The organism is Nocardia brasiliensis IFM 10847, from assembly GCF_000710915.1.
GTDB lineage: Bacteria > Actinomycetota > Actinomycetes > Mycobacteriales > Mycobacteriaceae > Nocardia > Nocardia brasiliensis_A.
Window position 1 is genome coordinate 1 of record NZ_BAUA01000034.1, and the last position, 53,838, is coordinate 53,838.

50 protein-coding genes, 1 tRNA gene and 2 pseudogenes are annotated in these 53,838 nt (G+C 67.8%); 27 read left to right on the forward strand and 26 right to left on the reverse strand.

All coding sequences use genetic code 11. The features are described 5' to 3' along the window. From NBRGI_RS06405 to NBRGI_RS06420, 4 genes and pseudogenes are all read right to left on the reverse strand, one after another. Nucleotides 1–411 (reverse strand): annotated as a pseudogene (locus NBRGI_RS06405) (sensor histidine kinase); the annotation flags it as partial. Beyond that, nucleotides 408–1,121: a response regulator transcription factor gene (locus NBRGI_RS06410; protein WP_014981569.1), complete on the reverse strand. Its 714-nt coding sequence runs from the start codon at nt 1,119–1,121 to the stop codon at nt 408–410. The pseudogene NBRGI_RS06405 and the gene NBRGI_RS06410, both read right to left, overlap by 4 nt. A gap of 27 nt (nt 1,122–1,148) precedes the next feature. Beyond that, nucleotides 1,149–1,541 carry a hemophore-related protein gene (locus tag NBRGI_RS06415; protein WP_014981570.1) on the reverse strand — a complete coding sequence of 131 codons (393 nt, stop codon included), beginning with the start codon at nt 1,539–1,541 and terminating at the stop codon, nt 1,149–1,151. Nucleotides 1,542–1,684: 143 nt separating this feature from the next. Next, complete coding sequence (locus NBRGI_RS06420; RefSeq protein WP_029893473.1) at nt 1,685–3,721, reverse strand: AMP-binding protein; 2,037 nt, start codon at nt 3,719–3,721, stop codon at nt 1,685–1,687. Nucleotides 3,722–4,037: 316 nt separating this feature from the next. Here NBRGI_RS06420 and NBRGI_RS43485 point away from each other — a divergent pair, with 316 nt between their 5' ends. From NBRGI_RS43485 to NBRGI_RS06450, 6 genes are all read left to right on the forward strand, one after another. Continuing rightward, nucleotides 4,038–7,358 carry a sensor histidine kinase gene (locus NBRGI_RS43485; RefSeq protein ID WP_200882132.1) on the forward strand — a complete coding sequence of 1,107 codons (3,321 nt, stop codon included), beginning with the start codon at nt 4,038–4,040 and terminating at the stop codon, nt 7,356–7,358. Nucleotides 7,359–7,698: 340 nt separating this feature from the next. Then, on the forward strand, nt 7,699–8,112 hold the full coding sequence (locus NBRGI_RS06430) for a roadblock/LC7 domain-containing protein (RefSeq protein ID WP_011207200.1): 414 nt from the start codon (nt 7,699–7,701) through the stop codon (nt 8,110–8,112). Nucleotides 8,113–8,119: 7 nt separating this feature from the next. After that, on the forward strand, nt 8,120–8,494 hold the full coding sequence (locus NBRGI_RS06435) for a DUF742 domain-containing protein (protein WP_014981573.1): 375 nt from the start codon (nt 8,120–8,122) through the stop codon (nt 8,492–8,494). Continuing rightward, nucleotides 8,475–9,077, forward strand: a complete 603-nt coding sequence (locus NBRGI_RS06440; protein ID WP_014981574.1) for a GTP-binding protein — start codon at nt 8,475–8,477, stop codon at nt 9,075–9,077. The genes NBRGI_RS06435 and NBRGI_RS06440 overlap by 20 nt, the downstream gene beginning before the upstream one ends. 52 nt (nt 9,078–9,129) lie before the next feature. Then, on the forward strand, nt 9,130–10,770 hold the full coding sequence (locus NBRGI_RS06445) for a carboxyl transferase domain-containing protein (RefSeq protein ID WP_029893478.1): 1,641 nt from the start codon (nt 9,130–9,132) through the stop codon (nt 10,768–10,770). Nucleotides 10,771–10,911: 141 nt separating this feature from the next. Further along, nucleotides 10,912–11,769, forward strand: coding sequence for an aldo/keto reductase (locus NBRGI_RS06450; RefSeq protein ID WP_029893480.1), 858 nt, complete (start codon nt 10,912–10,914; stop codon nt 11,767–11,769). A gap of 105 nt (nt 11,770–11,874) precedes the next feature. Here NBRGI_RS06450 and NBRGI_RS06460 read toward each other — a convergent pair whose 3' ends face one another. Next, on the reverse strand, nt 11,875–12,990 hold the full coding sequence (locus NBRGI_RS06460) for an NAD(P)-binding domain-containing protein (RefSeq protein WP_029893482.1): 1,116 nt from the start codon (nt 12,988–12,990) through the stop codon (nt 11,875–11,877). Nucleotides 12,991–13,080: 90 nt separating this feature from the next. Here NBRGI_RS06460 and NBRGI_RS06465 point away from each other — a divergent pair, with 90 nt between their 5' ends. The 6 genes from NBRGI_RS06465 (at nt 13,081) to NBRGI_RS06495 (ending at nt 19,527) form a co-directional block, all read left to right on the forward strand. After that, nucleotides 13,081–13,809: an enoyl-CoA hydratase gene (locus NBRGI_RS06465; protein WP_029893484.1), complete on the forward strand. Its 729-nt coding sequence runs from the start codon at nt 13,081–13,083 to the stop codon at nt 13,807–13,809. Continuing rightward, on the forward strand, nt 13,809–14,951 hold the full coding sequence (locus tag NBRGI_RS06470) for an MBL fold metallo-hydrolase (RefSeq protein WP_036557683.1): 1,143 nt from the start codon (nt 13,809–13,811) through the stop codon (nt 14,949–14,951). Before NBRGI_RS06465 ends, NBRGI_RS06470 begins: the two co-directional genes overlap by 1 nt. 38 nt (nt 14,952–14,989) lie before the next feature. After that, nucleotides 14,990–15,214: an antitoxin gene (locus tag NBRGI_RS06475; RefSeq protein ID WP_029893490.1), complete on the forward strand. Its 225-nt coding sequence runs from the start codon at nt 14,990–14,992 to the stop codon at nt 15,212–15,214. A 51-nt stretch (nt 15,215–15,265) separates the two neighbouring features. Continuing rightward, nucleotides 15,266–17,581, forward strand: a complete 2,316-nt coding sequence (locus NBRGI_RS06480; RefSeq protein WP_029893492.1) for an ATP-dependent DNA ligase — start codon at nt 15,266–15,268, stop codon at nt 17,579–17,581. A 100-nt stretch (nt 17,582–17,681) separates the two neighbouring features. Beyond that, nucleotides 17,682–17,861 (forward strand): antitoxin, encoded by a 180-nt coding sequence (locus tag NBRGI_RS06485; protein WP_014981584.1) that lies wholly within the window; start codon nt 17,682–17,684, stop codon nt 17,859–17,861. A 376-nt stretch (nt 17,862–18,237) separates the two neighbouring features. Next, nucleotides 18,238–19,527, forward strand: a complete 1,290-nt coding sequence (locus NBRGI_RS06495) for a lipase family protein (protein ID WP_158439791.1) — start codon at nt 18,238–18,240, stop codon at nt 19,525–19,527. A gap of 168 nt (nt 19,528–19,695) precedes the next feature. Here the strand turns inward: NBRGI_RS06495 and NBRGI_RS06500 are convergent, their stop codons facing one another. From NBRGI_RS06500 to NBRGI_RS06520, 5 genes are all read right to left on the reverse strand, one after another. Continuing rightward, nucleotides 19,696–20,349 carry a hypothetical protein gene (locus NBRGI_RS06500; RefSeq protein WP_029893496.1) on the reverse strand — a complete coding sequence of 218 codons (654 nt, stop codon included), beginning with the start codon at nt 20,347–20,349 and terminating at the stop codon, nt 19,696–19,698. Nucleotides 20,350–20,569: 220 nt separating this feature from the next. Further along, on the reverse strand, nt 20,570–21,241 hold the full coding sequence (locus tag NBRGI_RS06505) for a DUF1345 domain-containing protein (protein WP_029893498.1): 672 nt from the start codon (nt 21,239–21,241) through the stop codon (nt 20,570–20,572). Between the two features lie 56 nt (nt 21,242–21,297). Further along, the gene (locus tag NBRGI_RS06510; protein WP_029893500.1) at nt 21,298–22,038 is read right to left on the reverse strand and encodes an energy-coupling factor transporter transmembrane component T family protein; all 741 of its coding nucleotides are present in this window, start codon (nt 22,036–22,038) and stop codon (nt 21,298–21,300) included. Between the two features lie 34 nt (nt 22,039–22,072). Continuing rightward, nucleotides 22,073–24,202, reverse strand: coding sequence for an ABC transporter ATP-binding protein (locus tag NBRGI_RS06515; protein WP_029893502.1), 2,130 nt, complete (start codon nt 24,200–24,202; stop codon nt 22,073–22,075). Nucleotides 24,203–24,234: 32 nt separating this feature from the next. Beyond that, nucleotides 24,235–25,695: a flavin-containing monooxygenase gene (locus NBRGI_RS06520; protein WP_029893504.1), complete on the reverse strand. Its 1,461-nt coding sequence runs from the start codon at nt 25,693–25,695 to the stop codon at nt 24,235–24,237. A gap of 96 nt (nt 25,696–25,791) precedes the next feature. Here NBRGI_RS06520 and NBRGI_RS06525 point away from each other — a divergent pair, with 96 nt between their 5' ends. Continuing rightward, the gene (locus NBRGI_RS06525; RefSeq protein WP_029893506.1) at nt 25,792–26,850 is read left to right on the forward strand and encodes an AraC family transcriptional regulator; all 1,059 of its coding nucleotides are present in this window, start codon (nt 25,792–25,794) and stop codon (nt 26,848–26,850) included. A 12-nt stretch (nt 26,851–26,862) separates the two neighbouring features. Here NBRGI_RS06525 and NBRGI_RS06530 read toward each other — a convergent pair whose 3' ends face one another. From NBRGI_RS06530 to NBRGI_RS06540, 3 genes are all read right to left on the reverse strand, one after another. Then, the gene (locus NBRGI_RS06530) at nt 26,863–27,540 is read right to left on the reverse strand and encodes a hypothetical protein (RefSeq protein WP_029893508.1); all 678 of its coding nucleotides are present in this window, start codon (nt 27,538–27,540) and stop codon (nt 26,863–26,865) included. A 73-nt stretch (nt 27,541–27,613) separates the two neighbouring features. Continuing rightward, nucleotides 27,614–28,393 carry a metallophosphoesterase gene (locus NBRGI_RS06535; protein WP_029893511.1) on the reverse strand — a complete coding sequence of 260 codons (780 nt, stop codon included), beginning with the start codon at nt 28,391–28,393 and terminating at the stop codon, nt 27,614–27,616. Nucleotides 28,394–28,557: 164 nt separating this feature from the next. Beyond that, nucleotides 28,558–28,995 (reverse strand): MarR family winged helix-turn-helix transcriptional regulator, encoded by a 438-nt coding sequence (locus NBRGI_RS06540; protein ID WP_029893513.1) that lies wholly within the window; start codon nt 28,993–28,995, stop codon nt 28,558–28,560. 86 nt (nt 28,996–29,081) lie between these two features. On the opposite strand from NBRGI_RS06540, the gene NBRGI_RS06545 reads away from it, so the two are divergent. Then, the gene (locus NBRGI_RS06545) at nt 29,082–29,729 is read left to right on the forward strand and encodes a TIGR03086 family metal-binding protein (protein WP_029893515.1); all 648 of its coding nucleotides are present in this window, start codon (nt 29,082–29,084) and stop codon (nt 29,727–29,729) included. A 120-nt stretch (nt 29,730–29,849) separates the two neighbouring features. Here the strand turns inward: NBRGI_RS06545 and NBRGI_RS06550 are convergent, their stop codons facing one another. The 4 genes from NBRGI_RS06550 to NBRGI_RS06565 all read right to left on the reverse strand — a co-directional run bounded on the left by NBRGI_RS06550 (nt 29,850) and on the right by NBRGI_RS06565 (nt 36,455). Further along, complete coding sequence (locus tag NBRGI_RS06550; RefSeq protein WP_029893517.1) at nt 29,850–30,593, reverse strand: RluA family pseudouridine synthase; 744 nt, start codon at nt 30,591–30,593, stop codon at nt 29,850–29,852. Nucleotides 30,594–30,648: 55 nt separating this feature from the next. Beyond that, nucleotides 30,649–31,656 (reverse strand): adenylate/guanylate cyclase domain-containing protein, encoded by a 1,008-nt coding sequence (locus NBRGI_RS06555; RefSeq protein ID WP_036557687.1) that lies wholly within the window; start codon nt 31,654–31,656, stop codon nt 30,649–30,651. Between the two features lie 119 nt (nt 31,657–31,775). After that, nucleotides 31,776–32,942: an alpha/beta fold hydrolase gene (locus tag NBRGI_RS06560; protein ID WP_029893521.1), complete on the reverse strand. Its 1,167-nt coding sequence runs from the start codon at nt 32,940–32,942 to the stop codon at nt 31,776–31,778. A gap of 285 nt (nt 32,943–33,227) precedes the next feature. Continuing rightward, nucleotides 33,228–36,455, reverse strand: a complete 3,228-nt coding sequence (locus NBRGI_RS06565) for an AfsR/SARP family transcriptional regulator (protein ID WP_200882134.1) — start codon at nt 36,453–36,455, stop codon at nt 33,228–33,230. 112 nt (nt 36,456–36,567) lie between these two features. Here NBRGI_RS06565 and NBRGI_RS06570 point away from each other — a divergent pair, with 112 nt between their 5' ends. Continuing rightward, nucleotides 36,568–37,446 (forward strand): alpha/beta fold hydrolase, encoded by an 879-nt coding sequence (locus NBRGI_RS06570; RefSeq protein WP_029893525.1) that lies wholly within the window; start codon nt 36,568–36,570, stop codon nt 37,444–37,446. A 43-nt stretch (nt 37,447–37,489) separates the two neighbouring features. On the opposite strand, the gene NBRGI_RS06575 is transcribed toward NBRGI_RS06570, so the two are convergent. The 6 genes from NBRGI_RS06575 to NBRGI_RS06600 all read right to left on the reverse strand — a co-directional run bounded on the left by NBRGI_RS06575 (nt 37,490) and on the right by NBRGI_RS06600 (nt 42,088). Next, nucleotides 37,490–38,851, reverse strand: coding sequence for a hypothetical protein (locus NBRGI_RS06575; protein ID WP_029893527.1), 1,362 nt, complete (start codon nt 38,849–38,851; stop codon nt 37,490–37,492). Nucleotides 38,852–38,853: 2 nt separating this feature from the next. Beyond that, nucleotides 38,854–39,216, reverse strand: a complete 363-nt coding sequence (locus NBRGI_RS06580) for a PadR family transcriptional regulator (RefSeq protein WP_029893529.1) — start codon at nt 39,214–39,216, stop codon at nt 38,854–38,856. 93 nt (nt 39,217–39,309) lie between these two features. Then, entirely contained in the window at nt 39,310–39,801 is a 492-nt protein-coding gene (locus NBRGI_RS06585; RefSeq protein WP_029893531.1) for an SRPBCC family protein, read from the reverse strand. A gap of 101 nt (nt 39,802–39,902) precedes the next feature. Next, nucleotides 39,903–41,120: an RNA polymerase sigma factor gene (locus NBRGI_RS06590; RefSeq protein ID WP_029893533.1), complete on the reverse strand. Its 1,218-nt coding sequence runs from the start codon at nt 41,118–41,120 to the stop codon at nt 39,903–39,905. Continuing rightward, nucleotides 41,117–41,452 (reverse strand): YciI family protein, encoded by a 336-nt coding sequence (locus NBRGI_RS06595; protein ID WP_029893535.1) that lies wholly within the window; start codon nt 41,450–41,452, stop codon nt 41,117–41,119. Before NBRGI_RS06595 ends, NBRGI_RS06590 begins: the two co-directional genes overlap by 4 nt. A gap of 48 nt (nt 41,453–41,500) precedes the next feature. Beyond that, complete coding sequence (locus NBRGI_RS06600) at nt 41,501–42,088, reverse strand: TetR/AcrR family transcriptional regulator (protein WP_029893537.1); 588 nt, start codon at nt 42,086–42,088, stop codon at nt 41,501–41,503. A 209-nt stretch (nt 42,089–42,297) separates the two neighbouring features. Between NBRGI_RS06600 and NBRGI_RS06605 the strand changes: the two genes are divergently transcribed. The 3 genes and pseudogenes from NBRGI_RS06605 to NBRGI_RS06620 all read left to right on the forward strand — a co-directional run bounded on the left by NBRGI_RS06605 (nt 42,298) and on the right by NBRGI_RS06620 (nt 44,593). After that, the gene (locus tag NBRGI_RS06605) at nt 42,298–43,458 is read left to right on the forward strand and encodes an acyl-CoA dehydrogenase family protein (RefSeq protein ID WP_029893539.1); all 1,161 of its coding nucleotides are present in this window, start codon (nt 42,298–42,300) and stop codon (nt 43,456–43,458) included. 4 nt (nt 43,459–43,462) lie between these two features. Beyond that, nucleotides 43,463–44,007: pseudogene (locus NBRGI_RS06610) on the forward strand (3-hydroxyacyl-CoA dehydrogenase); the annotation flags it as partial. A 352-nt stretch (nt 44,008–44,359) separates the two neighbouring features. After that, nucleotides 44,360–44,593, forward strand: coding sequence for a hypothetical protein (locus NBRGI_RS06620; protein WP_148310714.1), 234 nt, complete (start codon nt 44,360–44,362; stop codon nt 44,591–44,593). A gap of 1,305 nt (nt 44,594–45,898) precedes the next feature. Here the strand turns inward: NBRGI_RS06620 and NBRGI_RS06630 are convergent. The 3 genes from NBRGI_RS06630 to NBRGI_RS46200 all read right to left on the reverse strand — a co-directional run bounded on the left by NBRGI_RS06630 (nt 45,899) and on the right by NBRGI_RS46200 (nt 48,204). Continuing rightward, nucleotides 45,899–45,972: transfer RNA gene (locus NBRGI_RS06630), tRNA-Ser, on the reverse strand. A gap of 602 nt (nt 45,973–46,574) precedes the next feature. Next, nucleotides 46,575–47,366, reverse strand: coding sequence for a protein phosphatase 2C domain-containing protein (locus NBRGI_RS46195; protein ID WP_081877945.1), 792 nt, complete (start codon nt 47,364–47,366; stop codon nt 46,575–46,577). Between the two features lie 7 nt (nt 47,367–47,373). Beyond that, nucleotides 47,374–48,204, reverse strand: a complete 831-nt coding sequence (locus NBRGI_RS46200) for a sigma-70 family RNA polymerase sigma factor (protein WP_162836655.1) — start codon at nt 48,202–48,204, stop codon at nt 47,374–47,376. Between the two features lie 139 nt (nt 48,205–48,343). Between NBRGI_RS46200 and NBRGI_RS06650 the strand changes: the two genes are divergently transcribed. The 9 genes from NBRGI_RS06650 to NBRGI_RS06695 form a co-directional block, all read left to right on the forward strand. Beyond that, complete coding sequence (locus NBRGI_RS06650; protein WP_051727539.1) at nt 48,344–48,808, forward strand: hypothetical protein; 465 nt, start codon at nt 48,344–48,346, stop codon at nt 48,806–48,808. A 240-nt stretch (nt 48,809–49,048) separates the two neighbouring features. Next, nucleotides 49,049–49,861, forward strand: coding sequence for a hypothetical protein (locus NBRGI_RS48645; protein WP_200882135.1), 813 nt, complete (start codon nt 49,049–49,051; stop codon nt 49,859–49,861). Continuing rightward, nucleotides 49,858–50,202, forward strand: a complete 345-nt coding sequence (locus NBRGI_RS48015; protein ID WP_029893556.1) for a hypothetical protein — start codon at nt 49,858–49,860, stop codon at nt 50,200–50,202. The genes NBRGI_RS48645 and NBRGI_RS48015 overlap by 4 nt, the downstream gene beginning before the upstream one ends. Continuing rightward, the gene (locus NBRGI_RS48020; RefSeq protein WP_029893560.1) at nt 50,202–50,420 is read left to right on the forward strand and encodes a hypothetical protein; all 219 of its coding nucleotides are present in this window, start codon (nt 50,202–50,204) and stop codon (nt 50,418–50,420) included. The genes NBRGI_RS48015 and NBRGI_RS48020 overlap by 1 nt, the downstream gene beginning before the upstream one ends. Next, on the forward strand, nt 50,420–51,739 hold the full coding sequence (locus NBRGI_RS44990; protein WP_158439793.1) for an FtsK/SpoIIIE domain-containing protein: 1,320 nt from the start codon (nt 50,420–50,422) through the stop codon (nt 51,737–51,739). The genes NBRGI_RS48020 and NBRGI_RS44990 overlap by 1 nt, the downstream gene beginning before the upstream one ends. Next, nucleotides 51,736–52,062 (forward strand): hypothetical protein, encoded by a 327-nt coding sequence (locus NBRGI_RS06680; protein WP_029893564.1) that lies wholly within the window; start codon nt 51,736–51,738, stop codon nt 52,060–52,062. The genes NBRGI_RS44990 and NBRGI_RS06680 overlap by 4 nt, the downstream gene beginning before the upstream one ends. Continuing rightward, nucleotides 52,059–52,433, forward strand: coding sequence for a hypothetical protein (locus tag NBRGI_RS06685; RefSeq protein ID WP_029893566.1), 375 nt, complete (start codon nt 52,059–52,061; stop codon nt 52,431–52,433). The genes NBRGI_RS06680 and NBRGI_RS06685 overlap by 4 nt, the downstream gene beginning before the upstream one ends. Beyond that, on the forward strand, nt 52,430–52,768 hold the full coding sequence (locus NBRGI_RS06690) for a hypothetical protein (RefSeq protein WP_029893568.1): 339 nt from the start codon (nt 52,430–52,432) through the stop codon (nt 52,766–52,768). The genes NBRGI_RS06685 and NBRGI_RS06690 overlap by 4 nt, the downstream gene beginning before the upstream one ends. Then, the coding region (locus NBRGI_RS06695; RefSeq protein ID WP_370627694.1) for a replication initiator at nt 52,762–53,838 on the forward strand (1,077 nt) is incomplete at its 3' end. The genes NBRGI_RS06690 and NBRGI_RS06695, both read left to right, overlap by 7 nt.

Genomic DNA, 53,838 nt, shown 5'->3' on the forward strand with positions numbered 1-53,838 from the left:
GCCGATCGACACCACCCGGTCCGCGGGCTGGTTCTCGCTGGTCGACAAAATGCGGTACGGCGTCCCCGCGACCGGGATGGTGCGTGAACCCGGTGTCAGATCGGGTAATTGGGTCGGCGTGCTCGCGGTGACGCTCCCGCTGTCGCGGACGGTGACCGCGATGTCGTTGGTCAGTCCGGGCAGCAGGCTGATGAAGCGGATCGCGATGACCGGTTCGACCAGCACGATGCGCGCGGCGATCGCGAGCTGCTGATCGGATTGCTGCACGTTGTTGCGCTCGATCGCGCGAATGCTGATCACGCTGATCACCGAGACGATCACGATCGCCCCCGCCGCGGCCGCGCCCGCGACCCGGGTGCGCAGTGAAAACGCCCGCAGCCGTCGGGTTTTCGGCGCCGCAGCGTCGGTCATTTGGGCGCCCGGAGTACGAAGCCGACCCCGCGGATCGTGTGCAGCAGCCGGGGCGCGCCGTCCACTTCGAGCTTGCGGCGCAGGTAGCCGACGAACACGTCGACCACGTTGGTGTCGGCGGCGAAGTCGTAGCCCCACACCAGTTCCAGCAGCCGTTCCCGGCTCAGCACCACGCCGACGTTGCGGGCCAGCGTGGACAGCAGCTCGAATTCCCTTTTGGTGAGCTCGATTTCGTGTCCGTCGAGCAGGGCGCGATACCCGGCGACATCGACCTCGAGCGGTCCGACGGTGATCGCGCCGGGCGTCGCGGGCGGAGGCGTATCGGTGCGCCTGCGCAGCAGCGCCCGGATCCGCGCGACGAGTTCGGCGAGCACGAACGGCTTGACCAGGTAGTCGTCCGCACCGGACTCCAGCCCCGAGATGCGGTCGTCCACCGAGGCTCTGGCGCTGAGTACGCAGATCGGCACCTCGTTGCCCATCGCCCGCAACGCGGTCACCACCCCGGCGCCGTCGAGCACGGGCATGTTCATATCGAGCACGATCGCGTCCGGCGCGTGCTCGTTCACGCTGCGCAGCGCCTGCGCCCCGTCCCGCGCGACGAGCACGTGGAACCCGGACAGCCGCAGCCCGCGCTCGACCGACGCGAGCACGTCCTCGTCGTCATCGACGACGAGGACGGTCGGTGTAGAAGCAGGTGTCACAGCGTCCATTTTGGGCTAACCCGCCGCGTCGGGACTTCAGGCAGGGTAGTTGTGGCAGGTCGCGGCGACCTGGCGGATGGTCTCGGCGAGTCCGGCCGCGCGCGGATCGTTCTCGGCCTGTGCGGCCGCGTCCGGGTTCTCGGCCAGGGCGCGTTGCAGATCCGCGCGGCGCTGTTCGACCGGCTGATCGAATTTGCGCTGCAACTCGGCCTTCTGCGCGGGGTTCGAGTCGAGGATCGAGGCCAGCTGCGGCGCCTTGTCGTGCAGCGCGGCGTCGACCTGCGCGAACGTACAATCCGATTCGAGCAGCGGCCCGGCCAGCGTCATCGGATCGGCGGCCGCGATCGCGGGACTGAGGAACAGGGCCACGGTGGCCAGTCCGCCCGCGGCGAGTGCGGCGACGGCGGGACGACCAACGGAACGCTTCATGTGTTGCCTCCAGAGCATCGAGGGGGTTGCTTCAGCGCCCTCGACGCTAGGCCGTCACACTGGCCCCCGTTTGAACGTTCCTTAAGGAATCTCTGTGTAGCGGTCGATCACCAAGGCACAGTGGATTTTTCGCGAGTGCTGGTTCAGGCGGGCGAGCCGACGTCGGGCGTGGCGACCGGCGCCTGGTCGGGCGTGGGCGCCGAACCGTCCAGCGGCCGGGCCGCCCGGATCTGTGTTTCCAGCGCGTCGAGCACTGCGGGGTCCTCGATGGTGGAGGGCACGTCGTAGGTCTCGCCGGCCGTGATCTGCCGGATCGTCTTGCGCAGGATCTTGCCGGAGCGGGTCTTCGGCAGCGCGGTCACGATGACGGCGTCGTGCAGGGTCGCGATCGCGCCGATCTGGGTGCGAACCCGTTCGATCAGCTCGTCGCGCAGCTGCGCCGGGTCCACTTCGACGCCCGACTTGAGCACCACGTAGGCCAGTGGGCGGTGGCCCTTGAGTTCGTCGGGCAGGCCGATCACCGCGCATTCGGCGACGGCCTGGTGACCGGCGATGGCCGCCTCGATGCTGCCCGCCGAGAGCCGGTGCCCGGCCATGTTGATCACGTCGTCGCTGCGGCCGAGCACGTAGAGATAGCCGTCGTCGTCGAAGTAACCGGAGTCGCCGGTGAGGTAGTGGCCGGGGTAGGCGGAGAGATAGGAGCGCTTGTAGCGCTCGTCGTCGTGCCACAGCCCGGTCAGCGTGCCGGGCGGCAGCGGCAGCCCGATCACGATGTTGCCCTCGGTGTTCGCCGCCACCGGGTTGCCCTCGGAGTCCAGCACGCGCAGCCGGTACCCGGGCACCGGCACCGACGCCGAGCCCGCCTTGATCGGAAGTTGTTGCAGGCCGAGCAGATTCGCGCAGATCGGCCAGCCGGTCTCGGTCTGCCACCAGTGATCGACCACGGGGCAGTCCGTTCGCCCGGCGAGCAGCACCTCCTCGGCCCAGGCGTAGGTGGCGGGATCGAGGCGCTCGCCCGCACAGAACAGTGCGCGCAGCGACGAGAGATCGTTGCGGTGCGCCAGCGCGGCATCCGGGTCGGCCTTGCGGATGGCGCGCAGCGCGGTCGGGGCCGTGAACAGTACGCGAACATTGTGCTCGGCCACCACGCGCCAATACGCGCCCGCGTCGGGGGTGCCGACCGGCTTGCCCTCGTAGAGCAGCGTGGTCGCGCCGACCAGCAGCGGCGCGTAGACGATGTAGGAATGGCCGACGACCCAGCCGACGTCGGAGGCCGTCCACATCACCTGTCCCGGCCCGATGTCGTAGATGTTGCGCATGGACCAGGCGAGGGCAACCGCGTGTCCGCCGTTGTCCCGTACCACGCCTTTGGGTTTCCCGGTGGTGCCCGAGGTGTAGAGGATGTAGAGGGGATCGGTGGCGGCGACCGATACGGGATCGGCCGGTGTCGCGCCGCGGACAGCGTCGTCCCAATCGAGCCATTGCGCGGCGACGGTCTGCGAGGAACTCGGTAGTGATTCCGTGGCGGCCTGCGGGGCGGGGAAGTGGATGGTGCGGAACTGCTCGCGCTGCTTCACGATCACCGTGCGCGGCGCGGTGGTGCCGGCGAGGTCCAAGGCCTGCAACACAATCGGCGGATATTCGAGCTGTTTGCCCGGTTCCAGGCCGCCCGAGGCTGTGATGATCAACACCGGCTCGGCGTCGTCGATGCGGGCCGCGAGCTCCGGCGCGGCGAAGCCGCCGAACACCACCGAGTGCACCGCGCCGATCCGCGCGCAGGCGAGCATCGCGATCACGGCTTCCGGGATCATCGGCAGATAGATGACCACGCGATCGCCTGCGACAACGCCGATTCGGCGCATCGCACCGGCGAACTCAGCTACCTTTTCCAGCAGTTCGGCGTAGGTGAAAACGCCTCTGGTGCCGGTCATAGCGGAGTCGTATATTAAGGCGGGCTGATTCGCGAGGCCCCCCTCTTCCCGCACATGCCGGTCGAGGGCGTTGAAGGAGGTGTTGAGGCGAGCGTCGGGGAACCATCTGGCCACCGGCCGCGCGGTGGTGTCGACGACCTGGGTCGGCGGTACGTCCCAGTCGATCGCTTCAGCCGCACCAGCCCAGAACTCGGCGGGATCGACCAAGCTGGTCTGATAGACCGGTCGGTACTCGTGCCGCACGTTCAAACCCGTGACTCCCTAGCCTCGCCTCGATGCCCGCCTCGATAGATCTGGTTGATTGTGGCAGACTTCACGCGACGCCCGGGATGGTGTTGTGACCATTGGTTTTGCCTGGAACGGGCAGGTCAAGGGGCGCAGCCTGACTCGGAGTCACCCAAGAAGTTATTGATCCGTTAGAATCTGATGTCACTTATTTGGGCCGTCGTAGACGCAATTTCTCGGCCAGCCGCAGTTCTCGGCCAGCTCCGCCTGTCGAGCCAGTATGCGTGTGGAGGTTCGCTGATGGCGCGTGGTTGGGGCCAGTTTGGAAAGTGAGTGGGAGATGCGTGACGCCGCTAGGTCCGGCAGAAGGCGCTGGGCGCTCGGCAACTGGGACCTGCGCTGGAAGGTAACGGCAGTCCTGGCCGTTCCGCTGGCGGTCGCGGTAGGGCTCGGCGTGTCCAGGATTTCATCAGAGTTCGCGGATTCGAGCCGGCTTGCCGGGGTCGCGGAGAACGTCGGGGCGATCCCCGCGGTCACTGCGCTGAGTGCGCAGACGGCGACGACCGTCGGTTCGCAGATGATCGCGGTCGCGCCGAACGTGTCCGTGGTGACCGATCAGAACCTCGCCGATCTCGACAAGGCGATCGCCAACGCGGAGAAATCTGCCGACCGGCTCAACGGTGTCGCCGGCGCCCGCGCGGCGCTGGACAGTATGCTCACCCAGGCCAAAGCTGTTCGGGCGCAGGGTAAGAACGTCAGCACCACGCCGACCTCGGATGCCATCGGACTGATCGACCGGGTCCGCAACGACAGCGTGCGGATCGTCGAGACGACGGTCGGCCAGGTCAGCGATACCGCGGTCGACACCGCGAAACTGCGGCTGGTCGACTCGCTCAACACCCGCGCCACGCTGGTCGGCGAGGTCGCCGCCTTCCCCGAGGTGCTGCGTAACCCGACCACCGGCGTGCAGGGCTTCCTCACCGCCGCCAACACCGAGCGTTCGCTGCTCAGCGTGCTGTCGCACCGATTCCCGGACGGGGACACCTCGATCGCCGACCTGCGGGCCGGCATCGACACCCGAGTGGCGCTGCTGAGCAGCCCGGAGTCGCAGGCGGGGCGGATTCCGGTCGGTGATCTGAAGAAGTCGCTGACCGACAGCCTCGCCGTCTACGAACTCGTGGTGAGCCGGGCCACCAAGGACATCGACAGCGCGATGAACTCGCTGGTGTCCACCGCGCAGCGCGACGCGTGGACCTACACCGCGGTCGTGGTCGCGACCATCCTCGCCGCGTTGCTGCTCGCGGTGTTCGTGGCGCGCTCGATGATCGTGCCGCTGCACCGGTTGCGCCTGGCCGCGCTGCGGGTCGCCGAAAGCGATCTACCGCACGAGGTTTCTCAGCTACGTAACGGCGCGTCACCGGAAGAGGTGCCGCTGGAACCGATGCCGGTGCGCAGCACCGAGGAGATCGGCCAGCTGGCCCGCGCCGTCGACGACATCCACGGTCAGGCGCTGCGCCTCGCGAGTGATCAGGCGCAGATGCGTTCGCAGGTCAACGACATGTTCGAGACGCTGGCCCGGCGCTCCAAATCGCTCGTCGATCATCAGCTCAGCCTGATCGAGGCGATGGAGTACGACGAGAAGGACCCGCGCCTGCTGGAAAACCTGTTCCGGCTGGACCATCTCGCCGCGCGTATGCGGCGAAACGGTGACAACCTGCTCATCCTCGCCGGTACCAGGCAGCGCCGCGCCAAGTCCGCGCCGGTCGAGATCGCCGACGTGCTGCGCGCCGCGATCTCCGAGGTCGAGGACTACGAGCGGGTGAAACTGGGGGCCACACCGCGTGGTTCGCTGGTCGAGCCCGCCGCCTCCGATATGGCGCACCTGTTCGCCGAGCTGCTGGACAACGCGCTGCGCGCCTCCCCGCCGGAGACCGACGTGAAGTTCACCTTCGCGCAGGCGCACGATCAGGGCATGCTCATCGAGGTGGCCGACCGCGGTATCGGTATGCCGCCCGCCGAGATGGCCGATATCAACCGGCGGCTCGAGCAGACCGCCGAGCCCGGTCCCGACACCGCCCGGCACATGGGTCTTTTCGTGGTCGGCAGGCTGGCCGAGCGGCACGGTCTCACCGTGCGGCTGCGGCCCACCTTCGACACCGCGCGCGATCCCGGCGTCACCGTGACCGTGCACGTCCCTGTGGGACTGATCGTCGCGGGCAAGCCGATCACGGCCCAGCCCGTCACCCCGTCGCCGCAGACCCCCGAGCGCACGCGCCCGGCCGGTCCGTCGTCGATGCAGATGCGGGCGATCACCCGCACCCCCGGCGGCAACGTCATGGTCACCGTCGATCCCGGGGTGAGCGGGCCGATCCCGGTCAGCAAGCCGAATACCTCGCCCAGTACGCCGATTCCGGCCGCGGGCGGGCTGCCGCAGCGGCAGCCGGGCAGCAATATGGCCGCGACGCAGGGGAATGCGCAGGGGCCCACCCTGCGACCCGCGCCCGGTCAGCAGCAGTCCAGCGGCCCGCAGCGGGGCAAGCTCGCCGCCGCGAACCTACCCAAGCGCAACCTCAACCCGGGCGGTCCGCCGCGGCCGCCGGGCGCGCCCGCCGAACCGACCGTGACGGGTCTGCCGCCGCGCGACCCGAATTCGGGCGAACTGCCGAAGCGGCAGCCGGGCACCAACGGTGTGCCGCAGCCGAGCATCAGCGGACTCGCCCAGCCCCCCGGCGGTCTGCCGCAGCGCCAGCGCGGCGAGAACGGCCTGCCGCAGCGCGAGAGCGCGTCCGGTGGGCTGCCGCAGCGTGAGCCGAATGCCGGTGGCCTGCCGCCCCGTCAGGGGCCGAACGGCCTGCCGCAGCGGGAAGGACTACCTCCGCGCGATCCGAACGCGGGTGGGCTGCCACAGCGCCCGACGGCGGCCCCCTCGTCGGGTCTGCCGCAGCGCGAGCCGGGCGCCAACGGCCTGCCCCAGCGTGAGCCGAGCTCCGGCTTGCCGCAGCGGGACCGGGCGCGGGCGGCTTGCCACAGCGCGACAGTGCTTCCGGTGGCTTGCCCCAGCGCGATCCGAGCGCGGGTGGCCTGCCGCAGCGTGCGGCCGGAGCGAGTGGCTTGCCGCAGCGCGAGCCGAGCTCGGGCCTGCCGCAACGTGATCCGAGTGCGGGTGGGCTGCCGCAGCGCGAGAGTGCCGCCGGTGGCCTACCCCAACGTGAGCCGAGCTCCGGTCTGCCGCAGCGCGATCCCAGCGCAGGTGGTCTGCCGCAGCGTGATTCGAGCTCCAGCGGTCTGCCGCAGCGTGATCCGAGCGGAGACGTTTTGCCGCAACGTGATTCGAATACGGGTGGACTGCCGTCCCGGCACGCGGCGGCGACGAGCCTGCCGCAGCGCGAGACGCCGACCGGACTGCCGCAACGGCAACCGGGTTCGCAGGTGCCGCCGAATCTGCCCCAGCGCGAGCCGGGCGGGGACGGTCTGCCGCAACGCGAATCCTCGCCCGGCATCGGCCTTTCGCCGCGCAGCCGCGGCGTCGAGGAGCCGTCCGGCGACGCGGACGCGACCGGCGGCGATCCGGGCCGGCACAGCTACCGGGCCAACCCGGGCCGCACGGCATCGTTCTTCCAGACCAGGCTGCAGCCCGCGGTCGACACCGGCGATTCGGTGATGGGCGGGACACCAATTTTCGCGGAAATGATGTCCGCGTGGCTGTCAGACCCCAATATGGATCGATCCCAAGTGGCCGCTTCCTTCGAATCACCGGGTGATGAAGGGTGGCAGGCGGCCCGGCGGGCGAGCGAGGCACAGGCAGAAACGAAGACGGCGGCCGGGTTGCCGCAACGCAATCCGGGCGGAAGGCTGGTCCCGGGCGCCGTCAACGGTGCGGTGGAACGGGCACCGAGCCGCGATCCAGAAACAATCAGGTCCAGCTTGAGTCGTCACCAGCAAGGCGTCCGGGATGGCCGCGCAATGAGAGCAATGAACCTAACCGGAGATAAAGGAGACCGATGAACCCCGATCTAGGTGGTACGAATCGTCAGCTGGATTGGCTGGTTTCGAACTTCGCCAACGAGGTTCCTGGCGTAGCCCATGCCGTCCTGGTCTCGGCTGACGGCCTACTGATGGCCGCGAGCGCTCAGCTGCCCGTCGACCGCGCCGAGCAGCTCTCGGCCGTCACCGCCGGACTGGCCAGCCTCTCGGTCGGCGTTTCGAACCTGTTCGAGGGCGGCACCGTGTTGCAGTCCGTCGTCGAGATGGAGCACGGCTACCTGCTACTCATGGCAGTCGGCGACGGCTCGTACCTTGCGGTGCTGACCAATACGTCATGCGATATCGGTCAGGTCGGGTACGAGATGGCGCTGTTGGTCGAGCGTGTGGGCCAGACGGTTCAGGCCACGCCACGCGTCACGATGGGTTCCTGATGGTGGGATGGACATAGAAGATCACCGCGTGGGGAGCGCCGAGCCGAGTCTCGTCCGCCCATACTCGTTGACCGCCGGCCGAACGAGGCCCGCGGTCGAGTTGGCGTTGGAGGCGCTCGTCGCATCGCATCCGGTCGCCCTGGAGCGGCAGTTCGAACTGACCAACATCGAGACGTCAATCGTGGAGTTGTGCAGAGAATCGCCGTCCGTTGCCGAGGTAGCAGCCCGATTGGGTATCCCCATCGGGGTGGCGCGTGTGCTGGTCGCCGACCTGATCGAGGCCGGGCATGTGCGCGTCTCGGCAACTTTGAAAGACGATTCCAGCGACGATGAACGTCGCGAGCTGATCGAAAGGGTTCTCAGTGGACTCCGGCGTATTTGATTCGACGGCGCAGGTCGACACCCGTACCAGCAAGCCGACGTCGGCGAAGATCGTGGTCGCGGGTGGCTTCGGTGTCGGGAAGACCACGATGGTCGGTGCTGTCTCGGAGATCGTTCCGCTGCGCACCGAGGCATTGGTGACCAATGCCAGTACTGGAATCGACAACCTGACCGGCATTCCGATGAAGTCGACCACCACCGTGGCGATGGACTTCGGCCGGATCAGCCTCGCCGACGATCTGGTGCTGTACCTCTTCGGTACGCCGGGCCAGTACCGATTCTGGTTCATGTGGGACGACCTGATCCGCGGCGCCATCGGCGCCGTGGTGCTGGTCGACACCCGCAGGCTCGAGGACAGCTTCGCGGCCGTCGACTACTTCGAAGCGCGCGGCCTGCCTTTCCTGGTGGCGCTCAACGAATTCGACGACGCGCCGCGTTACCCGATCGAGGACATCCGGCAGGCCCTTGCGGTGCCTGCCGATGTGCCGATCCTGTCCATCGACGCCCGGCGTCGCGAGCCGGCCAAGCAGGCCTTGGTCGCGCTCACCGAATACGCCCTGCGCAAGGTGATGCAGGGCTACTGAGCACTCGCGCGGCGTCGCCTCGGCACCGGTGCCGACTGGTTAGTCTCACCCGGTGAGGATTTCGGCGCGCGAGCTGCTCGGACAATTGCTCGACCCCGCCTCGTTCGTCAGCTGGGATCGGCCACCCGTCACGGTGGCCGCCACCCCGCGGTACCGCGAGGACATGCAACAGGCAGCGGTCGCGGCGGGCACCGATGAATCGGTGCTCACCGGCGCGGGAATGCTGCGCGGCCGTCGAGTGGCCGTAATCGCCTGCGAATTCGGTTTTCTCGCCGGGTCGATCGGCGTCGCCGCGGCGGAACGGATCGTCTCCGCCGTCGAGCACGCCACCGAACTCGGGCTGCCGCTCATCGCCTCACCGACCTCCGGTGGCACCCGCATGCAGGAGGGCACCGTCGCCTTTGTGCAGATGGTGAAGATCGCGGGCGCGGTCGCCGCGCACAAATCGGCGGGCCACCCCTATCTGGTCTACCTGCGTGACCCCACCATGGGCGGCGTCTTCGCCTCGTGGGGTTCGTTGGGGCACATGACTTTCGCCGAGCCCGGCGCGATGATCGGGTTCCTCGGGCCGCGCGTGTATCAGGCCCTGTACGGGCAGCCGTTCCCGGAGGGCGTGCAGACCGCCGAAAACCTTTACCGCCGAGGGGTTATCGACGGGGCGGTGACCGTCACCGTCTTCCGGCGTATCGCGCACCGCGCGTTGAGTGTGTTCAGCGGGGTGGTAGCGCCGGAAAGCGATGTGACGACGGTTATTCCATCACGCCCTCGGGTCGGCGCGGTGAATTCCGCTGAGGCGGAACAGCAACGAGTGACAGGTCCGGATTCGGTCGCGTCCTCGGCCGCCTCCTGGCAAGACTGCGGCACCGGCGTCGATCCTGCTGTGCTGTCGAGTCCAGTTGGGGCGGAAGCGCTCTCGGAGCGGGCCGGTTCGGCGTGGGAGTCGGTGCTGATCTCGCGCCGCCCGGACCGGCCTGGCATTCGTGATCTGCTGCGGCAGGTGACGCAGCGGGTCCCGTTGAGCGGCACCGGGCAGGGCGAGTCGGACCGGACGGTCGTGCACGCGCTGGCCCGGTTCCGTGGTCAGCCCTGCGTGGTGTTCGGGCACGACCGGACCGGTCAGCTCGGCGAATACGCCATGGGGCCGGCCGCCCTGCGCGAAGCGCGCCGGGCCATGGCGCTTGCCGAAGAGTTGCGGTTGCCGCTCGTACTAGTCATCGACACGGTCGGCGCCGCGATGTCGAAAGAGGCGGAGGAGCGCGGTTTGGCGCCCGAGATCGCGCGCTGCCTGGCCGATCTCGTGACGTTGGACACACCGACGGTCTCGGTGCTGCTCGGCCAGGGCACCGGTGGCGGCGCGCTCGCGCTGCTCCCGGCCGACCGCGTCCTGGCCGCCACCCACGGCTGGCTGGCACCGCTGCCGCCCGAGGGCGCCAGCGCCATCGTCTACCGCGATACCGAGCACGCCGCGGAACTCGCTCGCGCCCAACGCATCCGCGCCGCCGACCTGCAAGCCGACGGCGTCGTCGACCGCATCGTCCCCGAATTCCCCGACGCCGCCGACGAACCGGTGGACTTCGCCCGCCGCATGGTCGCCGCCATCGCCACTGAACTGGCCCACCTGCGCACCCGCCCGCCCGCCGACCTCCGCGCCGCCCGCCACCACCGCTACCGCCGCCTCGGCCTCCCGCAATGAACCGGGCCGCACCGGAGCCTCGTCTCCTGTCATGAGGGTCACTGTTCGCTGCAGGGAACCCGCAGGTTGAGCAGCAAACATGGAGACAACACGCCAGGGGGCAGCGTTGACGGCTCGCCGCCGCACTTCTACCGTCGCAGGGTGACCTTCAGAAGCGAGACCTCCGCCGTTCCCTCGATCGTCCTCAACGACGGGAATGTGATTCCGCAGCTCGGCTTCGGCGTCTTCCTGGTCCCCGACGACGAGGTTTCGCAGGCCGTCACCGCCGCGCTCGAGGCAGGCTACCGCAGCATCGACACCGCGGCGGTCTACGGCAACGAAGCGGGCACCGGCCGCGCGATCCGCGAGTTCGGCCTGCCGCGCGACGAGATCTACGTCACGAGCAAGGTGTGGAACGCCGATCAGGGTTTCGACTCGACGCTGCGCGCGTTCGACGCCAGCCTGGAGCGGCTCGGCCTGGAGTACCTCGACCTGTATCTCATCCATTGGCCGGTTCCCGCCGCCGACCGCTACGTGGACACCTTCCGCGCGTTGCAGGCACTGAAGACGCAGGGACGGGTGCGCTCGATCGGCGTCTCGAACTTCACCCAGGCGCACCTGGAGCGGCTCATCGCCGAAACCGGTGAGATCCCCGCCGTGAACCAGATCGAATTACATCCCCGGATGGCGCAGCGCGAGCTGCGTGCGTTCCACGCCGCCAATGCCATCGCCACCGAGGCGTGGGGTCCGCTCGGCCAGGGCACCCTGCTCGACGATCAGACCATCGCCTCGATCGCCGGCGCGGTCGGCCGCACGCCGGCCCAGGTGATCATTCGCTGGCATCTGCAGCTCGGCAACATCGTCATCCCGAAGTCGGTCACTCCGGCCCGCATCGCGGAGAACTTCGACGTCTTCAACTTCGAACTCTCCCGCGACCAGGTGGACGCCATCAACGCGCTCAACACCGACAGCCGGGTGGGCGAGAACCCCGACACCTTCGCCGCCGGTCTCGACGGCTGAGCATTGCGCGCCGAAATCGCGCACAGGCTCAACGTGATTCGGTGCCGCGGACTGCCCGTCCTGGAGGTCACCCAGTGCGCGCACGGATGTGAATCGAACGACTGATCAGTCGGATCCGCGCCCGATGCCCAGGTAGCGAGTGAGTTCGGCGGCCGCGGCGCGTCCGGCGCGGTTGGCGCCGATGGTGCTGGCGGACGGGCCGTAGCCGATCAGATGGATGCGCGGATCCTTCGCGACCTGAGTGGCGAGCCGCCCGGTCATGGTGATGCCGCCGCCGGGGCCGCGCAGCCGCAGCGGCGCCAGATGATCCAGGGCGCTGCGGAATCCGGTCGCCCAGACAATCACCTCCGCCCGCTGGAAGGTCCCGTCGGCCCAGCGCACCCCGTCCGGCTCGATGTGGTCGAACATCGGCAGGCGATGCAGTGCGCCCCGGGCCTGGGCCGCGCGCAGCCGGTCGTCGAGGCGCAGCCCGGTGACCGAGACCACCGAGCCGGGCGGCAACCCGCGGCGCACCCGGTCCTCCACCTGCGCCACCGCCGCGCGACCGTCCTCGGGGCCGAACGAGTCTTCACGGAAGATCGGTTCTGTGCGCGTCACCCAGGTGGTCGAGGTGACCTGGGAGATCTCGTCGAGCAACTGCACCGCCGAGATGCCGCCGCCGACCACGACCACGTGCTTGCCCGCGAATTCCGCGGCGGTGCGGTAGTCGTGGGTGTGCAGCTGGCGTCCGGTGAAGGTTTCCGCTCCGCGATAGCGCGGAATGAACGGATGCTCCCAGGTGCCGGTGCCGTTGATCAGGCCGCGCACCCGAATGGTTCCGGCCGAGCCCGTTTCGGCGTTGAGCACCGGCCCGTGCTCGGCGGGGCTGCCGTCCGCCGCGCGATCGCACACGACAGTTACCGAGACCTGCCGGCGCACGCGCAGATCGAATCGCTTCTCGTAGAGCTCGTAATAGTGCGGCACCGCGGTCGCCGCGGGCGCCGATTCGGAACCGGGCGGCAACGTTTCGGCGAACGACATGCCCGGGAGGTCGTGCACCCGGTTCACGGTGGTCAGGGTCAGCGACGGCCAGCGAAATTGCCAGGCCCCACCGGGTCCGGGCGAATGGTCGACGATGAGAAAGTCCTGCTCGGGGCGCAGCCCCAGGCGCTGGAGGTGATAACCGGCCGACAGTCCCGCCTGACCAGCGCCGATCACCAGGATGTCGAAGTCTGTCGGCACAGCCGATGATCGTATCGGCTTGAGCGAAGTGTGCCGTCCGCTGTGGCAAAGTGAATGTAACCAGACGGATCGCTCAGTTGGGGAGGTCGCATGCTCGGAGTTAGCCGAGACGGTGACGTAGTGACCATCGAACTTCAGCGCGAGGAGCGGCGCAACGCGCTGAACCTCGAACTGATCACGCTGCTGCGCGAAGCCGTCCTCGCCGCCGTCGCCGACGACGCACGGGTGCTCGTGCTGACCGGGCGCGGTCCCATCTTCAGCGCGGGCGCGGACCTGTCCGGGGTCTACTCGCAGGAGTTCCTCGGCGGCCTGATGGACATGCTGCACACCATCGAGTCGGTGCCGATCCCGGTGATCTCGGCGATCAACGGCGGCGCGCTCGGCGCGGGCGTGCAGCTGGCGCTGGCCTCGGATCTGCGGGTGATCGAACCGGACGCCTATATCGCGATCCCCGCGGCCAAGCTCGGCATCTCGGTGGACCGCTGGACCATGACGAGGCTGGTCTCACTGATCGGCGGCGGTCCCGCCCGGACCATTCTGCTCGGCGCGGAATCGGTGACCGCGGCCGACGCCTACACTTTCGGCTTCGCGAACCGGCTCGGCTCGCTCGCCGACGCACAGTCCTGGGCCAAGCAGATCGCCGCGCTGGCGCCGCTGTCGCTGCGGCACATGAAGCTGGTGCTCAACGACGACGGCACCAGGGCCCCGGACACCGCGCAGCAGCGCGCCGCCCTGGAGGCGGCGTGGAGCAGCGCCGACGCCCAGGAGGGGCGCCTGGCCAGGCAAGAGAAACGTGCCGCGAAATTTGTGGGGCGATGATGAGCATTCGCAGCATTGTGGGTTGGGCGGCCGGGGCGCTCGGTCTCACCTGGGTGGTGCGCGCGGCGTGGGGCATCCCCTCCGCGATGGGCGCCTCGATCTCGGCCATCCAGCCGTACGCGACGGGCGCGACCACCTACCGCGACCGCCAGTTCCACAACACCGAGCCGAGTAGTCAGATCGTGGCGGGATCGGCGCCGTCCCTGCTGGTTTCGGCGCTCACCAAGCGTAACGTCGGCCGGCCGACCGGCGTGATCCCGTTGCAGACACCGCAGTTGCCCGCGGCGGCCGCCGAGCTGGCCGTCACCTGGTACGGGCACGCCACCGCGCTGATCGAGGTGGACGGCTACCGGGTGCTCACCGACCCGGTGTGGAGCGATCGGGTTTCGCCGTCCGCGCTGGTCGGGCCCACCCGGATGCATCCGGTGCCGACGCCGCTGTCCGCACTGCCCGTGGTGGACGCGGTGATCATCTCGCACGATCACTACGACCACCTGGACAAGGACACCGTCCGCGAACTCGTGCTGCGCCAGACCGCGCCGTTCCTGGTGCCGATCGGTATCGGCGCGCATCTGCGGCACTGGGGCGTGCCCGAGCACCGGATCATCGAATTGGATTGGGGCGGTTCGGTTTCGATGTCCGCGCTGGGCCGGGCGCACGCGGACGCGGACGTGACCATCACCTGCACCGAAGCGCGGCACTTCTCCGGCCGCGGCCTGGTGCGCAACACCACGCTGTGGGCGTCGTGGTCGATCGTCGGCCCGACCCGGCGGGCGTACTTCGGCGGCGACACCGGCTACACCAAGGCGTTCGCGGATGCCGGCGCCGCACTCGGGCCGTTCGATCTGACCCTGCTGCCGATCGGCGCCTACGACGAGCGGTGGCGTGACGTGCACATGAACCCGGAGGAGGCGGTGCGCGCGCACGCCGATCTGTGCGTCGGCAACGCGGGTTACGGTCTGCTCGTGCCGATCCACTGGGCCACCTTCAATCTCGCCTTCCACGGCTGGTCCGAGCCGGTGCGCCGGATGGTCGCGGCGGCGGAGCGGGCCGGCACCACGATCGCCGTTCCCATGCCCGGTCAGCGGGTCGATCCCGATGCGGCGCCCGCACGGGAGTCGTGGTGGGAAGATGTGGGGTGAACACTCGTGCTAGTGGGCTACGGAAAGGATCGAACGCTATGAGCTTCGCCGATACTCTGAAGGGCCTGGTCGGCAAGGGCAAGGACGCGGCAGCCAAGAACGCCGACAAGATCAACGATGCGATCGACAAGGGCGGTGACTTCATCGACCAGAAGACGCAGGGCAAGTACTCGGACAAGATCGCGAAGGGCAAGGAAGCCGCCAAGAAGGCGGTCCCGCCGGAACAGCCGGGCGCCCCCGAGCAGCCGGGTCCGCAGGGCTGATGAGCGGCGGGGACCAGGTTTCTGTCGGTCCCCGCCTCTAAAATCGTTGTCATGGCAGCCCGCCGGAACTTCGGGGGTATCGAGGTTGAGCTGAGCAACCTCGACAAAGTGCTGTATCCAGCCACCGGCACCACCAAAGGCGAAGTCATCGCCTACTATTCGGCGATCGCGCCCGCCATGCTGCCGCATATCGCCGGTCGAGCGGTCACCAGGAAGCGCTGGCCCAACGGCGTCGACGAGCCTTCCTTCTTCGAGAAGAACCTCCCGTCGCACGCGCCGTCCTGGATCGAGCGACGCACCGTCCGGCACTCCGATCGCACGGTCACCTATCCGCTGATCGAATCCGAGGCGGGGATGGCCTGGCTCGGCCAGCAGGCGGCCCTGGAAGTCCATGTGCCGCAATGGCGTTTCGACGGAGACGAGCGGGGGCCGGCCACCCGGCTGGTGTTCGACCTGGATCCCGGGCCCGGCGCCGGGCTGGCCGAATGCGCGAGGGTCGCGCTGGCGGTGCGCGAGATGGTCGAGGGCATCGGCCTGCGCGCGTTCCCGGTGACCAGCGGCAGCAAGGGAATTCACCTCTACGTCCCGCTGGATCGGGAGTTGCGCGGCAGCGGCGCGTCGACGGTGGCCAAGCAGGTCGCGACCAATCTGGAGAAGCTGCATCCCGATCTGGTGACCGCCACCATGTCGAAATCCGTCCGTGGCGGCAAGGTATTCCTCGACTGGAGCCAGAACAACCCGTCCAAGACCACCATCGCGCCCTATTCGCTGCGCGGGCGCGAGCAGCCGAACGCGGCGGCGCCGCGCAGCTGGCGGGAATTGGAGAGCCGGAAGAAGCTGCGGCACCTGCGTTTCGACGAAGTCCTCGCGCGCTGGCAGTCCGACGGCGACCTGCTCGCCGAGCTGGATCCGGCACTGCCGCCACGCAATACCGCCTCGGCGGAGTCGGGCCCCGACGCTTTGGCGAAGTACCGGTCGATGCGCGATCCGGCGCGCACGCCCGAACCCGTGCCTGCCGACCGGCCGGTGCCGGGGGCGGACAGCCGCTACGTCGTGCAGGAACACCATGCCCGCCGGCTGCATTGGGACGTGCGGCTGGAGCGGGGCGGCGTGCTGGTGTGCTGGGCCGTGCCGAAGGGACCGCCCACCTCCTCCAAACAGAACCGCCTCGCCGTGCACACCGAGGATCACCCGCTGGAGTACCTGGACTTCCACGGCACGATCCCGAAGGGGCAGTACGGCGGCGGCGATATGACGATCTGGGACTCGGGCACCTACGTCACCGAGAAATGGCGGGACGACGAGGTGATCGTCCGATTCCACGGCGAACGCCTCAACGGGCGCTATGCGCTGATCCAGACCAACGGCAACCAGTGGCTGATGCACCTGATGCGGGAGCAGCATGGCGACGCGGCCGAGCCCGAGCGGGACGGTGCGGACACGGCCTCGACGGGGCGGATCATCCGGGTGTCCAGCGGTCCGTCGCCGTTCCCGCGGGGACTCGCGCCGATGCTCGCGACCCCCGGCGACGTCGCGGACCTGCACACCGACGAGTGGTGCTTCGAGACGAAGTGGGACGGCTTCCGGCTGATCGCGGAGATCAGCTCCGGCACACTGACTCTGCGGAGCCGCAAAGGCAACGTGGTGACCGCGCGGTACCCGGGGATCGGGCCGCTGGCCGACGAGCTGGCCGGGCACGAGGTGGTGCTCGACGGTGAGGCGGTGGTGTTCGACGACCACGGCGTCGCCAATCTCGGCCTGTTGCAGGCGGATGCGGCGCGGGCCGTGTTCGTGGCGTTCGACGTGCTGTATCTGGACGGCACTTCGCTTGTCCGGAAAAGGTATTCCGACCGGCGCCGGGTGCTGGAGGCGCTCGCCGGCACCGCGCCGTCGCTGCGGGTGCCGCCGCGACTGGACGGCGAGGGCGCGGACGCGGTGCGCTACAGCCAGGACCACGGCATGGAAGGCGTGATCGCCAAACGGAAGGATTCGGTCTATCTGCCCGGCAAGCGCGGGCACTCCTGGGTGAAGCAGCGCAACTGGCGCACCCAGGACGTGGTGGTCGGCGGCTGGCGGCGCAGCGAAGCACGCGAGTTCAAGTCGCTGCTCGTCGGCATTCCGTACGAGGGCAGGCTGATCTACGTCGGCCGGGTCGGCACCGGTTTCAACGATGCCGACATGCAGGAGCTGTCGGGGCGGCTGGCGAAACTGGAACGCAAGACGAACCCCTTCGACAACGACCTGACCGCCGAGGAACGCAAGGAAGCGGTGTGGGTGACGCCGAAACTGCGCGGCTCGGTGCGGTTCATGAACTGGACCGAGACGGGTCGGCTGTGGCACCCGGCCTGGCTCGGTGCGCAGGACTGACGGTGTGACCGTTTTCGCGCTCGTCGTGCCGTTGCCGTGGGTGTTCGCCTCGGTAGGGTGAGTCCGCGGTTGAACTCAGCGCGAGAACGAGGAGTGCACAGTGGACTTCAAGAACCTGGCAGGCAAGGCGCTCGACCTGGCCCAGCAGAACGCCGACAAGGTGGAGACCGTCATCGAGAAGGCGGGCGATATCGTCGACCAGAAGACCGGCGGCAAGTTCGCGGGGCAGGTGGACTCCGCGCAGGAGGCGGCGAAGAAGGCCCTGCGTAAGGAGGGCTGAAAACCGGCTTCGGGGCGTCCAGTTCGTTCCGTTTGATTCGGCGTCGATCCCGTTGGGGCGAAGCGTCTTTCGATGGCGGACACGCGCGGCTGCGGCTTTGACCGAGGATGCCCGTTGCCCGGTGGCGTGCTCGGCCAGTACCGTGGACAACCCGGGGCTCGAGTAAATCGGCGCAGGTCACGGCCGGTGCACGGGTGCTCCCGGGCGAACTCGGGGAGGCCCTGTGCGCGACCACCATGCTGCCGCCGAGCGCGGCGTGTCCGGCCTATCGCGGCTCGCCGGTCGAATGTGTCGGCCCGGCAACGAATTAGGGGTTTCGGCGAAACATCCGGCGAGTACCGGCCGGGGTGAGCGCGGGCAAGGTAGGTTGCCTGCCATGGCGACTCCGAGCGGAATCGGTAGTGGGGCAACGTTCGTCGGCGCGGCAGCATCCACCGGATCCCGGAGATCGGCCCTGCTCAGATTCGGATTATCGGTAGCCGCCGCGCTGCTGACCGTGACGCCGCTCAGCCCGTCGGGGGCGGCGCACGCCCAGATTCCACCCCCGGACGCCGACCCCTTCTACGCGGCGCCGGCCGATCTCGCCGCCTACGCCGAGGGCGCGATCGTGGACTCGCGCCAGATCGCGCTGTTCGGTCTGCCGCTACCGGTTTCGACCTGGCAGGTGAAGTACCGCAGCACCGACGCGGGCGGCGCCGCGATCGCGAACGTCGCCACCGTGATGGTGCCGATGCTGCCCTGGTTCGGGCCGGGACCGCGGCCGCTGCTGTCGTATCAGATCGCCGAGGACAGCCTGGGCACCCGGTGTGCGCCGTCCTACGCGCTGCGCGGCGGCGGTGATCTCGGTGGCGCCCAAGCCCTGATCGACACCCCGTTCATGGCCGACGCGTTACGCCGCGGCTGGGCGGTGGTGACCAGCGATCACGAGGGCCCGCAGGCACGGTTCCTGGACGGGGTCAACGCGGGTCACGGTGTGCTGGACGGGATCCGTGCCGCGCGCGCCTTGCCCGCGGCCGGTCTCGGGCCGCAGACGCCGATCACCGCATGGGGCTATTCGGGTGGGGCGTTCGCGACGCTGTGGGCCGCACAGATGCAGCCGCAGTACGCGCCGGACATCCGATTCGCGGGCATCGCCGCGGGTGGTCTGCCGTCGAACTGGCCCGCCATCGCCAAACATGTGGACGGCACCGGCCAGGCGGGCCTGGCCATGCTCATCCTGCTCGCGGCGATCAAGGACCAGCCGAACGCCGGTGTCGCCGATCTGCTCAACGAGCGTGGTCGCGCGATGCTGGCCGCCGACGGCAACGCCTGTGGTCCCGACTTGGTGCTGAAGTACATGGGCGCCCGCGTCGACGACTACGCCGCGGTCCCGGACCTGCTGTCCCACCCCGGTTTTCGAGCCGCCACCGCGGGCCAGGAGCTGGGCGAACCGGCCCCGACGGTACCGATGTACCTGTACCACAGCACCACCGACGACGTGATCCCCCCGGCGGGCTTCACCGACCTGGTCGGCCGCTACTGCGCACAGGGCGCCGACATCACGTATCTGAATTCGCCGCTCCCCGGCCACAATCCGGCCGCCGCGGGCGAAGCGCTCGGCGCCATGGCCTACCTCGCCGACCGGGTGGCCGTCAGTCCCGTGCCGCAGGGTTGCCACCCGCGCTAGCCTGCTGCCGCGTACCTTTTCGCGGGCCGCGCAACGGCTCGCCGGGCGACGCGCCGCTGCTGGCATGAAAGGTGCGCGTCGTCACGCGCGTCCCGAATCCGACTGCCGCACAGAACAACACGGCGCACACCGGCCGAGCGGGCCGGTGTGCGCCGTGTCGGGTGCGCGTCAGTTCTTGGGGCTACCGTCGTTCATCCACTTGGTGGTGCCCGGCGGGGCGGTCAGCGTGCCGATCAGGTCGATACCCGCGACGATCAGGGTGGGCCCACCGGCGACGATGGTGCCGATGATGCCACCGACCGCGGCGCCCGCCAGGACGCTGGCGATCACCGTCGGCCCCCCGAGGATGCCGGTCAGGCCGACCAGCGCGCCGATCGCGGTGCCGATGAAACCGCCGACCGCGGTGGCGATGCCGAATTGCGCGAGAAATGCGTCCTGGGCCCGCTGATTCTCATACGGCGAGGCGATTTCCGTCGCGGGCACCGGACGCGCTTTCGCCGCGTCCTTGACCACGGTTAGCTCCAGGGTCCGGCCCGTGTCGCGCACCGCGTGCGGTAGCGGGTATTCCAGGCCGTCCTGCCGGAAGGCCAGCGGCATGGTGACTACGGTGTTGCCTGCCTCGTCCTTCACCGCGACCGCATCGCCCGCGACCTCGAACGAGCCGCCGGTGAGCGTAGTGATGATCTTGTCGCCCACCAGGTTCGACGCATAGCCGATGTCGTTGGCCGCCGGAGCGGCCGGCGCTGCGTACGAGGTGCCCGCGCCGACGGCGACCGCCGCGACGAGAGGAATGGCAGCCGCAGTGATCTTGCGGAGAATCATTCGGGTGTTCCCATCTTCATCAGGTTTCAAGCATTGGAGAACGCTGCGCACGCCGAATTTCCTTCCCCCACTGCGGTGCGCAGACACCATGTGATTCAAACAACAGCTACTCCGCAGATAACTGTACCGCCCCGAAGGCGTTTGGCCCCAAAAATAGGGGGTATTCTTCCGGTTTAAAATTCGTGGGTTATGTTATAGCCGTTGGCTATTCAGCTCCGGCTCAGTGCAATACGTTGACCGCACGGGCGATGACCAGGGCCGCGAGCACGAGCGAGATCCCTGACTGCGCCATCATCATCGCCTTCGCCCACCGCGTCATCGGCATCACGTCCGTCGGGCTGAAGGCCGTGGCGTTCGTGAAGGACAGATACAGGTAGTCCATGAACTGGGGCTCCCATTCCGGGTCTGCCAGTTCGGGGTTCTGCATCTGGACAAACAAGAAGTCCGGCAACGGTTTTCGAGCGTTTGCCCGAGCGCCCGGCCCGCCCCGGTCGAACTCCCAGTAGCCCAGCCCGAACACCACCACATTGGTCAGCCAGATCGCCGCGCCGGACCCGAGCAACCGTGCCGGATCGTCGCTGAGCGTCCCATCGATCAATCCCATGACCAGGTGATCGGCCGAATATGCGGTCGCCATCGCGAGCAGGCCGACCAATATCAGCCCGCCCCAGCGCAACCAGTTCTCTTCCCGGTCGCGGCGCAGCGGATCGGCTACCGCCAGCACGACCACGAGCAAACCCTCCAGCGTGGGCAGCAACCACCCAGGCGTCGGCAGAAACCGGTCCGGCAACGCGAGTTGCAACCCGATCATGGCGAGCACGGCCACCGACATCCCGGCCCGGGACTCCCGGGTGGTCCGTCGCTGCCAAGCCGGTATGGCGTCGTCACTCATCCGGGCCAGTATCACCCGTCGGCGGACCACCTTCCGGGAGGCGAGGCGGGTCCGGGCTAGAGCAGCGTGAGGCCGAGGGCGAACGCGCCGCCGCACACGGCGAACACGATGGCCAGTGCGATCGCGTCGCGTCGTCCCGGCGAGCTGGGATGGGCGGCGAGCTCGCCGGTGCCGCCCCGCGCGGAGATCGCTTCGCCGAGTTCGCCCGCGCGCCGGGTGGATACGGCCATGGCGGCGGTGAGGATATCGATCAGCACGTTTTCGGTGGCCAGATAGAGCGCGCCGTCTTTGGGCCGGAGTTTGCGTGCGGCGCGCAGCACCCGGATCTCGTCCATCAGCAGCGGCAGACCGCGCAGGGTGAGCGCGACGACCACCGCCCATTCGTCGACGGGTACCCGCAGTTTGCGCAGCGGCGCACCGAGTTTGGCCAGCGCCGGCGCGATATCGCTCATCGGCGTCGTCCAGGCGACGAGGAAGGACGCGGCCACCATGATCAGGCCGAAGATCGTCACCTGGGCGTAGCGCAGCAGGGCCTGACCGCCGACCGGCAGGTTGACCAGCGCCCCCGCGACCAGCAGCGCCCAAAACCACCAGGGCAGCCGCGGCAGGGTGCCGAGCGGCAGCCGGGCGACCACGCCGATGAAGATCAGGAAGGCGATCAGGATGCCGAGCACCGGCCAGGTCGGCAGGACCATCAGCAGCAGGCTGATCAGGAAGGTCGCGATCATCTTGGTGCCGGCCCAGAGCCGGTGCACCGGGCTCTCCACGGGCACCTGACGAAACAATACGAGGCTCATCCGCCCACCTCGGCACGCGTCGTGGCGTAGTCCATCATCGACCTCCGTGCTCGAGGCCCCACGCCGCGTCGCCCGGTCGCGAAGCCGGTCCGGCCGGGTGTGGATCAGGGTGGGGCGCGAGGTTTTTCGGTATAGGTGCGACGTCCGTCGCCGATTCGGTGGCGAGCAGCCGCCCGGACCGCAGGTGCACCGTGCGGTCGCACACCGCGGACATGTCCTCGACATCGTGCGAGATGACGATCAGGGTCAAGCCCGAATCACGCAGCCGCGCAAGCAGTTCCACGATATCGGCGCGGCCTTCGGGGTCGAGCCCGGCGAGCGGCTCGTCCAGCACCACCACCTGCGGGTGGCTGGCCACGATGGCCGCGAGCACCACCCGCTTGGCCTGTCCGCCGCTGAGCTCCTCGATCGAGCGGGCGGCCAGCGAGCGATCGAGACCGACGGCGTCCAGCGCCCGCCCGACCGCACCCGAGCCGGTGGCCCGTCCGCCCCAGTCCGCGATCTCCGCGCCGACCGTCTGCTTCTGCAATTGCAGCCGGGAATGCTGGAAAGCCAGTTCCACCCGGCCGATCTGCTTGGTGATCGACTTGCCGCCGAGTTCGCAACGGCCGGAACTGGGTTCGATCAATCCGGCCATGATCCAGGCCAGGGTGGACTTGCCCGACCCGTTGCCCCCGACCACCAGCAGGGCCTCACCCCGGCGCACGGTGAGGTCGACGGAGTCGAGCGCCGCCGCCTCCCACGGGGTGCCGCGGTTGTAAGTGTGTCGTACGCCGCGTAGTTCGAGCAGGGTCTCGCCCATCGGCCTGCGCCGGTCGGCGCGGGCCGGCCGGGGCCAGGCGGGCAGGCTGTCCACCGCGCGCCCGTCCGCGAGATGCACCACCCGGTCGGCCGCGTCGGCGTCGGCCTCGTGGTGGGTCACCAATACCACGGCCATGCCGTGTCGTTTCGGCAGTGCGGCAAGCAGTTCGACGAGTTCGCGGCGTCCGTCGGGATCGATCATCGAGGTGGCCTCGTCGGCGATGAGCAGCGCGGGTCGGCGGGCCAGTGCCGCGGCGACCGCGAGCCGCTGCTGCTGCCCGCCGGACAGCGTCGCCGTCTCCTTGGCGCCCATGCCCGCCAAACCGACCTCACCGAGCAGCGCCTCGACGTCGACCTCGGCCGCGAGTTCCGGTGGCAGGCCCCACACCACGTCGTCGGCGACGAGCACGCCGAGGGTCTGGCTCTCCGGCCGCTGCATGACCAGCGCGGTGCCGCCGGGGTGCCCGAGGCCCGCCGAGCCCGGCCGTCGCACGGTGCCCGCCGTCGGCGGCAGGCCCGCGAGCAGCCGGGTCAGCGTCGATTTGCCGGAGCCGTTGTGCCCGACCACCGCGACGAACTCGCCGACGTCCACGGTCAGGTCGATATCGCGCAGTGCCGCGCGCTGCGCATCCGGGTAGTGGAAGCCGGCGCCTTGCAAGGTGACCGGCAGCGGTCCGATCGGCCGGTCGTCCGGCGGCGCGTCGAGCCGGTCGTGGCCGGGCAGCCAGGCCAGCCGGTCCAGCACCGAGCCGAGCACGAACCAGGAGAACAGCGTCGTGGTCACGATGCCGAGCGCGGCGCCGCCGCCGAGCCAGAGCCACCACCAGCGCAGCACCGAATCGGTGATATCCGCGGCGGCGCGGCCGAGCGGTTCCAGTTGCGGTTGGCGCGCCGCGAGATCCTGGACGCCGCGCGAGGCGTTGCGGATGTTGTCGAACACCAGGTTGCGCGTCGTGGTGACCAGCTGCAGGAAGCCGACCGAGAACGCGCCCCAGATCAGCCCGGCCAGCACCGAGAGGCCGAACACGGTCACGAATCCGCCGCCGCGGCGCTTCTGCACGCCGATGATGCCCGCGATCGTCGAGGTCATCAGCAGTCCGATGGTGGCGAGCAGCCCGGTCGCGACGAAGGTGACCAGGGTTGCCGCGATCGCGGCGGTGAGCAGGGCGCGTAACCGGAATCGGTGCGCGATCATCCCCATCGGCACCGCCGCGACCAGGTTCAGCGCGGCGGCCATCGGGATCACCGACCCGACGGTGACCAACCCGACGGTGGCGCCGCCTAGCACCGCGCCGGTGGCCAGCTCGATCGGACGCAACGGCCCGTGTTCGGCCGGTTTGTCAGCTGTCGGCAGTCCACTCACGGCACAAGTCTGCCACCCCGGGCCGACCGGCCTCAGCGTGCGGAGGTGAGGGTGTAGTCCGCCGGGTCGAGCTTGCGGACGTGACGGCGGTAGCTGGTCTGCGAGCCGGGCCAGTTGTTGGTGATCCGGCCCGCGGCGTTGCGGTACCAGCTCGAGCAGAAGTTCCAGGGGGTCCGCGCCAGCCGCTGCTGGAGTGCGTCGTTGAACCGCTGCTCCTGGTCCGCGCGCACCTCGAGCCGCCGGCCGTCGCCGAGCAACGCGACCGCCTGACGGATGTAGCGGGCCTGGGATTCGATCATGTAGATGATCGAGCCCACCCCGAGGTTGGTGTTCGGGCCGTAGACCAGGAACAGGTTGGGGAAGTCCGGCACGGCGATGCCGTAGAAGGCGTGCGCCCCCGCGGCCCAGACATCGGACAACTTGCGGCCCGCGCGGCCGTAGATGTCCATCGGCCACAGGAATTCGGTGCCCTTGAAGCCGGTGCCGTAGATGATCACGTCGGCCGGGTGCACGGTGCCGTCGGCGGTGCGTACGCCCTCGGGCACCACCTCGGTGATGGCCGTGGTCTCCACCTGCACGTTCGGCTGGGTCAGGGCCGGGTAGTAGTCGTTGGAGAACAATCCGCGCTTGCAGCCGATCGGATAGTCCGGGGTGAGCTTGGCCCGCAGCTGCGGATCGGTCACCTGCTTGTGCAGATGCCGTTCGGCGATGCGCGCCACCAGCCGGGCGATGGCCGGGAATTCCACCAGGCCGAGCGAGACGAATTCCGCGATCGCCCACCAGCCGAACCGTTCGACCAGCAGCGCGCCGGGCAGACGAGCGAACAGCCGGTGCTGCACCGGCGAGTAATCGGTGTCGAACTTCGGGATGACCCAGGCCGGTGTGCGCTGGAACAGCCTCAGTTCGGCTACCCGCGGCTGGATCTCGGGGATGAACTGGATGGCGCTGGCGCCGGTGCCGATACAGGCCACCCGCTTGCCGGTCAGTTCGACCGCGTGGTCCCACTCCGCGGAATGGAAGGCCGGGCCCGCGAACGAGTCGAGGCCCGCGATATCCGGCAGGGCGGGCCGGGACAGCTGTCCGACCGCGGGGATCAGCACGTCCGCGGTGTGCGCGCTGCCGTCCGCGGTATGCACCGTCCAGCGGCCGGTGGCGTCGTCGAACTCGGCGTGCGTCACGTCGGCGCCGAACCGGATGCTGTCGAGCACCCCGTTGCGTGCCGCGACACTGCGCAGATAGTCGTGGATGGCGAGGCGTCCGGAATAGCGCTGCGGCCAGTCCGGCTTCGGCTCGAAGGAGAACGAGTACAGCGGGGACGGCACATCACAGGCGGCGCCGGGATAGGTGTTCTCGCGCCACACACCGCCGAGGTCGGCGGCCCGCTCCAGAATGGTGATGTCGTGCAAACCGTTGCGGCGCAACTCGATCGCCATCCCGATACCGCCGAACCCCGCGCCGATGATCACTACCGACGGCTGCCGCCCTGCTGCCATGTGACACTCCTCACGGGAATGCAGTTAGTTCCACTCTAAGTCCCCGCCACCCACCCGATCGACAAATTCGGCCACCCTGTCCCATACTGTGGCGCTGTGGAACGGGTGCAGGATCCGGGGATCCGCGACTGGAACTTTCCGCGCGGGATAGCCAGCGTGGCGCTGATGGTCGCGTACGCGGGGGAGCACGGCGTGCCCGCGGGGCGCATGCTCGCCGGGACCGGGCTCACCGAATCGTTGCTGCGCGATCCGGACGCGCAGATCGCCGCGCACGTGGAGCTCGCGGTGATTCGCAATCTGGTGCGCGAACTCGCGGCGCGGCCCGCAGTGGGGGTGGAGGTGGGCCGCCGCTACCGGATCACCACTTTCGGCATCTTCGGCTTCGCGTGCGTCAGCAGCCCGACCCTCGGCGAGGCGATCTCGTTCGCGCTGCGGTATCTCGAATTGAGCTTCACCTTCTGCCTGCCGGTCGCCGAGTGGCGTGAGGGCGAGTTCGTGGCGTGGGTGCACGACGAGCTGATCCCCGCCGACGTGCGCCAATTCCTGGTGGAGCGCGACGTCACCGCCATGCACCAGGTGATGAGCGATCTGCTCGGCAGGCAGTTGCCCCTGGCCAGGGCCGAATTCCGGTTCGAGGAACCGGCATACGCGGACCGGATCGAAGCGGTCACGGTAGTGCGTCCGCGTTTCGGACGGCCGCGCAATCTGTTCGCCATCGACCCTGCGGTGCTGGATCAGCCCCTGCCCCAGGCGAACGAGCAGACCTGGGCCATGTGCCTGGCACAATGCCGAGATCTGGTGCACCGCAGGCGTGCCCGCACCGGCATCGCCGCCGAGGTGCGCGCGCTGCTCGTGCCCGGCGGGCTGGAGGGCTTCACCGCGCCACCCGGAATCGATTCCGTCGCCCGCGATCTCAATATCAGCACACGCACCCTGCGCCGGCACCTGGACGCGGCGGGCACCAGCTATCGCGCGCTGCTCGACGAGGTACGTCGCGCGCTGGCCGAGGAAATGCTCACCACCACACCACTTTCGGTGAGCGATGTGGCGATCCGGCTCGGCTACGCCGAATCGTCCACGTTCATCTACGCATTCAAACGCTGGACCGGTGCGACCCCGGCCGCCTACCGCAGGGAACGCGCGCTGCGTCGCTGAGCCGGGCTCGGGTCAAGACTCTTCGCCGCGGCCATCCCTGCTGCCCGCGTATGCGAATTCGCGCACCTTGCCCACGGCTTTGGGCACCAGGTCCACACCGTCCGGAGTGTTGAGCATGGGATCGTAGAAGTCCGTCCGGTGCTCCTGTGGTTCGGCCAGGCGCAGAGTCAGCTCCGCCATGCGGAAAGCCGGTGTGCCCAGTCCGCTCGCCGTCAAGTCGAACGAGAGGGCGTTGTCGCGCAGGTATTCCCGCAGTTCTGCCAGCGAGGCCGCGGTGGGCTGATCGGGGTCGGGTTCGGCGAAAAACCAAGTGGGCGATGAGCTTCCGACCCGGTACGGCATCAGGCTGCCGTACCGCGCGTGCACCCAGCCGCGTGCGGGGGTGATGACGAACCGGCCGAGCGCGCCGCGCCCGGTGGTCGCCAACGCGAAATCCCAAGGCCGGTCGTGGCTGTCGAGCACCCGGAAGGCGAAGCCGAGCACGTCGGGCAGCCCGCCCGGCGTGCCGACGCCCTTGGACAGACGGGCGATGACGGCGCGGTCACCCTCGCCGAACAGGGCGGTGAATTCATCTTCCGCACGCAGCCGTCCGGACAGCGGCAGGCCGTTCGGATGAAAGACCCTGGCCCGCCGCAACCGGGCTCCGGCGGCGAAGGCGGTACGTACGGCTGACGCGGCAAGATCCGGCATCGGAGTTCCTTCTCCTCGGGAGACACTGCTATCCCTCGACTGCCCGGACCCGCCACGGCTAAACGGCGTCCGCTCAGCTGGGCGGCACGCCGACCCGGCCGCCCATCGGCACGCTGCGGAAATGGGTTGTGAGCCCGTGCTTTTCGTCGATGATGTGCAGCGCTATCGCCGGGTCCGGCGCGTAGTCCATCACGTGGTCCGGCGGGTCCAGTTCCCACTCACCACCGAGCACGGACGCGGTGCTCGGCGCGACGAGCAGCGGGCGGCCCGCGAAGGTCGTCGTGGCCGCGGAATGCGCGTGACCGGTGAGCACCGCGATGATGCGATCGTCGCCCGCGACCAGTTCGGCGAGCTTCTCCGGCTCCGCCAGGGCGATCTCGTCGACGATCGGGCTGAACAGGTGGGCGGGCGGATGATGCAGGGCGACCAGCACCGGCTTGCCCGCCGGCGCGGCCGCGAGCACGTCGCGCAGCCAGGTGTAGGTGTCCTCGGTGAGCAGGCCGCTCGGTTCACCGGGAATGCTCGAATCCAGCAGGGCGACGGTGAGATCCCCGATCCGCTGGGTCTGGTTGATCGGCGCGGTCGAGGCAGTGGTGCCGAGCAGGACGCTGCGGAACGTCGCGCGATCGTCGTGGTTGCCCGGGATGGCGTACACCGGGATGTCGAGTTCGAAGGCGCGCCTGGCCTGCTCGTACTGTTCGGGTTTGCCGGAATCGGTGACATCGCCGGTCACCAGGATCGCGTCCGGCCGGTGGCGCAGGCCGGTGAGAAAGGCCATCACCCGCTCGACCCGTGCGGCGTTGCGGGCGCCGAGATCGAAATGGGTGTCGCTGACCTGAGCCACCAAGATCATCGGTGTTCGCTTTCTCTGGGGGATCGCTCCGTTGCGTCAGAGTGTGCCCGCCTCCCGTGCGCGACACGGTACAAGGCTAGTTGACCTGCGGCTTAACCGTCGCCATGAGGCTCACCACCAGCGGAAACGTGCGCGGTGGTCTGTGTCGGCGGTCATAGTGGCGTTCAGTTCGGCTCTTCGGTGACCAGTGCCGCCAACCGCTGCAACGAGCGGAGGAAGATCCGGCGCTCGGCCGCGGGCAGCTGACTCAACCAGTGTTCTTCCTGCTCCTGGATATCGCGTTGGGCGCGGTCGCGCAGCTCGCGTCCGGCGGCGGTGAGCGACACCAGATTCACCCGCCGGTCCGCCGGATCCGGTTCGCGCCGAATGAGTTCGCGCTGCTGCAAGTCGTCGAGCACGCCGATGATCCGGGTCTTGTCCGCGCCGATCGCCTTGGCCAGCGCGGCCTGGGTGTAGACGGGTTCCCGGCCCAGGCCGAGCAGGACGGCGTACGCCCACATCGACAGCTCATGGCGTTGCAGGACAGGCAGTTCCGCCGCCATCAGTGCGCGGCCGAGCGGCGCGATCATCGCGGCGAGGTCAGGTCGGCGTGCTTCGGACATGGGTTAGAAAGTACTGCTTGCGAGATAATAAGCGTGCGCATACGATACGCGTTAGCTTATTAAATGGAACCGCGAGGAGCACCGAGATGTCTATTGATCCGGATACCCGTACGGAATTGCGCACCCTCGACGCGCTGGTGCAGGAGGTCGACCTCGTCGCCTTGGACGCGCAGGCGGTACGGGCCAGTGTCGCCTTGGTCGAACAGGTGACCGGCGCCGATCTCCGGAAGCCGACACCGTGCGCCGACTGGACCCTGCACGGCCTGCTGACGCACATGATCGCCCAGCACCACGGCTTCGCCGCGGCGATGCGCGGTGACAGCTACCCGGCCGTGTGGAAGACCCGCCCGCTCGGCGCCGACCCGGTGGCGAGCTATCAGGCCGCCGCGACGGACGTCCTCGCCGCGTTCGCCGAACCGGACGTGCTGGACCGCAAGATCCTGCTCGCCGAATTCAGCGCCGATTTCCGGTTCTCCGGCGCGCAGGCGGTGAGCTTCCACTTCATCGACTACGTTGTCCATTCCTGGGACATGGCAAAGGCTTTGGGGCTGTCCGTGCAGTTCGACGCGAACCTGCTCGACGCCGCCTACTCCGTCGCCGCGGCCGTCCCCGGTGGTGAGATCCGCTTGGCTCCCGGCGCCGCCTTCGGCCCCGAGATCCCGTGGTCCGCCACGGACCGCCTCGACCGGATCGTCGCCGTGCTCGGGCGCTCCCCGCAGTGGCCGCGCGACTGATCCGAGGGAGCGCCCGCCGCGCACATCTCGTCACCCCGCGCGCGTGTCAGCCGAACGACACGCGCGCAGAGTGCGAAACATTGCGCGGCAGCCACCGAACGAAGCGCTCAGGTGCCGGGACTAAAGTGCGGCGAGCATGCGGTCGGCCTCGTCGGAGGTCGCCTCGACCGGAAGCCAGAACTCGGCATCCGGTGTCGCCTCGAGCGCGAGTTCCGGTGGCGTACGCCAGGATGCGGTCAGGCCGAGCCGCCAGGAATGCAGGTAGGTGCGCTCGTGGGTACCCGATTTGTCGAAGAGGGGATCGCCGACGATGGGGTGGCCGACCCATGCCAGTTGCACCCTGATCTGGTGCCGGCGTCCGGTGATCGGGCGCAGTGCGAGCACCGTGCGCTCGGCCCGCCGCAGCACCGTGGTGAACTGCGTGGTGGACGGGTACGACTTGGTGTCGAGCAGGTCGGCGTCGTCGACGAACCAGCGGTCGCCGACGCGCTGGATGCACTCGCGCGGGGCCGCGATCCGCACCCGGTTCTTGCGCCCGACACTGAGCGGTAGCTCCAGGATCCCGGTCTCGGGCAGCCCGGCCGATTCGACGATCGCCAGATACGCCTTTTCCGCGGTCTGCTTGTTGAACTGCCTGGTCAGCTGGCCGTGCGCGCCTAGTTCCTTGGCGAACAAGATCAAGCCGGAGGTCACCTTGTCGATCCGGTGCACCGGGTAGAGGGTTTCGCCCGCCGCGGCGGCCAGCTCGACGAGATCGGTGTCGTGCCGCTCGCCGGTGACCGAGATGCCGGCGGGCTTGTGCAACGCCAGCATCGCGTCGTCCTCCGCGACAAGGCAGCGGGTGCGCAGCTCGGACCAGTCCATTTCCACCGGGATGAGGATACGGACGGGTGGTCGCCGGAGGCGTTGCGCGCCCGGCTCAGCTCTTCTTCTCGTTGCGCCGCAGCACATGTGGGCGTAGCCGGTTGAAACCGCGCACCCGCACGCTGCGCAGGTTCTTGACGATGAACTCCGGTTCGCCGTCGAGCGCGCTGGCGGCCTCGTCGTCGATCAGCACCGTGCCCGGCCGCGCGACGCCGGTGAGCCGGGACGCGATGTTCACCACCGAGCCGTAGAGGTCGCCGAACCGTTGCAGCACCGGCCCGTACGCCACCGCAACCCGCAGCTCGGGGGTGCCCCCCACCATCATGGTCGACTCCTGGATGGCCAGCGCGATGCGGGCCGCGTCGGCGGCGTTGGTGGCCGCGAACATCACCTCGTCGCCGACGTTCTTCACCACCCAGCCACCGTTCTCGGTGATCGCGGCGGTGGTGGTGGACTCGAACGACTCCAGCAGCAGCGACAGCTCGTCGGGGTGTAAATGCCTGGTCAGCCGGGTGTACCCGACCATGTCCGCGAAGCCCACGGCCAGATCGCGCACGGTCTCTCCGGCCGAGGTACCGGGGTCGAGCGAACGCGACAGCGCCGCGGCGAGATGGCGGCGCCAGGCGTAGCTGTTGAGCTGTTCGAGCGTGGCGATGGTGCCTTCGGTCGCGGCACGGACGGTGTCGGTGGGGTCCGCGTTCGGATCGGCGGCGGCGATGCGCGCGCCGATCTCGGCGAGCACCAGATCGACCTGCCATTCCGCCAAGCGAGCCATGCCCTGGCCGAGGGTGCGCGCGGTCGCCGCCTGCTGCCGCGCGTCGGCGGAGGACAGGACGTCGAGGGCACGGAAGTTCCGCACCGCCGCGATATCGGCGTCGGTGTAATCGACGGCGTCGTCGTCCAGTCCGGCCGGGAAGCCGAGCGCGGTCCAGAGCCGCTTGGTCAGCGTCGTGGTGCTGCCCGACTGCTCGGCGACCTGGGTGCGGGTGTACTGCCGCGGGCCGTCGAGCAGATACGCCTCGACAACCGCCTGCACCAGCTCGGACTTCTCGGTGGGCACCATCTCCGTACCTTACGACGGGCCCGGCCGCGGCCGGTGCGAACACCGTCGCAATTGGGTGACCTCACAGCGGCGAGGCCGTGGCCTCGGACGGCGCCGCGGACCGGAGCGCGCGGCTTCTGTTACCGCTGAGCAGGGGTGGCCTTGATGTGGGCGAGGAAAGTATCGAGGGCAGACCACATCTGGGGGTTCAGTTGGGTGTGCGTGCCGGTGCCCGTGACCGTGCGGAAGTCGGCTCCGTTGGCGGCGAGCTGAGCGGCGAGCGTCCCGTGCAAGGGGGACGGGACGGTCGTGTCGGTGATGTTGACCAGCAGCAGGATCGGGGCGTCGTAACCGGAGGTCGGCACGGTCAGGTAGGAGTCGTAGGCCGCGCGAAGGGTGCTGTCGGACAACGACTTCGAGAGCAGCTGGCCGATGCCCAAGCCGTCCACCCTGGCTTCGATCTCCGGCTTGCACATGGTGCCGATCTCGTCGATCACGGTGCGCCCCAGCGGGCTGAGGAACTGATTCACCTCGACATCGGGCCGAGCGGCGCGCAGTCCGGCCAGGATGCTGGCGAAGAAGCCGAGTGTTTCGCCCGTGCCGGGTAGCGTCGGAATGTCCGGCCCCGCAATGGGAAGCAGCTTCTCGACGTCGGATTCCGGGTCCACCGCGACGGTCCCGCGGAAGTCGAGTTCGGGCGCGTAGGTCGATTGCAGGTGGCCGGTGCCGAGGGCGGCCTGCCCGCCCTGCGAGAGGCCGAGCACGGACCAGGTCTGCGACAGTTCGGGCCGGGCCGAGCGGGCGGCGCGCAGCAGGTCGAGGGTGGCGGTGGCCTCGGTGCGCAGCTCGAGGTACGGGTGCGGACCGGTGTCGAACAGACCGAGACCGAGATAGTCGGGCGCCACGACGGCGAATCCCTGGGCGACGAGATGCTGCATGATCCCGTCTTCTTCCGCGTGCCAGTGCGAGGCGGGCGCGGTGCTGGGATCCGATTCGCCGCCGCACCCCTGCCCGAGTCCGGTGGTGCCGTGGTCGAACGCGACGATCGGCCAGCCGCCGGCGGGTGGGGTGCCCTGCGGGACGAACAGCGCACCGCTGGCTTGCTTCGGGGTGCCGTCGGAGCCGGTCATCCAGTAGCTGATCGCCGACCCATCGGCCATTCCGTGCCAGCCGTCGGCCTGCGGCGTCACCTGGATCAGCATTCCCGGAGTTTCCGCAACCGCCGGAGTGGCCTGCAGGGCCAGTGCGGTGCAGGCCGCCACGGTGGCAACGGCGACGGAACTTTTCCAACCACGAATAACGCGCATCGAAAACCCTCTCCACCTTGTTGGACGCTTGTCCAGTTGAAGATCAGATTAGGCTGAATGTGTATCTACCACATCGTGTGATGGCGAACTGTAAGCAAACCCACGTTACTCGGGACGGTGACGGGCGGGTCGGAACGCGCCGGAGCGCGGTATCGCTTCATCGCGCTGATGACGTGGGGATGTCCGTACGGCGGTGGGCGCTATTGCGGGGGCGACGTGCTTGGCCGATCGTGGTGTCTTGCGGCGGGATCCTGCGGGCGCGGCGTTGGCCCCCTGGAGGTCGCGTCAGGTCTGCTGCCGGACACGCCCGGCCAGCACCCTGGCTTGCCGCTGATGCTCCGTCGCCGGACGGCCGAGTGCGCTCGCGAGATTCGCCAGGTAGTGCGCGACGGGTTCCAGGGTGACCATTCCGCTACCCGCGCCCGCGAGTTCGGTTGCGGCGGGGAGCAATTGGTCGTAGCACCGGAGCATGATCGCCTCCTCGCCCAGGGCGAGGGCGGCGCGCGCGGTGAGGCAGGTGCGAAGTTCATACAGCAGATCGTGCGGCGAGTCCGGTGTCGCCAGCAGCGCGATAGCCGCTTCCTCACGAAGTCCGCTGTCCAACAGGGCTATCGGTCGAATCCACGGTTCGTGTGGTCCGTACCGCTCGGTGGCGGCCGGATCGGTCGGCAGTCCGCGGCGCAGCCGCAGGCAGCAGAGCGCGAGGGGGAGCAGGCCCTGTTCGACGCCGGGCATGCCGCTACCGCCGAGGCTTTCCGCCGCCGCGCGGTAAGCGGCCTCGGCTTGGGCCGGGCTACCGGTGAGGGCGGTACGCAGGGCCGCGAACCACTCCGTGAACACGCCGACCACTGGTAGGTCGTATTCGGCCGCCAACCGATCCGCGGCGGCCGCGTGGTCTCGGGCAGCTCGGAGATCAGCTGTGGCACAGCTCGATTGGAGGGCGACGAGGTGACCGAGTACCGCGAAGGAGATCAGCCGGTGTTCGCCGCCGAGCGCGACGAGTTCGTCGCCGATCCGGCCGCGTTCCGGGCTGAGGCCGGCGCGCTGGAAGGTGTGCATGAAGCGGCCGTTCAGGGCGAAGGCCAGCAGGGCGGGATCGTCCAGCTCCCGGGCGATCCGTTCCGCTTCCGCGGCCGCGCGTACTCCTCGGTCATCGGTGGTGCCACGGAGTTCCAGCGCCAGCGTGGTGCACAACCGGGCTCGCAGTTCGCGACGTTCGGCGGGCAGCCCCGTCAGCGCGCGCTCGGCGGCCTCGACGATATGCCCGGACAGTTCGGGATCGTCGTTGGTAGTCCACCCGGCGGGAATGTCGAACGCGCTCAGGACTTCTGCGGTCAGTGCAGGGTCGCCCCACTGTTCGGCCCGGGTGATGGCGAGGCGGCGGAACGTTCGCGCCTCATCCAGTGCGCCGGTGACCGCCAGTGCCCGCGCGAGTCCCGTCGTCGCGGCGAGTTGAGCGGACAGATCGGGGGCGGGCGATCGGTCGAAGGCTCCCAGAGCCGCCCGCCACAGGCGTACTGCCTCCGTCAGCGCGAAGCCTTGTTCGGCAGCACGGGCAGCAGCGCTCGCGTACGTGGCGGCGCTCGCGGCGGTCGCCCGGCTCTGTGCCCGGATGAAATGATGTGCCAGAACGGAAACGTCTGTGGTGTCGTCCTTTTCGAGCAACGCGCCGATCTCGCCGTGCCACCGGGCCCGGCGTGGGCCGCTGATCTCGTGGTAGACGGTGTCGCGGACCAGTTCGTGGGTGAAGCGCAGCGCGCCGTCCGGCAGCTCGGTGAGGAGCCCGGCGGATATGGCCTGGTCCAGGGCATCGAGCCCGGACTCCGCGTCCCCGAACAGCTCGAGCAGGACCTCGCGATCGATGTCCGCGCCGAGCACGGCGGCCTGCTGCACCACGGTCTGCGTGGCCGGCGGCAGTGCGGCCATCCGATGGCGGATGACCGCACGGACACCCGCGGGTACGGCGTCGAACGCGGTAGCTCCTTCGTCGCGCAGCAGTCGCGCCAGCTCGCGGACGAAGAACGGATTGCCATTGCTGCGCCGGTGAATTCGGGAGCCGTAGCCGTCTGCGAGCTCCGGTCCGGCGATCTCGCGCACCAACGCGACGGTGTCGGTCTCGGACAGGCCGCCCAGGTAGATCCGCACAGGTTCAATGGGGGCCACCTTCCCGAGCAGGGCGGTGAGTTCGGTGCCGATCTCCGTGCTGCGGTAGGTCGCCAGGACGAGTACCGGGCCCGCGGTGCGGCTGGTGGTCAGAGCGGCGAGCAGGTCGAGGGTCTCGGCACCGGCATTGTGCAGGTCGTCGAAGACCACGAGCACGGGCGCGCGGCGCGCCGCGACGGCCAGCTCTGCCGCGGCGGCACGGTGGAACAGAAACCGAGCCTCGGCCGGATCGACCCCCGCTGCGGCGACGAGCGAGCGATCGCTCACCGGTTCCTTTGCCGCGCTTGCGGTTTCACCTGCGCTGTCCGCCAGCGCCACACGAATCCTCGTCCACGCCCAGCCTGGTGGGACGCCCGCGTCCGCGGGGTTCTCGCCGAGCGCGACACGCCAGCCGCCGTCGGCGAGCATGGATGAAAACGCTGCGGCCAGAGCGCTTTTACCGGCGCCTGCTTCGCCGGAGAGCAGCACGAGGCGCAAGCTTCCCTGGTGCTGCACCGTTTCCGCGACCTGACGTAGCGCGTCCAGCTCGGTAGCTCGCCCGAGGAAATCTGTTGCGGGCGAGGAGATCCGAACCGGCGCCTGGACGGGGCGCAGCTGCGGGGCGTGCGCGAGCATGTCCGCCTCCAGCTGTTGCAGGCCGGGGCTCGGATCCGTACCGAGTTCGGTACGCAAGAGCCGGCGGACGCGGCGCAGCGCGGCCAGCGCATCGCTCTGCCTGCCCGACCGGTACAGCGCGAGGGCGAGCAACTGCCAGGCGTGTTCCCGCAGCGGATGCGCGGCGAGCAGTGCATGCAAGCCGGGGACCGCCTCGGCAGGCCGAGCGAGGTCGATCAGCGCGGCCGCACGGCGCTCGGCGGCGAGTTGCCGGAGACCGTCCAAGCGATCGATTTCCGCACGCGCCCAACCCTGTTCGGCGAATTCGGCGTAGGCGGGGCCGTGCCACAGGGCGAGCGCGCCGTCGAGGGTCGTCAGTGCGCCGGCGCTGTCGCCGGTTGCCAGCAGTTCGGCGGCCCGGCCGACCGCGGTGCCGAAATCGTCCGCGTCCACCGTGTCGGCGCGTAGTGCGTAACCGGGTGCGACGGTGACCAGCACCGTCGCCGGGCTGCGCGGTGCGCGGTCCGGTTCGAGGAGCCGCCGCAGTTCGGCGACGAACGTCTGCAGCGCACCCACCGCGCCCTGCGGCGGGTGCTCCCACAGGTCATCGATCAGCTGATCCGTGGTGACCATGCGCCCGTGCGCGACGAGCAGCCGGGCGAGCACGGCCCGATGCCGCGAGCCCTTCAGCGGCAGGGATTCGCCCGCCCGCTCGGCGGCGATGGGGCCGAGCACGCGGAAGCTCAGCCGCGCCACAGGACCGGTCCGGCCGGCGCGGCGACGACCGCGCTCAGTCGCTGCTGATTCGGTGCTGAGCGCGGGCGAAAAGACTGTCCGGCGTCACCAGCGACCATCGGAAGGACACCTCATGACATCGGAGATTACCGGATTCGACTACCGTCGCATCGCCGTCGGCGACGGGGTCGAACTCAATGTCGCGGTGGGCGGTGCGGGTCGCCCGATCGTGCTGCTGCACGGTTTCCCGCAGACCCACCTGATGTGGCGGCACGTCGCGGCCGACCTGGCGGCCGATCACACCGTCATCTGCCCTGACCTGCGCGGTTACGGCGACAGCGACAAGCCGGCCGAGACCGGCGGCAGCGTGTACTCGAAGCGCACCATGGCCGCGGACGTCGTCGCCGTGGCCCGGGCGCTCGGCCACGAACGCTTCGCGGTGGCGGGGCACGATCGTGGCGCGTTCGTCGCCATCCGGGCCGGCCTGGACCACCCTGAGGCCGTCACCCACCTCGCCTCACTCGACGTGCTGCCGTTGCTCGACACGTGGGACGTACTGCACGGCGTGTCGGCCGCGGTCGGGTTCCACCTCTTTCTGATGGCGCAGCCGCCGGGCCTGCCCGAGGCGATGATCGCCGCCACGGCCGACGACTTCTTCGGGTACTTCCTCGACGCGTGGACGCGGGATCCGGCCGCCATCGCGCCGGCGATCCGCGAGGTCTACCTGCGGTCGTGCGCGGCGGCGGTGCCCAGCATCGTCGCCGACTATCGGGCTTCGGCCGGGATCGACCTCGAACACGATCGCGCCGATCGTGCGGCGGGCAACCTGCTCCGCATGCCGGTCGCTGTCCTGCAACAGGATTGGGGCGCCGCGCTCGGCTTCGACGCCGAAGCACTCTGGCGTGCTTGGGCTCCCGACCTGCGGCATACCACCGTGAGCTGTGGTCACTTCATGGCCGAAGAGTCGCCGGCCACCGTCACCGCGGCCCTGCGCGCGTTGCTGACCCGCTGAACCCCGTGGCGAGGTCCGCGCCGGACGCGGGCCTCGCCGGGCACTAGAGGAAATCGAACAGCGGCGGGAAGACCAGCACCACGACCCAGGCCCAGACGAGGTACACCGCAAGGTATCTCGTCTGCCAGCGTTCCAGCCGCGCGAATGTCTGCTTGCGCCGCAGGAACCCGAACAGCAGCCAGGCCGACCAGGCGAGGTTGGTGAGCAGGATGACGTTCTCACCGAGCGCCGCGATCTTGTTGGGGGTGGAACCGTATTCGGTGATGCGGCCGGTGATGGCGGCGAGCACCAGCACATCGATGATCAACGCACTGACCACCAACGCCAGTTGCAGCTTGTCGAACAGTCCCGGCGCGGCTTCGGGATCCCGGGCCGAGATGGCGTAGAGCAGCAACCCGAGCACTACGACCAGCAGCAGGTCGAACAGGATCAGCACGTCGCGATCCACGTCGATCCCGGTGCTGCTCAAACCGATTCCGATCAGCAGCGCCAGCAGCGCGACCGTGAACAGCGGCGTGAACACCCTGGTGAGCACCGGCGCCATGTTCTCGACCACACTCTGCTTCGCCTCCACCAGCCAGGCCGCGACGACGACAGCGGCGACGGCGCCGCACGGCATCAGCCACATCGAGACGAAGTCCTCGGCGTCGACGCCGATGGCGTTGAAGGTGCCGACGGTGAAGGCGGTCAGCACGCCACCGCCCAACGCGATGAGCACGAAGTAGACGAACCATTCGCCGGTGAACCGGATGAAATCCATTCGCCTGCGGTCGGATCGCCAGTCGCCGCCCGTATACGCGACACCGGTCACCAGCCACAGCGCCAGCGGCAGGTGAATGGCGGTGAGTACCAACGACTGTGACGAACTGTCCAGCGGGTAGGCGTTCGCGCCGACCGCGCCGACGACGAACACCAGCGCCAGTACCGCGACGAGACGCGGATCGAGCCTGCGCCGGATCGCGAAATACGCTGCGAGCGGCGCGAGTCCGAACAGCGCGATATTCCTGGCGTAGAGTTCCGGGTTCTCGTCGAAACCCGCGCCGAACAGTGCCGGCACCTTGATCGCGACCGCGGCGGCCGCAGCGCACCCCACCATGGTGAGCAGCGTCGTCCGGTCACCTGTTGTGCTCGGGGAGTCCGAATCAGGCGTCAGCACAAGCTGTTTCCACAATCGCCCCGAGTGCTCGCGGGCGAATTCCCGGGACAGCTCGTCCTGGCTGCCTATCCGTTTCACCGCGACGAGAAACCCTTCGTCCGGCTTCAGTCCGAGACCGGTCAGCTCCGTGATGGTGCTGCGCAGATGGTCTTCCAGCTCGTCGGTGTCGGTCGTGGCCACCGCGCGCCTGCGCCGCATGTAGCCACGCCACTGCGCGATCTGCGCTTCGAGTTCGCTGTCCTCGCTCATGGTTACCCCTCCGCCGGACGTGCGGTCATCGGTCCCTGGGCCAACTGCCAGATCCCGTCGAGGGCCTCGACCACCGCGGCCCACTGCCGTCGATGCTGGACCAGTTCTCGGCGTCCCTGCTCGGTGATGCGGTAGTACTTGCGCCGTCGGCCGCCTTCTGGCGTGTCCCAGAACGATTCGATGTGCTCGATTCGTTCCAGCCGGTGCAGCAGCGGGTACAGCAACCCGTCGCTCCACTCCAGCTCTCCGCCGGACAGCTCGCTGATCTGCTTCAGGATCGCGTACCCGTAGCTCTCCTGCCGCGCCAAGATGCCCAGTACCAGCGGCGTCGCCGAAGCCGCCACCAAATCCTTGGGTATGTGCACGCCACCCGCCTCCTAACCCTAGATCTGCTAGGGATAGTAGCTCTAGGTATAGGGCCGCGCCAGGAATTGTCCCGGCGCGGCGTCGAAGGTGGGTCAGGAGCGGTAGCGGAGGATGGGTTGGCCGGTGCCGGTGGTGATCAGTTGCGGCAGGCTGGTGGTGATATAGAAGGTCCAGCCGCGGGAGCAGGATTCGAAGCATTCGGATTCGGCGGTCAGACCCTCGTGGGTGAAGTTCAGCGTGGTGCCGTCGGGGGTGGGGACGAGGTCGAAGACGACGTGGGTGTCGGTCCACTCGTGCTGGTCGTCGACGAAGGTGAGGCACGAATCCACGACGTGCCAGACCATCCGCCGGCCGGGCACGACCTCGGTGATCCGGAATCGGCTGAAGCGGATGCCCTTCTTCTCCTTGACGGTTTCGCCCGCGTACGCGAAGTCGTCGTTGAAGATGAACTCGTCGTGCAGTGCGGCGGTGTCGCCGATGATGTTCGCGTTCCACCAGCCGCGCACGTCGGTGACGGCGGCGAAGACCTCGTCCGGCGTCCGGTCGACGGACATGGTGGCGGTCATGTGCTCGGTGTTCGACATTGTCTTACCTCTCTTGTCGGGTGGTTTCGCCCCACCGACGAAGGAGGTCGCGCCGGATCGACATCGGCGCGGAAAAAGCTCCGACAATTTTTGCGGCAGTCTCAGAGCGTGCGCAGTCGGTCGGTCAGGTAGCGGCGTTCCGCGCTGGTCGGAGCAAGTTCCAGGGCCGCCTGGTAAGCGGTGGCGGCCTCCGCGGCGCGACCGTCCCGGCGCAGCAGATCGGCTCTGGCCGCGGGCAGCAGGTAGTAGCCGTCCAGCCGGCCGGACGCGTCGATCTCGTCGATGAGGGCGAGCCCGGCCGAGATGCCGTCCGCCATCGCCACCGCCACCGCGCGATTGAGTTCGACCACCGGTGACGGCGCCAGCCGGGCCAGCTCGCCGTAGAGCGCCGCGATCTGCGGCCAATCGGTGGCCGCCGCGTCGGGTGCGGTCGCGTGGCAGGCGGCGATCGCGGCCTGCACCTGATACGGGCCCGGTCGCCTGGCGGCCAAGGCTTCGTCGAGCGTCCGCACGCCCTCGGCGATCAGCGCGTGATCCCACCCGGACCGGTCCTGGTGTTCGAGCGTGACCAGTGTGCCGCCGTCGGTGCGCTGCGCGCGTCGCGCCTCGAGCAGCAGCATCAGGGCGAGCAGGCCGCGCGCCTCCGGTTCGGTGGGCAGCAACCGGACCAGGACCCGGGTGAGATAGATGCCCTCCGCGGTCAGTCCGCGGTGCCCGTCCGCGTCGTCGTAGCCCTCGTTGAAGATCAGATAGAGCACCGCGAGTACGGCGGTGAGTCGTTGCGGGAGCAGTTCCGCGGGCGGAACCCGGTACGGGATACCGGCTTCGACGATCTTGCGTTTGGCCCGTACCAGGCGCTGCGCCATCGTGGACTCGGCGGTGAGAAAGGCTTTCGCGATCTGCGCGGTGGTCAGGCCGGTCAGCGTGCGCAGGGTGAGGGCGACCCTGGCCGGAAACGGCAGTGCCGGATGACAGCAGGTGAAGATCAAGCGCAACCGCTCGTCGGGCACCGCTTCCGGGTGCGGCTCGAGCGGATCCCTGGCCAGCACCGCGAGTTCGCGCACCTTGGTGGCCGTCGCGGTGTTGCGCCGGAGCCGGTCCGTCGCCCGATTGCGCGCCGTCGTGGTGAGCCAGGCCCCCGGGCGGGTCGGGATCCCGTCCCGCGACCAGGTGGTCAGCGCCGCGGCGAACGCGTCCTGCGCGCAGTCCTCCGCGAGATCCCAATCCCCGGTCCAGCCGATGAGCGTGGCCACCACCTGGCCCCACTCGTCGCGGTACGCCGCGGCGACCGCAGCCCGAACTTCTTGTGGCGCAGTCATTCCCACACGGGACGGACCTCGATGCAACCCCGGCTCGCGTACGGGTGCAGCGCCGCGAGTTCGATCGCCTCGTCCAGATCCGCGCATTCGATGATGTCGATGCCGCCGATGAAATCCTTCGTTTCGGCGAACGGGCCGTCGGACACCAGCGTTTCGCCTTCGCGCACCCGCACGGTCGTCGCAGTCGCCGCCGGTCGCAGCCGTGCGCCGCCCAGGCTACGACCGCGCCGCGCGACCTCGGCCGAGAAGGCTTGATGCGCCGGATCTGCCGCGATCTCCGCCATGCTCGGCGCGGAGCTCTCGTCGTCGCAGATCAGCAACACATATTTCATGCCCTCAATATGCCCGACCCACCCGGTTCCAGCGCCGGAAGACGCGGATCAGTCCTCGAGGGTGATCGACAGGTGCGGCTTGGCGGTGTCGCCCGGGGCGGCGACCCGATCCCAGACCGCGTCGATCAGCGGAGCCAGCAACAGCTCGCCGAGCTGGCGCACGAGGATCGCGATCACCTGCGTGGATTCGCGCCGCCGGGTGGAGGCGAGCCCGGCCTCGCGCAGCGAAACCACTTCGGAGCGAACGAGTTCCACCAGCCGCTCCAGGAATTGCGACTGCGCCGGCTCGGGTTCGAGGAGGGCACGGCGCAGGTAGTTCACCACGGCGGGGTTCTCCCGCAGCATCTCTCGCACCGCCTCGTCGCGCGCGGCGGCGACCTCGGCGGGCGTGCCGCTGCCCGGAATCGAATGCACGGCCTGATAGAAGTACTCGCCGACCAGCTGGTCCACCGCGTCGCGCAGCCCCGCCTTGGTCTTGAAATGGTGCTGGACCAGGCCGAGGGTGACCCCGGCCGCCGCGGCGATGGCACGCAGCGAGACCCGGGATTCGCCGTACTGGGCGAACAGATCCATGGCCGCGTTGCGGATGCGCGCCTTGGCGGTCAGGTCATCGTTGGTTGCCCGTGGGTTCAGCATCAGCTCTCGGTTCGTCGACTGTCCGCAGATCTTACGTCGGGTAATGGTCCCCGCCGTCTGCTCCGCTACGCGGCGGCGAGTGTCGTGTGAAGTCGGTCACTGACATAGATATGCGTACAACCGACACGGTTACGATACATGTGTATCGTGCCGAGAAACGGCTGTCGCGATGACGCAACTCCCTCGATCGGAAAGTAGAGAGAACAACGATGTCCGTACTCTTCCCCGACTATCGCCCCACCTGGGAAACCGATCAGCATCGTGAACTGCGCAAGCACGCCGCCGAGTTCTTCCGCAAAGAGATCGTGCCGAACCGCGAGCGCTGGACCGAGCAGCACATGGTCGACCGCGAGTTCTGGAACCAGGCCGGTGCGGCCGGCCTGCTCGGCCTGGACCTACCGGAGGAATTCGGCGGGGCGGGCGGCGATTTCGGCTTGCAGGCCGTGGTGCAGGAAGAGTTGGTCTACGCGCACGACAACGGCTTCGGCTTCTCGGTGCACTCGCCGATCGTGTCGCACTACATCTACACCTACGGCAATGAGGATCAGCGCCGGCGGTGGCTGCCCGGCATCATCAGCGGCGAATTGGTGCTGGCGATCGCCATGACCGAGCCCGGTACCGGATCGGACCTGCAATCGGTGCGCACCACCGCGATTCGCGAGGGCGATCACTACATCGTCAACGGTTCGAAGACGTTCATCTCCAACGGCACCCACTGCGACCTGCTGGTGATCATCGCCAAGACCGATCCGTCGCAGGGCGCGGCCGGAGTCTCGCTCATCGTCGCCGAAACCAAGGATCTGCCCGGCTTCGAGCGCGGCCGCGTGCTGGCGAAGATGGGGCAGCACGCCCAGGACACGCGTGAGCTGTTCTTCTCCGACATGCGGGTGCCGGTCGCGAATCTCCTTGGCGCGCAGGAGGGCCTGGGCTTCTACCAGTTGATGGAGCAGCTCGCCCGGGAGCGGCTGATCATCGCCAGTCTGTGCTCCGCGCTGGCCGAGGCCGCGGTGCTCGAGGCGTTGCGCTACTCGAAGGAGCGCGAGGCGTTCGGGCGGCCCATCGGCAAGTTCCAGCACAACGCGTTCACCCTCGCCGAGTGCAAGACCGAGGCACTGGCCATCAAAACCCTTGTCGACCACGCGATTCAGCAGTACATCGATGGGAAGAACGATCCGGCCACCGCGTCCATGGCCAAGCTGTTCGCGGCCGAAACCTGCGACAAGGTGGTGGACCGCTGCCTGCAGCTGTTCGGCGGTTACGGCTACATGATGGAGTACCCGATCGCCGCCATGTACACGGGTTCTCGGGTGAACCGCATCTACGGCGGCACCAGCGAAATCATGAAGGAAATCATCTCGCGGTCGCTGTGACGCGCAAGCCGGCTACCCGGCCGCCCCCTGCAGGTCGCCGACGAGCTGTCCTTCGGCACCATCCGCAAAATCATGGACGAATCCATCGCCGCCGCCGAAGCCGAAGGTCGCACCTTGGCCGAGTCCATCCCGGCCGACCGCGAGGTCATCGTGACCCTGATGGACCGCTTCGACCGCAACGGAAAGCTGTCCGGCGCAGGCTTCTACGACTACACCGAGGGCAAACGCGCCGGCCTCTGGCCCGACCTGCGCGCCGAATTCAAAACCACCCGCGATCTTTCCGTCCCTTTCATCGACCTGCAAGACCGCCTGATGTTCATCCAAGCCCTGGAAACCCAGAAATGCTTCGACGAGGGCGTCATCTCCGCCGACCTTGACGCCAACATCGGCTCCATCCTCGGCATCGGCTTCCCCGCCTGGACTGGCGGTGTACGCCAGTTCATCCAGGGGTACCCAGGCGGGCGGTCTCAATTCCTCTCTCGCACAGAGGCCTTGGCTGAACGCTACGGCCCGCGGTTTCGTGCGCCCGAAAGCCTGCGGGTCGAATAGAGGTCACGCGCCCAGCGCACTCACCCACGACGGAAAACGGTGCTGCGGTGCCACGCAAAGTACGGTTCCGAACCGGCCTTATGCGCACCGCACACCAAACCCGCCAGCGCTGCAAGGCGGTCACGAACAGCGGGTGTCGTTGCCGCGTCAGTGATGAGCAGTTGGCCGCTGTCCTCGACAGAGACCCATCCGTCGACTGCTGCCATACCGCGGACTGTAGCCCGCCGCACCGACACCGCCAGGATCGTCGGCGACGCCACCGACTGGATGTACCTGGTCACGTCCCGACGGGACATCATCTCCAAATCTTGGGGTCGTGGATTCGGTGCGCGCCTCTGGCATGGTGGTCGGCATGCGAAATGTATGGAGATCATTTGCAGCCTCTGCCGCGGCGTTGGTTGTGGTCGGGGCGGTGGCGGGCAACGCGAGTGCCGAGGGCATGTTCATCGGCGAGTACGCGACTCAAGCGGAGTGCGTGCGGGAGGGGGACAAGTGGCAAGCGTGGTACGGCAGCTCCGACACCCGGCCCGACTGCGTTTACGGTCAGCAGGGCAGCGGCTGGCAACTGTGGATCCGCTCGATCTGACCGGTGGGACTCGTCCGCGAATGACCGCGCGGGCTACATGATTTGGTCGGTCTACCGGCGACGGTAACCGCGGGGGTTTGGGGGAACCATCATGCGAAAGGAGTGCATGGCGTGTCGGCGATGCTGGCACGCCATGTCCGCTATTCGGTGAGGCAAGCTTTTCGCTGTGCCCTCGACAGGGCCTGGCGAACATGAGAACGGGGACGACCTGCGGTCTCCGGGTGGACGGCTGGTGATCGAAGCGAGCTACCAGCTGTGACTGTTTGTGCTTCTTGTTCTGCTGGTCCGGCGGTACGACCTGACCGCTGACGCACCCGGCATCGCGCACGCCCGCCCCCAGGCCCAGACTTACGACGGCTCGCGCACAAGTTCACCGCGGCGTGGTGCACGCCGCTGGTCACCGACCCCTCACTTGGGGTATCTGCGCCCACACCCCTGTTAGCAATGCATTCTGGGTCATGCGGTGTCACTGAGGTGCTTCGTAGGCTCCGAATCGTTCCTATTCGGCTTCAGGAGAAGAGAACTCAATGCGCAAGTCTCGTTTGTCAGTATGTGGCTCAATACTCGGTGCGTTGTTCAGTGCTACCGTTCTGATGGGCGGTGGCGCTGCGGGCGCGGACCCGATTCCGCTCGAAACGCCCGCGGCGGCGCCGGAAGCCGACGTCATCGTCGGTGGCCCCTGCCTTCCGACCGGTGAATCGGTACTGCCCTGCCTGATCAACAGCCTGTCGTCGGGAGTTGTACGACCCTGAACCCCGCGGACCGAAACGCCCACCGTCGCGCGACGGGCCACCCGGGGTGGAGTCGATGTAGCGCAGATGCGTGAGCTTGTGCCACACGACGCCTGGCCGGCAACTGCTGACCAGGCGTCATGTGGCCCGCGAATCCCTTGGGGCTGAGCAGATTTCCCGGCCGAGAGGACCCTATTCGCGGGTGACATCGATGGAGAGGAATTCGAGACCTTCCAGCAGGCTCACTACCGGCAGTTGCGGATATCCAAACTGAGTTCGCTATACGCCGACGAGCTGGCTCGGCTGGAGTCGATCGGTCCACCGCCGCCGATGGCGGCCGGCGGTGCCATCGGCCACATCCTCTATTACGACTACCACCGGCCGACCCGCGACGAAGTCGAGGTGAACCCGCGAAGCGGGCTTCGACGCGAACGTTCCGACCTCTGCCAGGATCTGCGACGCGCTGCGGCGTGGCAGGGCAACTACCCCGTCGACCGCGAGATCACAGAAGCGATGCTGGCCGTTGCCCTCGATAGATCCCCACCTGGGCGAGGCCGCGTTCCCCTGTTCGCTGTGCCCTCGGCAGGATTCGAACCTGCGACACCCGCTTTAGGAGAGCGGACCGTGCCGGTTTTGCCTGATACGGGCGGAGTTGGCATTGTTGGTCCCGATGGCGTGAACTGGGAAATTGCCGTTTGAGGCGTTGGTGCGTGACGGCGTCTATGGGTGCTGCTGCGTACGATCTGCGTACCGAAGCTGCGGGGTTGATGCTCCGCAGTTTTCGCATGTCCGGACCACTGTTGCCTCTTGTCATTTCGCGGATAGGTTGTCTATCCGCCACCTAGAAACCCCGCTTCCTCATACTGGCCATCCTGTGCTGAGGGAGGGATAGTCAAGAGTGCCGTAGGCATCGCGCAGCGACGCGAAGCGCTCTTTACTCTCCCGGTGCGAAGTCAGATCATGGGGCCATGAGGAGGCGGGCACCCAGCCCAGCCACGGCGATCGGTAGACGAGACGTATCCGCATGAGCTGGACCGATGGTGTTACCGCGGCTTGGCCGATTGAGGCTCATCAGGGTCAATGAATTTCGGTCCTGCGGGTCGTCGCCGACGCGCCGACTGCGCCGGGGCGGCGGAGGGACGGAGCGTAGGCCCGTTGCGCGTCGTGAGCGCGGCGGCGGCGGCCCGTAGGGCCGCCGCTCTTGATCCTATATAGCTAAATTCGGCAACGTGTCGCGGGCAGTACTGCGGTCAGGTGCGCAGAACAGCGAGCGTTTTGTCGTCGTGTCGCTTGGGGCGCGGTAGTTGCTGCCCGTTCGGATCGTCGGTGGCTTCCCATGTGTGGCAGCGGCCAAGAAGTTCCGACAGCTCATCGGAGGAAAGTTGCGCGATGCCTGACCAGTGGATGCCTAGAAGTGTAAGCGGGTCGCTCGCGCCATCCGTGGCAAGTACTGCCCAAGCTACGGACTCCGCAGGAAAACGTTGGTAGATGGCATGTCCTGCTGCGGATGGATCGGCTTCGGCTATCCAGTAGCCGTTCGAGGAGTTGCGGCGGATGCGTTGACGTTGCTGAAGGGCGCTTAGTAGTTCGCGGTGTATGTCGTCGTAACCGCTGCCGGAAGCGAGTCGGTGACGGTACTGCTCGGCCTGGGGAAGCTCAAGTTGATCGAGACGATGGTCGGTGATCAGTTGTTGCGATCCGTCGTAATGTCCGACGACTACGGTTGAATCGCCAAGTACGAGCACCTCGACCGTGTTGGCTCTGAGCCGAACAAGTGCGACGGTGCTCGATGGACCGAGGCCAGGACGTAGCTGAAGATCACGCGATGTCGCTGTGATCGCGTCGGCGAGGATCACTCGAAGATCATCCGATCTTGCGAACCTTCGCTGTAGCTCGTGGCCGAGACTGTCAACGTAGTCGTTCGCGGAGGGCGAGCTGGGGTCGAATGACGTTGCGCCGTCAAGAACGATGACGCCGTAGGACGTCTTGATCACGCGATCTTGATCGGACGTGCCCGGGAGTTGCGCGGCGTTGATGATCATGGGTTGCTCAACGGAGGTACGGGCCGACCAGCAATCTGCTGCTTGTGATCGCAAAGTCAGCAGAGAAGTCAGCTTCTACGACACCGCAAACAAAAGGCTTTGCAGGGTCGAATATTTCGGGCAGATGATGATCGAGCCAATGGGCTACACCGAGTGATCCGACGCTGGTGATTCCCGCGATATGCACGACTACGCGCTGATCAGCTACTCGGCGCGAGAAGTAGCCAAGGTCGGTTTTGTTCGCGCTGTCCTGCCGGTACGGAGACTGATGTCGAAGTCCGGTGTTGGAATCCGTGATCCACCAACCATCGTCGTCACGTTCGAAACCCAAAACGGGGTCCTCGGCCAGAAGGTGGCGAGCTACTGGTGCGGACTTGGGTCCACATATGACGACCGTGTCGCCAGGCGGAGGCTCATCGGTATCCGGATCGATGGCGAAACGGGCCGAGGCGAGCAGTAGCCGTTCCAGAGTGGTTTCGACCAACTCCTGGGTGGCCTGATCAGATGCATCGAAGAACGGACGCTCTCGGCCTTCCTCAAGACCGAATCGTCTTGGAATGCCCACACTTACGGGTCCGACTCCGAAGAAGGCTCGTTCCGGCCGTGGCCCGCTAGAACGTATCTGGCTGACCCTGCCCTGAGTCAGGCCGAACCGCTCAGCGATCTCCTTGTAGCTCAGACCTAGATCAAGATGCGCCTCTTTGATGGCCGCTTTCCGGAGGCGAGCAAGCTCGGTAGCGCGCTGCTGGTAGAGGGTGATCAGCTCAGTCGCACGCTGACCACGACGAAGCGGGTCCGGGTCGTTCCGAACCTGTTCGAAGTCATCAGCTGTAGCCACGTGTACGAGTGTAGATGGCCGACTTTAGGGGTATTGATTCTGCCCCCATCAGGGAGTACTCTCGACTTTATACCCCTAAAGACACTCAGATGATCGCACGAACATCGACTTTAGGGGCCTAAAGATCAGGAGGTGAGCAATGCCGTCGAGCAATGTGTGGCTTCGAGCGGATGCCAGTGAGTTCTTCGAGAAGGGCACGTACTTGCTGGGTACCGCCCGGCCAGTGACGGAGTTCCAGCGAGACCGGAATACCCCGGCGATTCAGAAGGTGGACCTCGACTACGAAGGCAAAGGGACGGGCAAGCGGTTGTGGAAGGCCACGATCATCGACCCGTCGAGCGAGGACAACGCCAAGCACGCCAGCTATGAGGTGATCTTCGCTGCGGACGTGTGCCCGGTTCCTCCTGCTGCGGCCATTGTGCCGGGCATGACTCCAGTGGAGCTGGAAGGACTGATGGTCAAGCCGAAGCTGATCGGTTCGGGTGAGTTCAAGTCGATCGGCTGGTCGATTCGGGCGACCGGGTTCAAGGGCGACAACTCGGGAACTGTTGTGCCTGGCGATCATTCGGCGTCGGCACAGCGTGACCGGAAGGCGGCTGCGTGATGACCTCGTTCGTGATGGTCCCGCCGAGCGTGGGTGGTGAGCTGCACGGCCTGAAGTACGAGCCCATTCGTGCTGGTCGACTCGGTGGCGGGCTTCCTCCGCAGGTGGTGTTCTTCCTCGGCTCGGTCGGGTCGTGCTCGATATCACTGACGCGCATGACCTGGCCGAGGCGCTGCCGACCGTGCTGGCTCAGCATGACTACGCCGAGTTCCTCACTGACGAGTCGAGGGCGGTGGCGTGATGTTCAGCCGACTCAAGCCGGACCGTGATGGCAAGCCGGACAGGCGGATTCGTTCGTGGCCGGTGTTGTTGCTGGCGCTTCCGGCGTTCGTGGCGATCTGGTCCGGCTGGGTCGGCCTGGGCACGATGACCGGTTTCGGTGAGGTGCAACCCCTTCCGGGTATCGCCGACGGCTTCACGATCAATACCGCGATCACGTTGCCGATCGGGATGGAGACCTACGCCTCCTACGCGCTGCACGTGTGGCTCAACGGTCGCATCCGCACCCCCGGAACACGCGCCTACGCCAAGTGGAGTGCCCTGGGTGCTTTGATCCTCGGTGGCGTCGGCCAAGTCGCCTATCACCTGATGCAGGCCGCGCACTGGGCTACCGCTCCGTGGCCGGTGGTCGTGCTGGTGGCGTGCGTTCCGCCTGCGGTCCTCGGGATGGGCGCGACCTTGGCCCACATGATCAGCCGAGACAACGACATCGCTGAAACTGTTGCACCCGAACCGGTCTCGATTCCGGACGCGGTTGCGGTTCCGGCGACGGTTCCAGCTCCGGTGCCTCGTGCACGGCGGACGACTCGTCGCGATCCGGCGAAAGTGGCTCGCGCGGTTGCCATGCGGGCCGAAGGTGCCACCTACACCGAAATCGGTGCAGCGCTGGGTATCTCACCCGCTACGGCCGCGAAGTACGCGCCGAAACCTGTTGTGGAGCAGACCGGGCGACCGCGTCCGTCGGCGTCCACACCTTCCCGACCTGTTCCATCTGAGCGACCGGTGCAGCCGATGTTGCCGCTCGCGATTCCCGCCCTGGGGGGCACCCGATGATCACCTTCGACCTTTCGTCCAATCCACCGTTCCTGGCCACTGTCCTCGGGGTGACTGCGGTCTCGGTCATGGCCACTGCGGTGCTCTTGACCGCCGACCGCACACCAACCCCGGTGTCGTATCAGGCCAGCACTCGTCCCGATGGGTGCGTGATGTTCTGCGAGGACGTGCCGAAGCCCTCGTTCAACGATGCCAACTGCGGTGAGCCGCCGCCGGGGATCAACTTCCGGTTGTGGAAGTGCGATCCGATCCGCACTCCGCAGCCCAAGGCCAAGGCCAAGCCCACGTCGGCGGGTGCCTGCATCATGTTCTGCGACGAGCCTCGGCGGGGTGATCGGTGATGACTGCTCCGATCGCTGGTGGCCTGCGGAACGTGAAATACGTTGCGGCATCACCATTCCAGTCGGTAGAGACCGACGCGCGTGTGTCGTTCCTGGTGGGCGGTGTAGAGATTCAGCTGAGCCTGGTCGACGTGCGCATCCTCACCCACGTGTTGCCGAACGTGCTCGCCGAGCATTCGGTAGCGCTGTCGTTCGCGCCGCTGCGGGGGGTGCTGTGATGTCGATCCTTCCCACGATCATCTCGACGGGTACCACGATCGCAATCGCTACCTTCGTCGGTTCCTGCGTCCGGATCCGCAAACCCGCCGTGCCGACGCTGGCGCGGATCATCGATGACGCACCTGCGCAGTTGCGTCCGGCGGTGGCGGTGCTGGCTGATCCGCTGCAAACCAACCTGATGCTGCACGCGCTCAAGCTCGGGTCCCCGGAGACCGGGTTTCCGCCGATGGAGCGCTACGACTACACCATGTACGGCATCGACGTGGACTTCCTGATGCTGGCTGGCCAATCCCGCAAACGCTGGTCCAACGAGGAAACCCGCGATGCGTTCGCTCAAGTGCTCGCGGTGCCGAAGGTGACAGTGGCGTCACCTGCCCCGGGGGTGGTCCGTCTTCAGCTGCGCGTGTTCGACACACTCGCGGCCCCGGCAGCGTTGCCGGGTTGGGTCTCCAACGATGTAGACCTGAAGGCGGTCCCCGTGGGTGTCACCGAGTACGGCGAGACAGCGCAGATTCCGGTGCTCTACACGCACGGAATGGCCGCTGGTGCAACAGATTCGGGTAAGGGCTCGATCATCTGGTCCATGATCGCTGGCCTGGCTCCCGCGATCCGCGCCGGGTTGGTCGACGTGTGGGGTATCGATCCCAAGGGCGGTGTCGAGTTCAGCCCCGGCAAGGAGTTGTTCGTCCGCTTCGCCTACCAGAGCGCCGAAGACATCCTGGCGTTGCTGGAGGAAGCCGTCGCGGTCATGCGAGAACGCCAGGCCAAGCTGATGGCGGCCAAGCTGCGCAAACTCACCCCGACCACCGATGAGCCGCTGATCGTGATCCTGATCGATGAGTTCGCGGCGCTGTCGGCCTACGCCGATGCCAAGACCCTGGCCCGCTTGGACGAGCTGCTGGGGCTGCTGCTGACCCAAGCCCGGGCCGCTGCGATCTCGGTCTTCGGGTTCATCCAAGACCCGTCGAAGGAGAACATGCCCCAACGGCAACTGTTCCCGCTGCGTATCGGGTTGCGGCTGACCGAACCGACTCAGGTCGCCATGGTCTTCGGCAACGGTGCCCGTGACCGTGGCGCGGAATGCGATCAGATCCCTACCAGCACACCAGGTGTCGGCTACATCGAACAAGACGGCTCCACCGAGCTGACCCGCGCTCGGTTCTACTGGGTCACCGATGCCGACATCACACGCCTGGTCGAAGAATTCGCGCTACGGCACGAAACCACTGGTGCCCCAGCCGATTCCGATGATGGGTTCGATCCGTCGACGTTCGATCCCGATGACCTCGGCGACGGTGAAGGGTCGGTGGCGGCATGAAGCGTGGATTCGTGACCGAGAACCACACGGTCATCTACTGCGATCTGTGCGGGGACGTCTACGACGAAGACGGTTCGGAGTCAATCTGTTTCGACACCGTGCAGCAGGCCGTGTCGTACCTGGAGTCGCGCCCTACCGGTGTCAGTTGGGTCTACGACGGAGACCGGATCTGGTGCGACGGCTGCATAGCCGCCGACCACTGCGACCGCAACGGCCACCAGTTCCCCGCCATCGCCAAGGCCAAGAAACGGCTGCGTGGCACCTCGACCCGTGCACGGCTCTGCCGGGTGTGCGGCATCGCGGACGGCGAGGTACAGCCATGACGGCCCTGCCTGATCCGGAACCGATGTTCTTCCACGTCGTCACCGCGCGACGAGTGCTGCCAGGTGATGTCCTCTACGAGATCAACGACCGGCCGTTGCGTGGTGGCCCGATGACGATCGCCCGCGTCCGGCACACGCCGGCCGAATCCGGGACCCGCACCCGCGAAGGCTGGGAACTGGTGCCGACGTGTTCACGGTTCTCCCGCTTCGTCCACGCCGATACCCGGCTCAAGGTCGGCCGGTACGGCTCGGCTCGGCGGATCAATCCGATTGTCGCTGCCGCAGCGAAGCCACGGCGAACACCCAAGCGGCCCAAGCGTGTTGACGCTGATCAGTTGTCCTTGTTCGAGACACCCTGGGGGAAGTCATGACCACACTCACCACACGTCCACAAGGGTGGTTGCTGGGCTGGTGGCGTTACGGACGCTGCTGGGCACGCGGACTCACCGCCTGCCACCTGACCATCCACACTGCCGACACGGTCACTGTTCCCGAGCGCTTGCGCATCGACATCGGCTCCGACATCGATAGCGTGCTGGCGCGGATGCTGCCTGGTCAGTGCCCCGCCGACTGGCACGGTCGCACTATCGATCTCGCCGCCGCGTTCGGTGCTGATCACTGCCGCGCTGAACTCGTCGGCCCGGCCACGGTGGAACTGCTGTTCTTCCACGCTGATTCGCTCCTGGACGGACCAATCCTATGGTGACCGATACTGCTTCCGCCCCGGCCGCTGGCGTTGCCCCGAATCGCCAGACGGCCGCTGAACGTCGGGCGATGCCGGACGTGCGTGATATCGCTGAGGCTGCCGCCGAACAGCACGACGTGTGCGCCCGAGTGGTGCCGATGCGCGCCTACGACACCCGCACTGGGCGGGTCTCCTACGTCGGTGCCCCGTGCAAGGCCACCGTGGCTTCGACGTGCCCGGCGTGTGCCAAGGCCAACAAGTACGTGCGGATGACCCAGTTGCGAGAGGGCTGGTGTGCCGAGCACGAACCTGTGCGTCCGGAGCCGGTGGTCACCGAAGCTCAGGCGCAAGTGCTAGCCGCGCGTGCTGATCAGTTCGGCCGGTATCAGGATGCTCGCCGCGACGGTGATCACGAGTTGGCTGAGGCGATCAAGGCGTTGGTGGCTGATCTGGATACCGAGCTTCGTGAACTCGGTGTGCGTGGCCGCCTGCCCGCCCTGGAGGACAAGCCACGTCGCAAGGCCAAGTCCACCCGGCGCCGCGACGACGTACCGGATTTGCCCCGTAAGAAGGTTGCCCGCACCACGATCGGGACTGCCTACGTGGAGGGCAAGTATCGGCCTTCGACCTTTCACACCTTGACCATGCCTGGCTACGGCCGGATCAACCGTGTGCGTGATGCCGAGACCGGCGAGATGGTCTCCGACGGTTCTCCGGTCGATCCGAATTCCTATGACTACGTGGGTGCGGCCCGCGACATCATGCACTTCAAGGCGTTGTTCGACCGCTGGATTCAGAACCTTCGCCGTGCTGTCGGTTGGAACGTGCAGTACTTCGCCACGGTCGAACCTCAGAAGCGCGGTGCCCCGCACCTGCATCTGGCTATCCGTGGCTCGATCCCGACCAAACTGCTCTACCAGGTCACCGCGGCGACCTACCGCAACATCTGGTGGCCGCACTTCGACCGCGAGGTCTATACCGGCGACGACATGCCGGTCTGGGACCCCATGGCTGCCACGTTCGTGGACCCGAAGACCAGGCGGGCACTGACCTACTGGGATGACGCGTTGGCGGTCATGGATCAGGTGGAC

Coding starts and splice junctions, on each gene's coding strand:
- NBRGI_RS06410 (WP_014981569.1), bottom strand. CDS start 1,121: ATGGACGCTGTGACACCTGCTTCTACACCGACCGTCCTCGTCGTCGAT.
- NBRGI_RS06415 (WP_014981570.1), bottom strand. CDS start 1,541: ATGAAGCGTTCCGTTGGTCGTCCCGCCGTCGCCGCACTCGCCGCGGGC.
- NBRGI_RS43485 (WP_200882132.1), top strand. CDS start 4,038: ATGCGTGACGCCGCTAGGTCCGGCAGAAGGCGCTGGGCGCTCGGCAAC.
- NBRGI_RS06430 (WP_011207200.1), top strand. CDS start 7,699: ATGAACCCCGATCTAGGTGGTACGAATCGTCAGCTGGATTGGCTGGTT.
- NBRGI_RS06435 (WP_014981573.1), top strand. CDS start 8,120: ATGGACATAGAAGATCACCGCGTGGGGAGCGCCGAGCCGAGTCTCGTC.
- NBRGI_RS06465 (WP_029893484.1), top strand. CDS start 13,081: ATGCTCGGAGTTAGCCGAGACGGTGACGTAGTGACCATCGAACTTCAG.
- NBRGI_RS06470 (WP_036557683.1), top strand. CDS start 13,809: ATGAGCATTCGCAGCATTGTGGGTTGGGCGGCCGGGGCGCTCGGTCTC.
- NBRGI_RS06475 (WP_029893490.1), top strand. CDS start 14,990: ATGAGCTTCGCCGATACTCTGAAGGGCCTGGTCGGCAAGGGCAAGGAC.
- NBRGI_RS06480 (WP_029893492.1), top strand. CDS start 15,266: ATGGCAGCCCGCCGGAACTTCGGGGGTATCGAGGTTGAGCTGAGCAAC.
- NBRGI_RS06495 (WP_158439791.1), top strand. CDS start 18,238: ATGGCGACTCCGAGCGGAATCGGTAGTGGGGCAACGTTCGTCGGCGCG.
- NBRGI_RS06500 (WP_029893496.1), bottom strand. CDS start 20,349: ATGATTCTCCGCAAGATCACTGCGGCTGCCATTCCTCTCGTCGCGGCG.
- NBRGI_RS06505 (WP_029893498.1), bottom strand. CDS start 21,241: ATGAGTGACGACGCCATACCGGCTTGGCAGCGACGGACCACCCGGGAG.
- NBRGI_RS06510 (WP_029893500.1), bottom strand. CDS start 22,038: ATGAGCCTCGTATTGTTTCGTCAGGTGCCCGTGGAGAGCCCGGTGCAC.
- NBRGI_RS06520 (WP_029893504.1), bottom strand. CDS start 25,695: ATGGCAGCAGGGCGGCAGCCGTCGGTAGTGATCATCGGCGCGGGGTTC.
- NBRGI_RS06530 (WP_029893508.1), bottom strand. CDS start 27,540: ATGCCGGATCTTGCCGCGTCAGCCGTACGTACCGCCTTCGCCGCCGGA.
- NBRGI_RS06535 (WP_029893511.1), bottom strand. CDS start 28,393: ATGATCTTGGTGGCTCAGGTCAGCGACACCCATTTCGATCTCGGCGCC.
- NBRGI_RS06540 (WP_029893513.1), bottom strand. CDS start 28,995: ATGTCCGAAGCACGCCGACCTGACCTCGCCGCGATGATCGCGCCGCTC.
- NBRGI_RS06545 (WP_029893515.1), top strand. CDS start 29,082: ATGTCTATTGATCCGGATACCCGTACGGAATTGCGCACCCTCGACGCG.
- NBRGI_RS06550 (WP_029893517.1), bottom strand. CDS start 30,593: ATGGACTGGTCCGAGCTGCGCACCCGCTGCCTTGTCGCGGAGGACGAC.
- NBRGI_RS06555 (WP_036557687.1), bottom strand. CDS start 31,656: ATGGTGCCCACCGAGAAGTCCGAGCTGGTGCAGGCGGTTGTCGAGGCG.
- NBRGI_RS06560 (WP_029893521.1), bottom strand. CDS start 32,942: ATGCGCGTTATTCGTGGTTGGAAAAGTTCCGTCGCCGTTGCCACCGTG.
- NBRGI_RS06570 (WP_029893525.1), top strand. CDS start 36,568: ATGACATCGGAGATTACCGGATTCGACTACCGTCGCATCGCCGTCGGC.
- NBRGI_RS06575 (WP_029893527.1), bottom strand. CDS start 38,851: ATGAGCGAGGACAGCGAACTCGAAGCGCAGATCGCGCAGTGGCGTGGC.
- NBRGI_RS06585 (WP_029893531.1), bottom strand. CDS start 39,801: ATGTCGAACACCGAGCACATGACCGCCACCATGTCCGTCGACCGGACG.
- NBRGI_RS06590 (WP_029893533.1), bottom strand. CDS start 41,120: ATGACTGCGCCACAAGAAGTTCGGGCTGCGGTCGCCGCGGCGTACCGC.
- NBRGI_RS06595 (WP_029893535.1), bottom strand. CDS start 41,452: ATGAAATATGTGTTGCTGATCTGCGACGACGAGAGCTCCGCGCCGAGC.
- NBRGI_RS06600 (WP_029893537.1), bottom strand. CDS start 42,088: ATGCTGAACCCACGGGCAACCAACGATGACCTGACCGCCAAGGCGCGC.
- NBRGI_RS06605 (WP_029893539.1), top strand. CDS start 42,298: ATGTCCGTACTCTTCCCCGACTATCGCCCCACCTGGGAAACCGATCAG.
- NBRGI_RS06620 (WP_148310714.1), top strand. CDS start 44,360: ATGCGAAATGTATGGAGATCATTTGCAGCCTCTGCCGCGGCGTTGGTT.
- NBRGI_RS46195 (WP_081877945.1), bottom strand. CDS start 47,366: ATGATCATCAACGCCGCGCAACTCCCGGGCACGTCCGATCAAGATCGC.
- NBRGI_RS06650 (WP_051727539.1), top strand. CDS start 48,344: ATGCCGTCGAGCAATGTGTGGCTTCGAGCGGATGCCAGTGAGTTCTTC.
- NBRGI_RS48645 (WP_200882135.1), top strand. CDS start 49,049: ATGTTCAGCCGACTCAAGCCGGACCGTGATGGCAAGCCGGACAGGCGG.
- NBRGI_RS48015 (WP_029893556.1), top strand. CDS start 49,858: ATGATCACCTTCGACCTTTCGTCCAATCCACCGTTCCTGGCCACTGTC.
- NBRGI_RS48020 (WP_029893560.1), top strand. CDS start 50,202: ATGACTGCTCCGATCGCTGGTGGCCTGCGGAACGTGAAATACGTTGCG.
- NBRGI_RS44990 (WP_158439793.1), top strand. CDS start 50,420: ATGTCGATCCTTCCCACGATCATCTCGACGGGTACCACGATCGCAATC.
- NBRGI_RS06680 (WP_029893564.1), top strand. CDS start 51,736: ATGAAGCGTGGATTCGTGACCGAGAACCACACGGTCATCTACTGCGAT.
- NBRGI_RS06685 (WP_029893566.1), top strand. CDS start 52,059: ATGACGGCCCTGCCTGATCCGGAACCGATGTTCTTCCACGTCGTCACC.
- NBRGI_RS06690 (WP_029893568.1), top strand. CDS start 52,430: ATGACCACACTCACCACACGTCCACAAGGGTGGTTGCTGGGCTGGTGG.